The 56,664-nt window shown below is 70.5% G+C and carries 52 protein-coding genes, 1 tRNA gene and 1 other RNA gene (2 of these 54 cut by a window edge); 13 read left to right on the top strand and 41 right to left on the bottom strand.

Annotated elements, in window-relative coordinates:
- The 15 genes from PP359_RS12930 to PP359_RS12860 form a co-directional block, all read right to left on the bottom strand.
- Positions 1 to 307: the beginning of a phosphate ABC transporter ATP-binding protein gene (locus PP359_RS12930; protein WP_499250770.1), read on the bottom strand. It extends 689 nt beyond the left edge of the window; 307 of the gene's 996 nt are visible here — the first part of the coding sequence; it begins with the start codon at positions 305 to 307; its stop codon lies beyond the left edge, outside the window.
- 11 nt (positions 308 to 318) lie between these two features.
- A complete protein-coding gene (locus PP359_RS12925; protein ID WP_499250769.1) occupies positions 319 to 1,290 on the bottom strand; it encodes a sortase in 972 nt (323 codons plus the stop codon).
- Positions 1,287 to 2,066 carry a hypothetical protein gene (locus PP359_RS12920; RefSeq protein WP_347417570.1) on the bottom strand — a complete coding sequence of 260 codons (780 nt, stop codon included), beginning with the start codon at positions 2,064 to 2,066 and terminating at the stop codon, positions 1,287 to 1,289. The genes PP359_RS12925 and PP359_RS12920 overlap by 4 nt, the downstream gene beginning before the upstream one ends.
- Complete coding sequence (locus tag PP359_RS12915; RefSeq protein WP_499250768.1) at positions 2,063 to 3,193, bottom strand: COG1470 family protein; 1,131 nt, start codon at positions 3,191 to 3,193, stop codon at positions 2,063 to 2,065. The genes PP359_RS12920 and PP359_RS12915 overlap by 4 nt, the downstream gene beginning before the upstream one ends.
- A gap of 173 nt (positions 3,194 to 3,366) precedes the next feature.
- On the bottom strand, positions 3,367 to 4,962 hold the full coding sequence (locus PP359_RS12910; protein ID WP_347417571.1) for an immunoglobulin domain-containing protein: 1,596 nt from the start codon (positions 4,960 to 4,962) through the stop codon (positions 3,367 to 3,369).
- Between the two features lie 38 nt (positions 4,963 to 5,000).
- The gene (locus PP359_RS12905; RefSeq protein ID WP_499250767.1) at positions 5,001 to 6,248 is read right to left on the bottom strand and encodes a hypothetical protein; all 1,248 of its coding nucleotides are present in this window, start codon (positions 6,246 to 6,248) and stop codon (positions 5,001 to 5,003) included.
- A gap of 53 nt (positions 6,249 to 6,301) precedes the next feature.
- Positions 6,302 to 8,830: a hypothetical protein gene (locus tag PP359_RS12900; RefSeq protein ID WP_499250766.1), complete on the bottom strand. Its 2,529-nt coding sequence runs from the start codon at positions 8,828 to 8,830 to the stop codon at positions 6,302 to 6,304.
- Positions 8,831 to 9,040: 210 nt separating this feature from the next.
- On the bottom strand, positions 9,041 to 10,597 hold the full coding sequence (gene pstS, locus PP359_RS12895) for a phosphate ABC transporter substrate-binding protein PstS (RefSeq protein WP_112930907.1): 1,557 nt from the start codon (positions 10,595 to 10,597) through the stop codon (positions 9,041 to 9,043).
- Positions 10,594 to 11,871 (bottom strand): phosphate ABC transporter permease PstA, encoded by a 1,278-nt coding sequence (pstA, locus tag PP359_RS12890; protein WP_112930906.1) that lies wholly within the window; start codon positions 11,869 to 11,871, stop codon positions 10,594 to 10,596. The genes pstS and pstA overlap by 4 nt, the downstream gene beginning before the upstream one ends.
- The gene (gene pstC, locus PP359_RS12885; RefSeq protein WP_112930905.1) at positions 11,871 to 12,890 is read right to left on the bottom strand and encodes a phosphate ABC transporter permease subunit PstC; all 1,020 of its coding nucleotides are present in this window, start codon (positions 12,888 to 12,890) and stop codon (positions 11,871 to 11,873) included. The genes pstA and pstC overlap by 1 nt, the downstream gene beginning before the upstream one ends.
- 186 nt (positions 12,891 to 13,076) lie before the next feature.
- The gene (locus PP359_RS12880) at positions 13,077 to 14,780 is read right to left on the bottom strand and encodes a serine/threonine protein kinase (RefSeq protein WP_499250765.1); all 1,704 of its coding nucleotides are present in this window, start codon (positions 14,778 to 14,780) and stop codon (positions 13,077 to 13,079) included.
- Complete coding sequence (locus PP359_RS12875; RefSeq protein WP_295776117.1) at positions 14,777 to 15,277, bottom strand: hypothetical protein; 501 nt, start codon at positions 15,275 to 15,277, stop codon at positions 14,777 to 14,779. Before PP359_RS12875 ends, PP359_RS12880 begins: the two co-directional genes overlap by 4 nt.
- A 150-nt stretch (positions 15,278 to 15,427) precedes the next feature.
- A complete protein-coding gene (locus PP359_RS12870; protein WP_499250764.1) occupies positions 15,428 to 16,342 on the bottom strand; it encodes a DMT family transporter in 915 nt (304 codons plus the stop codon).
- Entirely contained in the window at positions 16,342 to 16,935 is a 594-nt protein-coding gene (gene recR, locus PP359_RS12865) for a recombination mediator RecR (RefSeq protein ID WP_036286253.1), read from the bottom strand. The genes PP359_RS12870 and recR overlap by 1 nt, the downstream gene beginning before the upstream one ends.
- Before the next feature lie 3 nt (positions 16,936 to 16,938).
- Positions 16,939 to 19,146, bottom strand: a complete 2,208-nt coding sequence (locus tag PP359_RS12860) for a DNA polymerase III subunit gamma and tau (protein WP_499250763.1) — start codon at positions 19,144 to 19,146, stop codon at positions 16,939 to 16,941.
- A 71-nt stretch (positions 19,147 to 19,217) separates the two neighbouring features.
- On the opposite strand from PP359_RS12860, the gene PP359_RS12855 reads away from it, so the two are divergent.
- Positions 19,218 to 20,381, top strand: a complete 1,164-nt coding sequence (locus tag PP359_RS12855; RefSeq protein ID WP_499250762.1) for an NAD(P)-binding domain-containing protein — start codon at positions 19,218 to 19,220, stop codon at positions 20,379 to 20,381.
- A gap of 6 nt (positions 20,382 to 20,387) precedes the next feature.
- Here PP359_RS12855 and PP359_RS12850 read toward each other — a convergent pair whose 3' ends face one another.
- From PP359_RS12850 to ffs, 5 genes are all read right to left on the bottom strand, one after another.
- Positions 20,388 to 22,931 carry a glycoside hydrolase family 65 protein gene (locus tag PP359_RS12850; protein WP_499250761.1) on the bottom strand — a complete coding sequence of 848 codons (2,544 nt, stop codon included), beginning with the start codon at positions 22,929 to 22,931 and terminating at the stop codon, positions 20,388 to 20,390.
- Positions 22,932 to 22,960: 29 nt separating this feature from the next.
- Entirely contained in the window at positions 22,961 to 23,701 is a 741-nt protein-coding gene (locus tag PP359_RS12845) for an HAD family hydrolase (RefSeq protein ID WP_499250760.1), read from the bottom strand.
- Between the two features lie 34 nt (positions 23,702 to 23,735).
- On the bottom strand, positions 23,736 to 24,926 hold the full coding sequence (locus PP359_RS12840) for an acetate/propionate family kinase (protein WP_036315461.1): 1,191 nt from the start codon (positions 24,924 to 24,926) through the stop codon (positions 23,736 to 23,738).
- Positions 24,923 to 27,073, bottom strand: a complete 2,151-nt coding sequence (pta, locus tag PP359_RS12835; RefSeq protein ID WP_039411671.1) for a phosphate acetyltransferase — start codon at positions 27,071 to 27,073, stop codon at positions 24,923 to 24,925. The genes PP359_RS12840 and pta overlap by 4 nt, the downstream gene beginning before the upstream one ends.
- A gap of 126 nt (positions 27,074 to 27,199) precedes the next feature.
- Positions 27,200 to 27,296: signal recognition particle sRNA small type (gene ffs / locus PP359_RS12830), an RNA gene on the bottom strand.
- An 82-nt stretch (positions 27,297 to 27,378) separates the two neighbouring features.
- Between ffs and PP359_RS12825 the strand changes: the two genes are divergently transcribed.
- Genes PP359_RS12825 through PP359_RS12815 form a run of 3 tightly spaced genes read left to right on the top strand, consistent with a single transcriptional unit; the run spans position 27,379 to position 31,895 of the window.
- Positions 27,379 to 28,359: an AAA family ATPase gene (locus tag PP359_RS12825; protein WP_499250759.1), complete on the top strand. Its 981-nt coding sequence runs from the start codon at positions 27,379 to 27,381 to the stop codon at positions 28,357 to 28,359.
- 13 nt (positions 28,360 to 28,372) lie between these two features.
- Positions 28,373 to 29,662: a DUF58 domain-containing protein gene (locus PP359_RS12820; RefSeq protein ID WP_499250758.1), complete on the top strand. Its 1,290-nt coding sequence runs from the start codon at positions 28,373 to 28,375 to the stop codon at positions 29,660 to 29,662.
- The gene (locus tag PP359_RS12815) at positions 29,649 to 31,895 is read left to right on the top strand and encodes a transglutaminase TgpA family protein (protein ID WP_499250757.1); all 2,247 of its coding nucleotides are present in this window, start codon (positions 29,649 to 29,651) and stop codon (positions 31,893 to 31,895) included. The genes PP359_RS12820 and PP359_RS12815 overlap by 14 nt, the downstream gene beginning before the upstream one ends.
- A 22-nt stretch (positions 31,896 to 31,917) precedes the next feature.
- On the opposite strand, the gene PP359_RS12810 is transcribed toward PP359_RS12815, so the two are convergent.
- From PP359_RS12810 to PP359_RS12800, 3 genes are all read right to left on the bottom strand, one after another.
- Positions 31,918 to 33,327, bottom strand: a complete 1,410-nt coding sequence (locus PP359_RS12810) for a dicarboxylate/amino acid:cation symporter (RefSeq protein WP_476152460.1) — start codon at positions 33,325 to 33,327, stop codon at positions 31,918 to 31,920.
- Between the two features lie 209 nt (positions 33,328 to 33,536).
- Entirely contained in the window at positions 33,537 to 33,941 is a 405-nt protein-coding gene (locus tag PP359_RS12805; RefSeq protein WP_005051312.1) for an arsenate reductase ArsC, read from the bottom strand.
- 18 nt (positions 33,942 to 33,959) lie between these two features.
- Positions 33,960 to 35,282 carry an FAD-dependent oxidoreductase gene (locus tag PP359_RS12800; RefSeq protein ID WP_499250756.1) on the bottom strand — a complete coding sequence of 441 codons (1,323 nt, stop codon included), beginning with the start codon at positions 35,280 to 35,282 and terminating at the stop codon, positions 33,960 to 33,962.
- An 88-nt stretch (positions 35,283 to 35,370) separates the two neighbouring features.
- Between PP359_RS12800 and PP359_RS12795 the strand changes: the two genes are divergently transcribed.
- Positions 35,371 to 35,718, top strand: coding sequence for an ArsR/SmtB family transcription factor (locus PP359_RS12795; RefSeq protein ID WP_499250755.1), 348 nt, complete (start codon positions 35,371 to 35,373; stop codon positions 35,716 to 35,718).
- Positions 35,719 to 35,738: 20 nt separating this feature from the next.
- Positions 35,739 to 36,230: a GNAT family N-acetyltransferase gene (locus PP359_RS12790; protein WP_347417586.1), complete on the top strand. Its 492-nt coding sequence runs from the start codon at positions 35,739 to 35,741 to the stop codon at positions 36,228 to 36,230.
- A 48-nt stretch (positions 36,231 to 36,278) separates the two neighbouring features.
- Here PP359_RS12790 and PP359_RS12785 read toward each other — a convergent pair.
- The 4 genes from PP359_RS12785 to PP359_RS12770 form a co-directional block, all read right to left on the bottom strand.
- A tRNA-Ser gene (locus PP359_RS12785) sits at positions 36,279 to 36,367 on the bottom strand.
- Positions 36,368 to 36,406: 39 nt separating this feature from the next.
- Positions 36,407 to 37,123 carry a hypothetical protein gene (locus PP359_RS12780; RefSeq protein ID WP_499250754.1) on the bottom strand — a complete coding sequence of 239 codons (717 nt, stop codon included), beginning with the start codon at positions 37,121 to 37,123 and terminating at the stop codon, positions 36,407 to 36,409.
- Positions 37,124 to 37,331: 208 nt separating this feature from the next.
- Positions 37,332 to 38,036, bottom strand: a complete 705-nt coding sequence (locus PP359_RS12775) for an NUDIX hydrolase (protein ID WP_499250753.1) — start codon at positions 38,034 to 38,036, stop codon at positions 37,332 to 37,334.
- A gap of 26 nt (positions 38,037 to 38,062) precedes the next feature.
- On the bottom strand, positions 38,063 to 38,512 hold the full coding sequence (locus PP359_RS12770; RefSeq protein WP_476152473.1) for a cell division protein FtsK: 450 nt from the start codon (positions 38,510 to 38,512) through the stop codon (positions 38,063 to 38,065).
- Between the two features lie 81 nt (positions 38,513 to 38,593).
- On the opposite strand from PP359_RS12770, the gene PP359_RS12765 reads away from it, so the two are divergent.
- On the top strand, positions 38,594 to 39,502 hold the full coding sequence (locus PP359_RS12765) for an ATP-grasp domain-containing protein (RefSeq protein WP_499250752.1): 909 nt from the start codon (positions 38,594 to 38,596) through the stop codon (positions 39,500 to 39,502).
- Here PP359_RS12765 and PP359_RS12760 read toward each other — a convergent pair.
- The 5 genes from PP359_RS12760 to PP359_RS12740 form a co-directional block, all read right to left on the bottom strand.
- Entirely contained in the window at positions 39,499 to 41,184 is a 1,686-nt protein-coding gene (locus tag PP359_RS12760; RefSeq protein ID WP_499250751.1) for an ABC1 kinase family protein, read from the bottom strand. The two genes, PP359_RS12765 and PP359_RS12760, sit on opposite strands and share 4 nt — an antisense overlap.
- Before the next feature lie 6 nt (positions 41,185 to 41,190).
- Positions 41,191 to 41,763: a PadR family transcriptional regulator gene (locus PP359_RS12755; RefSeq protein ID WP_036319914.1), complete on the bottom strand. Its 573-nt coding sequence runs from the start codon at positions 41,761 to 41,763 to the stop codon at positions 41,191 to 41,193.
- Positions 41,764 to 41,848: 85 nt separating this feature from the next.
- Entirely contained in the window at positions 41,849 to 42,403 is a 555-nt protein-coding gene (locus PP359_RS12750; protein WP_499250750.1) for an NYN domain-containing protein, read from the bottom strand.
- Between the two features lie 70 nt (positions 42,404 to 42,473).
- Positions 42,474 to 42,653: a hypothetical protein gene (locus tag PP359_RS12745; RefSeq protein WP_499250749.1), complete on the bottom strand. Its 180-nt coding sequence runs from the start codon at positions 42,651 to 42,653 to the stop codon at positions 42,474 to 42,476.
- 37 nt (positions 42,654 to 42,690) lie between these two features.
- Positions 42,691 to 43,338 carry an NAD(P)H-binding protein gene (locus PP359_RS12740; protein ID WP_499250748.1) on the bottom strand — a complete coding sequence of 216 codons (648 nt, stop codon included), beginning with the start codon at positions 43,336 to 43,338 and terminating at the stop codon, positions 42,691 to 42,693.
- A gap of 36 nt (positions 43,339 to 43,374) precedes the next feature.
- On the opposite strand from PP359_RS12740, the gene PP359_RS12735 reads away from it, so the two are divergent.
- The gene (locus PP359_RS12735) at positions 43,375 to 44,409 is read left to right on the top strand and encodes a lactonase family protein (RefSeq protein WP_499250747.1); all 1,035 of its coding nucleotides are present in this window, start codon (positions 43,375 to 43,377) and stop codon (positions 44,407 to 44,409) included.
- A gap of 70 nt (positions 44,410 to 44,479) precedes the next feature.
- Here the strand turns inward: PP359_RS12735 and PP359_RS12730 are convergent, their stop codons facing one another.
- The 3 genes from PP359_RS12730 to PP359_RS12720 all read right to left on the bottom strand — a co-directional run bounded on the left by PP359_RS12730 (position 44,480) and on the right by PP359_RS12720 (position 47,710).
- The gene (locus tag PP359_RS12730) at positions 44,480 to 45,328 is read right to left on the bottom strand and encodes an SDR family NAD(P)-dependent oxidoreductase (protein WP_499250746.1); all 849 of its coding nucleotides are present in this window, start codon (positions 45,326 to 45,328) and stop codon (positions 44,480 to 44,482) included.
- Between the two features lie 79 nt (positions 45,329 to 45,407).
- Positions 45,408 to 46,304, bottom strand: coding sequence for an SDR family oxidoreductase (locus tag PP359_RS12725; protein ID WP_499250745.1), 897 nt, complete (start codon positions 46,302 to 46,304; stop codon positions 45,408 to 45,410).
- Positions 46,305 to 46,366: 62 nt separating this feature from the next.
- Positions 46,367 to 47,710 carry an MFS transporter gene (locus PP359_RS12720; RefSeq protein ID WP_499250744.1) on the bottom strand — a complete coding sequence of 448 codons (1,344 nt, stop codon included), beginning with the start codon at positions 47,708 to 47,710 and terminating at the stop codon, positions 46,367 to 46,369.
- Between the two features lie 234 nt (positions 47,711 to 47,944).
- On the opposite strand from PP359_RS12720, the gene PP359_RS12715 reads away from it, so the two are divergent.
- Positions 47,945 to 49,180, top strand: coding sequence for an MFS transporter (locus PP359_RS12715; protein WP_499250743.1), 1,236 nt, complete (start codon positions 47,945 to 47,947; stop codon positions 49,178 to 49,180).
- 12 nt (positions 49,181 to 49,192) lie between these two features.
- Here the strand turns inward: PP359_RS12715 and PP359_RS12710 are convergent, their stop codons facing one another.
- Genes PP359_RS12710 through PP359_RS12700 form a run of 3 tightly spaced genes read right to left on the bottom strand, consistent with a single transcriptional unit; the run spans position 49,193 to position 51,694 of the window.
- Positions 49,193 to 50,473 (bottom strand): M18 family aminopeptidase, encoded by a 1,281-nt coding sequence (locus PP359_RS12710; RefSeq protein WP_135949441.1) that lies wholly within the window; start codon positions 50,471 to 50,473, stop codon positions 49,193 to 49,195.
- Between the two features lie 27 nt (positions 50,474 to 50,500).
- Positions 50,501 to 50,881, bottom strand: coding sequence for a DUF3054 domain-containing protein (locus tag PP359_RS12705; RefSeq protein WP_036319961.1), 381 nt, complete (start codon positions 50,879 to 50,881; stop codon positions 50,501 to 50,503).
- 30 nt (positions 50,882 to 50,911) lie between these two features.
- Positions 50,912 to 51,694, bottom strand: coding sequence for an isocitrate lyase/PEP mutase family protein (locus tag PP359_RS12700; RefSeq protein WP_135949442.1), 783 nt, complete (start codon positions 51,692 to 51,694; stop codon positions 50,912 to 50,914).
- Positions 51,695 to 51,764: 70 nt separating this feature from the next.
- Here PP359_RS12700 and PP359_RS12695 point away from each other — a divergent pair, with 70 nt between their 5' ends.
- Positions 51,765 to 52,433 carry an NADPH-dependent F420 reductase gene (locus tag PP359_RS12695; protein ID WP_347877428.1) on the top strand — a complete coding sequence of 223 codons (669 nt, stop codon included), beginning with the start codon at positions 51,765 to 51,767 and terminating at the stop codon, positions 52,431 to 52,433.
- Between the two features lie 9 nt (positions 52,434 to 52,442).
- On the opposite strand, the gene PP359_RS12690 is transcribed toward PP359_RS12695, so the two are convergent.
- On the bottom strand, positions 52,443 to 52,805 hold the full coding sequence (locus tag PP359_RS12690) for a winged helix-turn-helix transcriptional regulator (RefSeq protein WP_036286201.1): 363 nt from the start codon (positions 52,803 to 52,805) through the stop codon (positions 52,443 to 52,445).
- A 95-nt stretch (positions 52,806 to 52,900) separates the two neighbouring features.
- Here PP359_RS12690 and PP359_RS12685 point away from each other — a divergent pair, with 95 nt between their 5' ends.
- Positions 52,901 to 53,761 carry an NAD(P)H-binding protein gene (locus tag PP359_RS12685; protein WP_476152488.1) on the top strand — a complete coding sequence of 287 codons (861 nt, stop codon included), beginning with the start codon at positions 52,901 to 52,903 and terminating at the stop codon, positions 53,759 to 53,761.
- 30 nt (positions 53,762 to 53,791) lie between these two features.
- Here the strand turns inward: PP359_RS12685 and PP359_RS12680 are convergent, their stop codons facing one another.
- Entirely contained in the window at positions 53,792 to 54,388 is a 597-nt protein-coding gene (locus PP359_RS12680; RefSeq protein ID WP_499250742.1) for an oxidoreductase dimerization domain-containing protein, read from the bottom strand.
- Positions 54,364 to 55,218 carry an FAD-dependent oxidoreductase gene (locus tag PP359_RS12675; protein ID WP_499250741.1) on the bottom strand — a complete coding sequence of 285 codons (855 nt, stop codon included), beginning with the start codon at positions 55,216 to 55,218 and terminating at the stop codon, positions 54,364 to 54,366. Before PP359_RS12675 ends, PP359_RS12680 begins: the two co-directional genes overlap by 25 nt.
- A gap of 94 nt (positions 55,219 to 55,312) precedes the next feature.
- Here PP359_RS12675 and PP359_RS12670 point away from each other — a divergent pair, with 94 nt between their 5' ends.
- Together PP359_RS12670 and PP359_RS12665 are read left to right on the top strand one after the other, a co-directional pair.
- Entirely contained in the window at positions 55,313 to 56,137 is an 825-nt protein-coding gene (locus PP359_RS12670; RefSeq protein ID WP_039411552.1) for an ABC transporter ATP-binding protein, read from the top strand.
- Positions 56,134 to 56,664, top strand: the 5' portion of a protein-coding gene (locus PP359_RS12665; RefSeq protein WP_112930874.1) for an ABC transporter permease. Its footprint extends 162 nt past the window's final position; only the first 531 of its 693 coding nucleotides appear in the window; the start codon lies at positions 56,134 to 56,136; the stop codon falls past the right edge of the window. Before PP359_RS12670 ends, PP359_RS12665 begins: the two co-directional genes overlap by 4 nt.

Below are 56,664 nucleotides of genomic sequence, written 5' to 3'. Positions count from 1 at the left end.
CCGCGGGCATCTGCAACGACACGTCGTGGAGCACCTGGTGGTCGCCGAACCACGCGGAGATGGAGCGCGCCTCGAGCTGCGACGGCGACAGCGGGACCGCGGTCGCACCGACGGCATCCGCGTGCGTCCCCGGGGCACCGCCGAGAACGACGGCTCCGCTCGGCGCGGGAGAAAGGGTCGATTCGCCACCGGCCATCACCAGCGCGGCGGAGACCGGCGCGCGCCCGCTCGCGCGTCCGAGAAAGCGCGGGCGGTGCGCACGCTCGGCGCGGTGGGCTGCGCTGGACGGTTCGATGTCGTCAGACATGGGGCTCCGAGTCAGAGAAGGTTGGGAAGCAGGCGGACGAGTTGATCGCAGACGAAGACGCTGGCCAGCAGCAGGATCGGCACGAAGACGATCCAGGTCTTCTGCGCGCCGACCCGGCGAAACGCCCAGACGGCGGCGATCTCGGCGACGACGAGGAACTGGAGCGCGAAGACGAGTGCCCAGACGGTCGTCGTGTCCGTCGCAAGCGCCGCATGCGACGGCGGCAGCGTGATCGGGGTGGTCTGACGCGCACCCGCGAGTTGGCCTTTGTCGACGAGTCGAGCGTCGACGTACGCGATCCCGGTCGGCACGTACGGCGCCCCGCGCGCGGTGAGCAGGATGAGGCGGCTCTCTCCGCGGGCGGGCGCGGGCGGCGTCGGGTCGCCCGCGTAGCGGACTCCCAGCACTTCGAAGGTGTTCAGCCCTTGCCCGGTGCGCACCTCGAACCGCTCCCCCGGCTGCAAGGACTGCAGACGCCCGAACGGCCCACCGAAGGCGGCGGCGCGGCCCATCACGACGCTGACGCCGACCTGGCCCGGCAGCACCGTGTCGCGGCGGTGGCCGGGGCCGCCGGCGAGGACACCCGATGACGTTCCCTCGGCGATCACCTCGTGCACCCCGAGGCGGGGGATGTCGATGATGCCGACGGGCGCGCCGTCGGCGAGGAGCACGTCGTCGAAGTCCCCCTCGCTGACCGGCGCCGTGCCCGCAGCGAGCTGCGCGCGGTAGGTGTCGGAGAGCTGCTGCTGCGCGGCGAAGTGCAGCACGTGACTGAGCACCAGCAGATGGAACACGAAGGCCAGAGCGAGGGCGGCGATGAGAGAGACGATGCCGCGTACGAGAGCCTGTCCGGCCGACAGGGGCGCGTATTGAGGAGCGGGTCGCGGCATCCGGCGGGGCCGGCGCGGCGGCGGAGGCGGAGCGGATGCCGGGGGCACCGCGACCGGGGCGACGACCTGAGTCGCATCGTCGAGCACGGTCATGCCGTGGCCTCCGAGGTCTTCGCGGCGAGGGCGAGCGCGACGGCGCGCCACGCGAGCAGGGCGATCACGAGCGTCGCCGCCAGCAAGATGCTCAACCACGGAAAGACGACGACCAGCGCGTCGCGGGTCACGGGGGTCAAGGCCGTGCCGTCGACGGTGGCGGGCGGCGTGATCTTCACGTGGGTGTTGACCAGGCCCCACTGGCCGGCGCCGTGCAGACGTGTCGAGATGAGGCGCGTCTCGCCCGGCTGCAGCCCCGTGACGGGCACCGCGGATGCCGAATCCAGTGCCGTGCCGAACAGCACGCTCTCCATCCAGAAGTCGGCGGTCAGGTCGATCACGCTCGAGGAGGCGTTTCGCACCGACAGCCACAGAGTGACATCCGCCTCCGCAGGATCGGGCGACAGGGCCACCGACGAATTGACACCGCTCACGTAGACCATCCCCGCGATGCTGACCGTGCCGCCCGTGCCCGTGCCCGTGCCCGTGCCCGTGCCCGTGCCCGTCCCGCTGCCGGCGCCCGTCCCGGTCCCGCCACGTCCACCCGTCGCCCCCGTACCCGGGCCCGATCTGCCTGACGAGGGAGAAGGGACGGGTGCGGCGGACGATGAAGTGGGGCGCGGCGTGGGGCTGGGGGTCGACCCGTCGGTGACGGTGACGGTGAGGTTGGCGCTGTCATTGCCGTCGTCGTCGGCGGCGTGGACCAGCGTGGAGGGCACCAGCAGCAGTCCGAGCCCGAGTGCCGCCGCGACCAGCGCCCGCCCGATCCCGGTCATGAATCCGCCGGGGCGGTCGCCGCGGCGGCACGCACCCTCGCCTCGGCCGCGATGGCCGCCTGCTGCTCGGTGTAGGCGATCCATTCCCGGGCGCGCGCCTCGTCGCGCCGGCGCCGCCAGCGCAGCAGCAGAACCACGGCCGCGGCGACAGCGGCGGCGATCAGCAGCATCCACGGGACGGCGACGACAACCGTGTCGCGGCTCACCGGTGCGACCGCGACCTGCATCGCGGCATCCGGGGCGTCGACGAACGGCGTCAGCTTCGCCGCCGGATTCAGGTAACCCCACTGACCCACTCCGACGAGATCGAACTCGTAGGTCGCGGAGTTGCCCGGAAGGAGCACGGGGATCGCTCCGCCCTGCGTCTCGGCGGCGGGGATGCCGAACCACGTCACGGCGCCCATGGAGACGTTCGCCGCGAGCGCGACGTTGCCGGGGTTGTCGACCGTATAGAGCACCTTGAGCGTGCCGCCGAAGGGGTTCCACCAGTCGCCCTGATACGTCGCATCGAAGCTCGCCAGAGTCAGACGCGGCTGCAGGTCGCCGGACACGCGCGCGAACAGCGCCGTCGCGACGCGGCGGTCGAGACTGACCTGTTGCCCCTCCTCCGTGACCGAGGCGACGATCCCGCCCGCGTGGTCTCCGGGGGTCGCGTCCGCGGGGAAGGCGACGGTGAAGCTGAGCAGACGCACTTCCTGCGGCTCGAGGGAGAACTGGATGCGGTCCTGGCCGTTCTCGAAACGCACCCAGGTGCCCAGGGCGTGCGGGGTCTCGGCGGTGGCGAGCAGCGAGAACTCACCGCTGGTCGCGTTGTACGCGTCGGTCGCGTAGACGGTGAAGTCCTGTCGCTGCGTGCCCGTGTTGCCGACCAGCACCTGGTCGGTCACGCTCTGGCCGGGATCCGCTGCATACGCGAATCGGGTGCGCCCGTCGGGGCGGCCGTCCGTTCCTGCGGGACGCGTCGCGACACCGACCGAGGCCGCCGACGCGCCGGGGTCGGGAGCGGTGTCGTCGGCACGAGCGGGCAACGCGCTCGCGGCGACGGGGAGCGCGAGGGCGAGCGCGAAGAAGAACGCACCGAACGTGTGCCGGATGCGCCTTCCCGATCGGGTGGTCGAGAACTGCACGGTCAATCTCCGCAGATATGGGCGACGAGGGGTGGTCGCGGGGATGAACGAGGGGTGATCGGGACGGCTCCGGAAGATGACGGATGCCGCGTCGGCCCGATCGCATCGTGAACGCACCGTGTGGGGAGGTCGCGAACGACCTCCCCACACGGCTCAGCGTCGGGCCGCAGGGCTCACTTGGAGGTGAGCGTCAGCGTCAGCGTGGAGTGGTACTGACCGGCCGCGGCATCCTTCGGCGCCACGAACTTCAGGTCGGCATCGAGCAGCGCACCGTCGGTGAGCGTCGACACCGCCGTGCTCTCGGCGATCTTGGTGCCGTTGGTGCCGAGCGTGACGCCCGGCAGCAGCGAACCGTTGTCGAACGCCTTCGGCGTGATCGTCAGCGCGGAGGCCGGGATCTCGTCGGAGCCCGCCGTGAACTTCGACCACGCGGCGTCGAGGGTCCAGCCCTTGAGCACCTTGCGGTCGTCGATGACGGTGACCTTGCCGAGCGACTTCGTCGACGACGCGTTGCGTGCCACGTTGCCGAAGTCGATCGCCGTCTGCGCCGCGTTCAGCGACCACAGGTCGCTGGCCGTGACCGCCGCCTGCAGGTCGACCGTGTCGGTCTTGGCGGGGTAGCTCGGCACGGGGACCGTGAAGGTGCCCCACACGACGACCGTCGAGCTGCCCGGCTGGGTCAGCGCGATGGTGTGCGCACCGGGAGCAAGCGTGGCGATGTTCACGACGACGTCACCGGAGGTGGCGTCAGCGGTGACCTGACCGAGGTTGGTCGCGGTGGACCAGCCCCAGGCGGTCAGCGTCTGAGCCTTGAGGCCGACACCGGCGGGGACCGTCACCGTGGTGGCACCGTCGGCGGGGTCGGCGATCGTGACCTTGCCCGCGTCCGAACCGGTCGGCTCGGTGGGCACCACGTTGGTGACCGTGAGGGTCGCCGCGGAGGTCGTCGCCGTGCCGGCCGAGTTGGTGTAGACGGCCTGGTACTTCGTACCCGACTGTGCCAGCTGCACGTTGGACACCGTGAGGGTGTCGGAGGTGGCGCCCGCCATGTCCGACCAGGTGGTGCCGTCGGTCGACGACTGCCACTTCACCGTCGGCGCCGGCGAGCCGGACGCCGCGGCCGTGAAGACGGCCGACTGGCCCGGCAGCACCGTCTTGTCGGCCGGCTGCGTCGTGATCGCCGGGGCGGTCGCGGCGGGAGCCGGGGTCGAGTAGGTCCAGTCTCCAGTGCCCGCGGTGACCGTGATGTAGAGGAAAGACTCGTACTTGATCGTCGAGGTCGCGTTGTCGTAGACCGCGAACCCGAGGGAGTAGTCGCCGCCGGCAGCCTTGACGGCCGCCGCGCCGACGGGTCCTCCGCTGGCGGCTTCACCGACCGTGGCGGTGTTCTCCGGCGTCAGGCTCGGGGCGTAGACCTTCCCACTATCCATCGCGAACGCCAGGTACGAGTTCCAGTCGGTCTTGTGGTTCTCGTGACCTCGCGGGGAGATGAAGATGAACCCCTGAAGATAATCGGGGGTGGAGAACGGCACGTTCGCGTCCGTCGCGTCGGGCGCGCCGACGACCGAAGCCCCCCACGGCAGCGAGGTCGCGGTGACCTTGGAGTAGTCGGCGGTGTTGTACAGATAGACGTTGTCCGCACTCTGCCCGGCGCCCGTTCCGACGGGGGGAGGCGTCGAGGTGTCCGCGTGCGCCGCGAGCGGAGCAAGCATCGTCATCGAGACCCCGACCGCGACCGCGGCGAGGGTGCTCTTCACAGACTTCTTCATTGCAGGATTTCCTCTTCGTGTGATGTGAGTAGCGAGAGTCAGTTCGAACGCTTCGCGGCGCTGACCGGCTTGGCGAAGCCGAAGGTCTTCTTGACCTTCTCCGAGGTCGCGGCCGTGCCGTTGTCACCCGCACTCCAGTAGGCGAGGCTCGTCGGAATGGTCGGGTCGACGGCGTTTGCGAGGCCCTTGTCGTAGTTGCTCGAGCTCGGGTTCACGCGGTCGTAGGAGACGATGACGTAGGTGGTACGGCTGAAGGGGTTCGAGCCGCTGTAGTAGCTGGTGTTGGGCGTGAGCGCGTGACCGCTGCCGGTGTAACCGGCGACGCCACCGAGGCTTCCGAGGGAGAGCCCGGTCGTGGTGTTGACGATGCCCTTGGCTGCGAAGCCGGACTGCGTGTTGTCCAGGTTGTTCTGGGCGATGTACGAGGCGACCGAGAAGGGGATGATCGCGATCTTGTCGGCGCCGGCGGCGGCGGCAAGCGTCGAGTTGGTGCCATCGTTCTCGGGTCCGCCGCTGACGACGGCAGCACCGATGGAGATCTCGGTGTTGTGGTCGGCCGAGTTCAGTGCCTTGTTCCAGAACTTCCGGGTGCCCGAGCCCGCCTGCGGCTCGACCGGCACGATGACGTCGTCGCCGCTGCCGATCGGAGTCGGCGATGCCGCCTTGTAGATGGCCTCGAGCTGTGCCGCAGTGAGCGACTGCGCAGCGCTCACCGCCGACGCGTCGACGTTGGGTCCGACCTTCAGCGCATACGTCACGGCATCCTGGCCGAAGGGCACGTAGTAGAGCACGCCGTCGGACTCGTTGCCCGCGGTCGGCCCGTCGGAGCTGCGCGCGCCGTCAACCGTGTTGGTGTTGATCGTGTAGTTGCCGTTCAGCCCGTCGGACGCACCGTTGAAGGTGTAGGTGGGGGCCGCCCAGGTGTGGTTGGTGCCGGTCACGCCGCCGATCGACGCCAGGAGCGACTTCTTTCCGTCACCCGAACCCGTCGGGCGAGGGAACGCCGCGGTGCCGGACTTCGTCTGGATCAGTCCGCGCCCGCCGGAGATTCCTGGCGTAAAGGCGTTCCAGGACGCGACGAACTTGCCCGCACCAAGGGTGCGGACCGAGGGACCCGTCACGTTCGTGCCGTTGGCGAGGGCGCCGACGGCGTCCTGAAGTGTGTCCGAGCCGACGAACGCGTAGCCGTCGGTGACGGGGTCTGCGTTGGCAGACGAAGCGACGCTGAGACCAGCGATCACGATTCCGAACGCAGCGCCGAACGCAGCGATCTTCTTGATTTTCATGACTTCCTTTTCCTTGTCGGGTGATGCAGGTGAGTCAGCGCGAAGACGCAAACTCACAGGACCCGCCTGCGCAGGCGGGAGATGAGGGGGACCGCGAGCGCACCGCCGGTACCGGCGAGCAGGCTGCCGGGAACGGCGGCGGCGAGAGCGCTGGAGGCGGGGTCGTCGGGTGTCTTCGCACCCGCCAAGGCTGCCGAGGCCGCACCGGTGGCGCTGGGCGCAGGAGCGGATGCCGCCGGCTGCGACGCAGGAACGTCAGCCGCGGAAACGGTCGTCGCCGCCCGAACGGCAACCGCGGCCGGCGACGTCGGCGGGGTCGCCACCGGTGCGGGGAGTGCCGTCGCACCGTCCTCGATGGCCTGCGCCGCAACCTGCGCTTGATCGACCCAGGCTTGCGGAAGCGGTGCGTACCCGTCCGGGAGTTGTCCGACGTCGGAACCGCGGCGCTGGCCGAGCCCTGCCGCGTAACGAATGAAGTCCGCGTACGCCTTGCGCAGCGTCGAATCGGGCAGACGCGGCGACGCTGCCGCGTACACCGGGAGGGCCAGAGGGTAGGCGTCGGCGGCCCGGCGCGCCTCCGCCGAAGAACTGTCGAATGCGAGCACGGCTCCGCCAGCCCCTGCTCCGGTCATGGCGGATGCCGCCGCCGTCAGGGACTTCTCCGACACCGCGACGAAGGCACCGGCGGGGTTTCGCAGCGACGCCGTCATCACCTGATACCGGGATGAGGCGGCGAAGTCGCTCACGCCGATCACTGCGTGATAGCCCGCGGTTGTGCGGCCCGTCTTCGAGTAGGCGGGCGGCTGCTTCGTCGGATCCCATTGTCCGAGCGTCAAGCCGTCACCTCGCAGAACCAGACCGCTGACGCTGTCGAGGTCGTTCGCGTAGGGCCGCCACGCGACCAGGTTGATCGGCGCCTGCCCTTCAGGACGGACCTCGACGGGGTCGGCACGCGGGAAGTCCTCGCGGGGAAGCGTGAGAGCAGTCCCACCGGCATTGATCGCCGCCGACGTCGAGTACCACGGGTTGACCCGCATTCCCCACGGATCCGGCTCTCCGTCGAGGAACGCGCGGGCCTCGGGGTCGGCGAGCACGTAGCTCCACAGTGCCCAAGCTGCGTCCGAACGTCCCTGGGGCGAGATCAGGTCCGCGAGCGCAGGCGTTTGATAGAGCTGCGACGCCCACTCCGGATCGTTCACGGCGAGGAAGTCCGGATCGGAGGTGATGACCTCGGGGTTCGTGCCGAGATAGGCGAGGTCTGCGCCGGTGGGGATCGCCCGCTTGTACGAGTCGGTGAGCAGCTTCGCAACGAGACGGGGGGTGAGTTTGAGCGATGTGAACGGCTGGCGCGCGCGGGCCAGGTACTCGTCATCGATATGACCGAAGGGCGAAGGAGCGCGATCGATGCCGAAGGCGATCGTCAGGGCGGTCAGGGCGACGGGAGCGTAGGACAGCCGATCCGGCCCGGCATCTGATGAGAGGGGTCGGCTTGTGAGAGCCATCGGCGCTGCGCCGTCCGCGCGGTTGGCCGTCGCGAGAGCGTCCGATTCGGGAAGCGTCAGAAGGGCGTACACCGACCCGCCCTTCTGGTTGCAGACGACGGGCTGCCAGGAGGTCACGGCCAGCGCGACGAGCTCGCTTCCCGCCAACTGTCGCTCCGCAGCGCCCTCCGGGCAGCGGGCATCGATCGGTTGGAATCCGAGCCTCACGGCGAGGGCGTGCCGCCACGAATCCCAGAACAGACCGGAATCCGTGATCGCGGTGGATCCGTTGTCGGCCGTGCCACGCGGAAGGACGACGAGCCAGCACGACGCTCCGACGGTCGTACCCGCGTCCGTGACGGCGTTGCCACACCCGAGACCGGGCGACTGCGCCGCCGTCTGCACCTCGAAGGAGATCGATCCCGCCCCGTCCGCACTCGACCCCGCCCAGGGAACCTCGTTCGTCGTGTACTTGGTGAAGAACTGGTTGGTGTTCACGCTCGTTGCGTTCACCTTCTTCGTCCCGTCGGCGGCGGTATCGATCGATGACACGACCGTCTTGTCCCGGGCGATGAAGGGGATGGACGTGTACGGCGGGAAGATCCCTCGGCCTGGGACGGAATAGGGCTGATCCTGGAGGGGAATCTCGGAGTAGGGGATCTGTCGCGTGGAATCCCGCATGCCACCGGCAGTGAGCGCTCCGCCGTACTGGCAGGTCGTCCGGTCGGGCCGGGGGGTCAGAGGCGAGCTGGGGTCATCACCCCAGCACTGGAAGACCTGGAGGAAGTTCGCTCCCCCGTTGCCTGCCGTCGGTTCCGTGGAGCGCAGGCCGCCGGTCCAGCTGACGGTGATGCCCTGCGCGATCAGTCCTTGGGTCTGCGAGACCGTCACGGCGAGATCGGGAAAGGGCGCCGCCTGATAGCCGGTCGGATCCTGATCCTTGGCGGTGACAGTCACCGCACTGGAGGTCGCCTCATCGGCGTGAGCGGCGGTGGCGACGACGACGCTGGGACCCGCGACCAGGGCAAAGACCATACCGGCGGTGAGCACTCCGGTGAGTCCGGAAGCGAACCAGGTGCGGCGTCGGGTACGCGGCAACACGTTCAAGATTTCTCCAGGGATTCGCGGCGACCTACGCCGGATGCGATCAAGGTATGGGCGGGTTGTGGACATCAGATGAATCGCCTGGGAACGAGCCTGCTCCAGCCCGTACTCAACATGAGAACGCTTTAATGTCCAGATCAGAGGGAAAAAATAGGCACGCCGAATAGGCGCCCCGTCACGCGCAGGGGCGCGGGGTGACCGACGTGCTCAGCGCTTCGAGCCGCGCAGGCGTCGCGACAGCAGCGGCGGCAGCACGATGGCGGCGAGCAGGAACGCGCACGCGACGAGCATCGTGATCTGCGGCACTCCCCAACCGTCGGAGGCGAGGGTGAACGGCGACGACACCGCCTTCGCACCACCGGCGCTCGCTCCGGAGACGAGATTGCCGTTCGCATCGTAGACCGGGTCGGACCCGCCCGCCGCGGCGCCGGCGGCGGCCGCCGGCGCGGCGGCGTCGGCGGCGCCGGAGCCGCTCGTCGCCTGCCCCGATCCGCCGGTACCCGTCACGGGCGTGTCGACGGTCGCTCCCCCCGTGCCGGTGGCACATTGCGTCGTTCCCTGCTTGTCGCAGTCGGCCGGCATCGGAGCGGTGGCGGCGAGCTGATTGTTCGAGGGCGAGTCGCCGGGCTTGAAGGTCGGGTTGTTGCAGCTGTTGAAGTCCACGCCGCCGACGGTTCCGGGGATCGTCTTGATGACGTCGGAGGCCGCCTGCACGAGGTTCATCGGCAGCGGCGAGTACCCCAGCGCGGATGCCTGCTGCTGCCCCTCGCAGATCATGTAGTCCGCGAACTTGCTCAGCGTCTTCCCCTTCTCCGCGGTGAAGACCTTCGTCGGCTGGGTGGGAACGATCATGTACGAGTAGCTCGACATGGGGTACGTGCGAGGGTCGGCGTTGTTGTAGACACCGTCGAGGTTCTGTGTGAGATCGGAGTTGATCGCCGCGCCCATGAGCGCGACCGCGACCGATTGGTAGGTCGGCTCGACGTAGTACCCCGACTTGTTCAGGACTTTGGCGACCGGGAAGCCCGACTTCAGCGCGTACGAGTACTCGACGTAGGTGATCGCACCCTCACCGTAGTTCTGACTGACGTAGCCGGCGACGCCGAGCGATCCGCTCTGCGCCTTGAAGGCTCCGCTCAGCGACGGGAACTGCGACGTCATGCCGCGCGTCCAGATGCTCGGGAACTGGGACGACATCCACAGTGTGAACTGGGCGCTCGTGCCCGACCCGTCCGAGCGCACGACCGGCGTGATCGACTTGTCGGGCATCGCGAGCGCGGGGTTGTCGGCCTGGATGGCCGGATCGTTCCAGTTGGTGATGGCCCCGGTGAAGATCTTCGCGATGACCTCGCCCGACAGTCGCAGGTTCGTCACCTGCTTGCCGGCGATCTTGAGGTTGTACATCAGCGAGGTACCTCCGGCGACGATCGGCATGTACGAGTAGGTCGTGGCCGGAATCTCGGGCGCCGATCCGTCTTCCGGGTGGGCCTGGAACGGGATCTCACTGATCGCGAAGTCGACGGTCTGGTTGATGAAGTCCTGTCGACCGGCCGAGGAGCCGGTTCCGGAGTAGTTCACCGTCATGCCGTAGTTGCCCGCGACGTTCTTGCGCCACTGGTCGAGTGCGTTCTGCGACCAGGTCGATCCTGAGCCCGAGATGGGGACATACGACTCGGCCGCCTGCGCAGGCAGCGGGATCAGCGCGATCAGCGCGGCGACGACGGTCGCGGCGGCGAAACGGTACCAGCGGGCTCGCGCGATCACGACGGGTTCTCCTCGTTCGAATGGGTGGGTTCTGGCGAAGCGGATGCCGTGGGCTGCGCACGCGGCGTGCGCGCGGCGGCATCCTCGATGCGCCCGAGGTCTCGCGCGGATGCCGCGGCGACCGCGCGACGCTGCCGGTCGCTCAGCTGCCCGGGCCCCCGCCCGCCGATGAGGCGTGCGATGAGGAACAGGGCGAGCACGAGCAGCACGAGTGTGGCGGCCGCGCCGAAACCTCGGGCGATCATGTTCGGCTCGGGCGACTTGACGAAGTCGAACACCTGCAGGGGCAGCGAGATCATCGGGCCGCTGAACGGGTTGAGGTTCATCTCGGCCGTCACGCCCGAGGTCAACAGCACGGGCGAGGTCTCGCCGATGCCGCGCGCGGTGCCGAGGATGACTGCGGTGACCAGACCCGAGCGCGAGGTCGGAAGCACGACGTGCCAGACCGTCCGCCACCGGGTCGTGCCGAGGGCGTACGACGCCTCCCGCAGATTGTTCGGCACGAGGCGGAGGACGACGTCGGAGGCGCGGATGATGATCGGCAGCATCATGACGCTGATCGCGAGCGCCGCCGCGAACCCGGACCGCTGGTGCGTGACGAGGGTGACGATTGCGGCGTAGATGAACAAGCCGGCGACGATCGACGGCAACGCGGTCATGGCGTCGGAGATCGTCCGCACGAACCGGGCGAAGCGACCGCCGATCTCGTTGAGGAACACCGCCGTCGTGATTCCGAGCGGGATCGTGATGACGAGGGCGATCGAGATCTGGATGAGCGTACCGACGATCGCGTGCGCAATGCCCCCGACGCTGAGCGGTTCGAGCGGTCCGGCGAGCTTCATCGTCTCGACGAAGAAGTTCGGGTTGATCAGCGCCGGGACACCGCGCACGACCGTATACCCGAGCACGAACACCAAGGCGCCGAGCAGAATCGCTCCCGCCGAGTAGAAGAGGGCCGTCATGATCCGCTCACTGACGGTGAGGCGATCGGCACGCAGCGACGAGAGCACCGCGTAGATGCCGAGGAAGGCGATGAACGAGATGATCAGCCATCCGATGAACCCCGTCATGGGTGTCAGCCAGCCGAACAGCAGCGTCGCGACCGCAATGCCCGCTGCCACCGCGCCGATCACGTTGAACGCGTCGTCGAGCGGCACGCTGCGCAGGTCTCGCCGCTGTCCCACCTCGTCGTGACGGACGGGGATCGCGGTGCGGACCTTCGGCGACTGCTCGTGCGCGGCCGGCGACCGCGGGACTGTTTCGATGATCGCCATCAGTTGCTCTCCGCACCCGACCGGCTGCGGGCGACGATGGTGGATGCCGTGAAGTTGACGATCAGTGTGATGATGAACAGCACGAGGCCTGCGGCCATGAGCGCGGACAGACCGAACTGGCTGGCCTCGCCGTAGCGAAGAGCGATCAGCGCCGACACGGAGTTGGTTCCCGTCTTCAGCACCTGCCAGTTGATGGTGAAGATGGGCGAGATGATCATGACGACGGCGATGGTCTCCCCCAGCGCCCGTCCGAGCGCGAGCATGGTGCCGCCGATGATGCCGCCGCGTCCGAACGGCAGCACGACCGTGCGGATCATCCCCCACCGCGTCGATCCCAGGGCCAGCGCGCCCTCCCGCTCACCCAGCGGCGCTTGCGAGAAGGCCTCGCGCATGACGGAGGTCTGCGTCGGGACGATCATGAGCGAGACGACGATGCCGGCGATGAAGGCCGAGGACGTGAAGGCGCCGGCATCCGTCACGCGGGCGCCCGAAGGGTCGGTGACGGCGAAGAGGGGAATCCACGCGAAGTAGGTGGAGATCCACTGCGAGACCGGAATGACATTCGCCTGCAGGAAGAACACACCCCACAGGCCGAAGACGACGCTGGGCACGGCAGCCATCAGATCCACGAGGGAGATGAGCGTGGATCTGATGCGCCCGGGCACCACTTCGCTGATCAGCAGCGCCGTGGCCAGCGACAGCGGCAACGCGATCGACAGAGCGATGAACGCGATCGTGACGGTGCCGAAGAGCACGGCGGCGATGCCGAACTGGCCGTCTCCGCCCTCCGGCGACCACGCCTGGGTCCACAGGAACGCCGGCCCCGAGCGGGCGAGCGCCTCGCCGGCACGGCCGGAGAGGAACACCCCGACGGCGAGCATGATCGCCACGGTGATGCCTCCGGCCGCGTAGCAGACGGCACGGAAGACCCGGTCCGCCTGTACGGGACGCGAGACCAGCGACCGCGGCCGAGGGGTCGGGGATGCCGGGATGACCTCCGTCACGGAGTCAGTGGTCATGGCGCCTCCCTGGCGTGCGGAACGGGTGGGCGGATCTCGAGGCCGAGCGACGCTGGTCGTTCCGCAACGCGCGCGCGGCGGAGCCCTCGGGAGGGGCTTCGCGGAGCCAGGATGACGCGGGAGGGTGAACGACGACCGCTGCAATCGTGTCGCACGCATGACCGCTGTGCGTGCGAGAGGTGTCCGTCATGGTCGGGGAGGCTCCGTCGCCGGGGGCGTGTCCGTCGGGGTCGCCGACGGCAGGGGCGTCGGCGACGGGCTCGCCGACGCGCGCGGCGTCGCGGACGCCTCGGGGGGAACCCGCAGCACCACGACCGCGCCCACCGCAGCGACCTGCCCCGGCCCCGGTGCGGTCTCGGCGACGACGCCCGGGACACCCGAGCCGCCGACGGCCACACGAGAGGAGAAGCCGGCGGCAGACAGCACGCCCTGTGCCTCCGCCGGCACCATCCCCGTCACGACGGGAACAGTATTGAGGCCTGACGCCGCGCGCAGCGCGATCACGGCGCCCGCACGGACCTCGTCGCCGGCGGCGGGCACCGAGGCGAGCACGGTGTCGCGCACCGCGGGTCCGTCGTCGCGGCCGATGTCACCGACCGTCAGTCCCGCCCGCTCCACCGTGCTCACCGCCTCGTCGACCGTGAGCCCTCGGACATCCGGGACCACGCGGCGCGCGCTCACCGCCGCAGTGTCGGCCGGTGATGCGCTCGGGGCCGACCTCGCCGTCGCCGTCGCGGCGGCGCCCGCTGTCGCGATCGGGTTCTCCGGCGTCGAGGCGGCCATGGCCGACCAGCCGGCAGCGGCGGTCACGGCGGCGATGAGTCCGGCGGCGATGAGAGGCGCCCTCCACGCCCCGCGCGTGTGCGAGAGAGGTGCGGGCGGGGGCCCCGGTGTGGAGGCGAGGGGCAGCCCGCTGCCGCCGGTGGAGACATCGCCGCCCGGCAGCCGCGTGCGATACACCCGTGTCGCCACCGTGGGCGATGCGGCCATCGCCTCGCCCGGCCCCACGTCGACGACGGCGTCGAGAGCGGCGCGCATCGCGGCGGCATCGGGGTATCGATCCTGCGGGCGCTTCAGCATGGCGGTCGTGACGAGCCGGTCGAGAGCCGGCGGGATGCCGCGACGACGCGCCGACGGCACCGGTGGGGGCGCCGACAGGTGCGCGCGGACGACTGCCGCAGGCTCGCCCTCGAACGGCGAACGTCCCGTCAGCGCGAAGAAGAGCGTGGCACCGATCTGGTAGATGTCGCTCGCTTCTCCGACCGCCTCACCCGAGAGCTGTTCCGGCGAGGCATAGGGAACGCTGGCGACGACGCCCGCGTCCGCCCCTTCGGATGCCGCACCGCTCAGCAGCGGGTCCGCGCCGCGCGTCGTGCGCCCCGGGACATCGGCCAGACCGAAGTCGAGGAGCCGGATGCCGCTCACCGTGCCGTCCGCGTCGGCGCTCGCGCTGGAGGTGAGCATGATGTTCGATGGCGTGATGTCGCGGTGGACGACACCGCCGGCGTGCGCGGCGCCGGTCGCGTCGAGGACGGCGGCGAAAACGGCCACGGCATCCACGATGGTCAATGGCCCGAGCTCTCGTACGTGGTCGGCGAGAGTGACGCCCTCGACGAGCTCCATCGCGATCCATGCAACGGGTGGATCACCCGGCGCGAGACCCGCGTCGTAGACCTCGGCGATGTTCGGATGCGCGATCGCCTGCGCAGCCCGCACTTCTTCGAAGAACGCCTCCCAGGCGACCGGTCCGACGGCCAGATGCGGGTGCAGCAGCTTCACGGCGACGCGGCGCCCGTGCCGTGTGTCATCGGCTTCGAAGACGGCGGCCGTGCCGCCGCTTCCCCGGAGCTTCCGGAGACGGAACCGTTCGGCGATGAGGCCGTCGCTCATTGCAGGATCAGCGGGTCCACCGGTGCCGGCCGGCCGCGCCCGAGGTCGGTGCCGCGCGACGCGGTGGCGGCCAGCTCCTGCATGAGGCGCACCGCGAGAGCCGCAGCGCTCTCGGCGGCCGAGCGCTTCTCGTAGCGACGAGCGCCCATCATCACGAGCGATCCGCGCGCGCTGACGAACCACCCGGTGCTGCGCAACCGGGGCGCCGGACTGGTGTGGATCTCGAACGTCGATGCCGCGCGCAACAGCTGCGCCAGATCGATGCGGGCCGCCCCCTCATCGGTGAATACACGGCATCCCCGTGCGATCTCGCGCCGGTTCTCGCTCACCAAACGCCATGCGACGGCGGGATCGAGGGCCGGCAACGGCTCCTGACCACTCGCGAAGGGCCCGACGCCCGGATGCCCGGATGCGATCTCGGCGACGACGCGCATCCATTCGAGGGCGCTCTTGTGCGAAGCCGCGGGAAAATGCGCGTAGAGAAGACGCGCGGACATGATTCTCCCTTTCGCGACACCGGAGGTCGTGCACACGGCCGCGAGGGAAGAGTGGCGGTCCGAGGCGACGGCGACCGGACGAACCGGTGAACGCCGGGCGTCGATCCGGCGGACGAGGGGTAGCGCGTCGAGCCGGAGACGTGCACGACCCTAGCGCGCGAACGGCGGCGCCTGACGTCGCAGACGCAGCCGACCTCCCGTCGCGGCGAACCAGCAGCCGACGAGCACGAGCGGAAAGCCGAGCAGCAGCCCCGGCGACAACGGCTCGCCGAGCAGGAGCACGCCCAGCAGGATCGCGACGACCGGGTTGACGTAGGTGAACAGCGGGGCACGCACGGGACCGACCTCGCCGATGAGCGCGAAGAAGCCCAGGAAGGCCAGCGCGGTGCACAGGATGCCGAGGGCGACGAGCGACAGTCCGCTGCGGACGGTGGGAAGCTCGTGCTGGGTCAGCAGCGCGAACGGCAGGTAGGCGAGGCCGACCGCGAGCAGGGACAGGGTGATGGTGCCGAGCGAGGGGACGTGAGCGAGCTTGGTGGCGATGATGAACGGCGCGATCGCGTAGAGCAGGGCGACGAGCAGGACCTGAGCGATGGCCCCCAGCGCCTGCGCCGGCTCGGCGACGGCGAGGCCGGGGCCGGCGACGATGACCACCAGGCCGGCGAAGCCGACGACGAGTCCGACGGCGCGGGCCGGACTCAGAGCGGACCGGTCGCCGCGCACGAGGGCGATCCCGGTGGCGAACAGCGGGACCGTCGCCACGAGCAGACCGGTGAGCCCGGACGGCAGCGTCTGCTCCGCGTGCCCCAGCAAGAGGAAAGGCCCGGCCATCTCGATGGCCCCGAAGGCCAGCACCCACGGCCAGAGCGCCAGCGCCGGCCGAAGGGCTCGGCGTCGCAGCGCGATGGGCAGCAGCACCGCCGCGCCGAGAAGGGTGCGGCCCGCGACGACGGCGGCCGGTGTCAGCGAGTCGACCGCCTCTTTGATGAACAGGTACGGGATGCCCCACAGCACCGCCATCAGCGCGTACAGCGCCCAGGCACGACCGGAGACGGCCGGCGCCATCAGACGGCCCGGCGCCCCTCGAAGGCGCGCCCGAGGGTGACCTCGTCGGCGTACTCGAGGTCGCCACCCACCGGAAGACCGGACGCCAAGCGGGTCACGCGGATCTCGAGGGTGTGCAGCAGCCGGCTGAGGTAGGTCGCGGTGGCCTCTCCTTCGAGGTTCGGGTTCGTCGCGAGGATGACCTCCTGCACCGTGCCGTCGGCGAGGCGCTGCATCAACTGTGTGATGCGCAGGTCGTCGGGTCCGATGCCGGCGATCGGGCTGATGGCGCCGCCGAGCACGTGGTAGAGCCCACGGAACTCGCGCGTGCGCTCGATGGCCGAAACGTCCTTCGCATCCTCGACCACGCAGATGAAGGTCTGATCACGACGGGGATCGCGGCAGATCGCACAGCGTTCCTGCTCACTCACGTTGCCGCAGATCTCGCAGAAGCGCACGCGTTCGCGAAGCTCACCGAGCAGGTGCGACAGACGCGCGACGTCGAACGTCGGAGTCTGAAGGATATGGAACGCGATCCGCTGCGCCGACTTCGGCCCGATGCCGGGAAGGCGGCCGAACTCGTCGATGAGGTCTTGGACGATGCCGTCGTACATGGCTTAGCTGAACCTCGTCGGCGGTGTGTACGGCTCTTCGCGCACGAACGTCGCCCCCAGCACCTGGCGGACGACCGCCTCACCGACGCGTTCGATGCCGCCGGAACGGGGTGCGCGGGGCGGCGCAGGGCGTTCGACGGCGACGGGCGCGCGCGGCGGCAGCGGAGCGTCGTCCAACGGCGGCGGGAACTCGTCCTCGTCGGGGGCGTCGTCGTCGGTGTGCGTGTACTCCGTCGTCGCGGGCAGCACGGTGCCGTCCCGCGGGATCGTCAATGTACGCACCGGCTCGGCGGTGGCGTCCTCGGGTTCTTCGTCGACTGCCAGCCCGACCGCGGCAGGAGCAGCGGTGGCCAGAGCGGGCGCCGCCGTCGCACCACCCGCGGGCGCGCTCGGCGCCGAAGCCTGTGGCGCGGGGTCGCTCGGAATCCGCGCCACCGCCCACTCCGTCACCGGCGCGGCAGCGGACGATGCGATGGTCGGCGTCGATCGAGGCCGCTCGCCGCCGTCGGAGCGGGTCGCTCCAGAGGAGCCGCCGTCGGCGCGAGGCCCGTCGGCCGGTGGAGTCGGAGAACCCGAGGCGGGCGGCTCGGCGGTCGCATCGGCGTCGAACCGCGCCACGTACTTCACGCGGATGCCGAGAACCTCACGGATCGCACCGCGCAGGTCTTCGCTGGGGCCCTTGCCCGCCGCGAGCTTCTTGAACGCGGCGACATCCGCCTGGGTGCGGAAGCTCAGCGTCAGCACGTCGTCGGCGAACGCGACCGGGGTGGCGTCGACGGCGATCATCCACGACGATCGGCTCACGGGCTCCAGACGCTGCAAGATCTCGGGCCACGCGTCACGTACCTGCGCGACGGTGATCGGACCGCTCGGCACGACCGGGGCGGGCGCGGGCTCGGGCTCGGGGCGCTTCGACTCGCTCGCTGCGCTCGCTCGCTCAACGACCGGAACCACCGGGGTCTCGGGGGCGGCAACCGGCGCGGGCGCTGCCGGCGCCGCGGCTACAGTGGTCGCCGCCGCGAGGGCGCCCGACACCGCGGGAGGCACGGCGGGCGTCGCGGGAGGCGCAGCGGGCACCGCGGCGGCGGCATCGGCGGTGTGAGCCAGCACCCGGGCCACGAGCAGCTCGAGCTGCAGGCGCGGAGACGTCGCCCCGCTCATGTCATCGAGGGCGCCGACGACGAGATCGGCGATGCGCGAGAGACGATCGGTGCCGAAGGCAGAGGCCTGACGCCCCATCCGCTCGAGCTCGTCGGCGGGGATGCCGCGCAGCACCGCCCCGGCGCCCTCTCCCGTGGCAGCCACGATGATGAGGTCGCGCAGCCGCTCGAGCAGATCGTCGACGAACCGGCGCGGATCCTGCCCGGTCTGCACGACCCGATCGATGGCAGCGAAGGCGGCGGCCGCGTCGTGCGCAGCGAACGCGGTGACGACCTCGTCGAGCAGCGCGCCGTGGGTGTACCCCAGCAGCGCGACGGCGCGCTCGTACCGCACCGTCGCCCCGTTCTCGCCGTCCACGGGGTCGGAGCCGGCGATGAGCTGATCGAGCAGCGACAGGGTGTCGCGTGGCGAGCCGCCGCCGGCCCGCACCACCAGCGGAAGCACGCCGGCTTCGGTCTGCACCCCTTCCTGGACGCAGAGCTGTTCGACGTACTCGAGCATCGCCGCGGGAGCGACCAGGCGGAAGGGATAGTGGTGGGTGCGCGAGCGGATCGTGCCGATGACCTTTTCGGGCTCGGTGGTGGCGAAGATGAACTTGACGTGCTCCGGCGGCTCCTCGACGAGCTTGAGCAGGGCGTTGAAGCCCTGCGCGGTCACCATGTGCGCCTCGTCGAGGATGAAGATCTTGAAGCGGTCGCGCGCGGGGGCGAAGATCGCGCGCTCGCGCAGATCGCGGGCGTCGTCGACACCGTTGTGTGATGCCGCGTCGATCTCGACCACATCGAGTGAACCTCCGCCGCCGCGGCTGAGCTCGACACAGCTGTCGCAGACACCACAGGGCGTGTCGGTCGGGCCGGCCGCGCAGTTCAAGCAGCGCGCGAGGATGCGGGCCGACGTCGTCTTGCCGCAGCCGCGCGGACCGCTGAAGAGGTAGGCGTGGCCGACGCGGTCGCTGCGCAGCGCCGTCATGAGCGGTTCGGTGACCTGCGCCTGCCCGATCATCTCGCCGAACGTTTCCGGTCGGTAGCGGCGGTACAGGGCGGTGGTCACCAGAACAGACTACGGTGTGCTCCCGACATCCAGGTCGGGAACATCGCCGGGTGCGGAGCGTTGAAGCGGACATGAGCATCGACGTCCCCACCGCGACGGTGGACGTCATCGTCATCGGTGCCGGCCAGGCGGGCCTGTCGGCCGCATACCATCTGCGTCGCCGCGGCTTCGTCCCCGCACCCAGCGACGGCGACGGCGACGGCGACGCCCGCACCTTCGCGGTGCTCGACGCCGACGCCGCTCCCGGCGGGGCGTGGCAGCATCGCTGGCGGTCACTGCGGATGGGAACGGTCAACGGCATCTACGAGCTTCCGGGCGCACCCGTGCCGCCCGCCGATCCGATGGCGCCGAGCGCGGACGTGCTGCCCGCGTACTTCGCGGACTACGAGCGTCGCTTCGATCTGCGCGTGCACCGTCCGGTGATCGTGCGCGCGGTTCGCCGTGTCGACGACGACCCGAACGGTCTCCTGCGCATCGAGACCGACCGAGGCGTATGGTTCGCGCGGTACGTCATCAACGCGACCGGCACGTGGCGACGCCCGTTCTGGCCCCACTACCCCGGCCAGGAGGACTTCGCCGGTCGTCAGCTGCACGTGCACGACTACGTGTCGGCCGACGAGTTCGCCGGGCAGCGCGTCGTCATCGTCGGCGCGGGGATCTCGGCCGTGCAGCTGCTGGAGGAGATCTCCCACGTCGCCGACACGTTCTGGGTCACGCGCGCAGACGTGCGATGGGATGCCGCGGAGTTCGACACCGCCGCGCGCGTCGCCGCGATCGCCGGCGTCGAGGAGCGCGTGCGCCGCGGCGACCCGCCGGGAAGCGTCATCTCCGTCACGGGCCAGCACTGGACACCGTGGGCGCGAGCCGCTGAGAAACGCGGAGTGCTGGTGCGCCACCCCATGTTCGAGCGCATCGAAGAGCACGGCGTGCGCATGCCGGACGGCACGTTCGAACCCGCCGACGCGATCCTGTGGGCCACGGGCTTCCGCGCCGACATCGCCCACCTCTCCCCCCTCGGCCTGCGGACCGCGGCGGGCGGAGTCCGCGTGGCGAACGGTCGCGCGCTCGACGATGGGCGCCTGTTCCTCATCGGCTACGGCCCTTCGCAGTCCACGGTCGGCGCCAACCGCGCGGGGCGCGACGCGGCGCGCGCCATCGCCGCCGAGACGGATGCGCACCGCAGCCCTGGTGCGGGCCCATCGGTGTCGCGCACCGTCGCCTCCGCGACGGCGTGACGGGACTCAGGAGTCGATGCCGAGGTTCGCGTCGTCGCCCGGCATCGCCCCGACGATCGGGATGCTGCCGGTGATCACCGGAATCGAGGTCGTCATCGTCGGCACGGAAGCCGACAGCAACGTGCCGTCTTCGCGCAGGGCGTCGCCGATGTCGCTGATCGTGGGACGACCCGACAGCTCGGGCCCCTGACCGCGCAGCGGCACCGTCAGCGTCGAGTCCGGTCCGACGACGAACGTCTCACCGCGCACCGAGAAGGAGACCGCCTCGCCGGCACCGGCATCCACGCGCAGCTGCTCCGCGGTGATCTCGATCTTCAGCGGCGTGCCCTGCCAGTGCAGGGTGAACGACAGTGACGGCCAGGCCTTGGGCAGGCGCGGATCGAAGCTCAGCTCGCCGTAGTGATCCCGCATGCCGCCGAAGCCGGCGACCAGCGCGGTCCAGACACCGCCGGCGGAGGCCACGTGCACCCCGTCGGACGCGTTGTGGTGCAGGTCGCCGAGGTCGACGAAGATCGACTGCGAGAAGTACTCCAGAGCCAGATCCTGATACCCGACCTCTGCCGCAAGGATCGCCTGGACGACCGCCGACAGCGTCGAATCTCCCGTCGTCAGCGGGTCGTAGTACTCGAAATCGGCCAGCTTCTCCTCGTCGGTGAAGTGATTGCCCTGCAGGTACAGCGCCAGCACGACGTCGGCCTGCTTGAGCACCTGGTACCGGTAGATCACGAGCGGGTGGAAGTGCAACAGCAGCGGACGCTGCTCCCGCGGCGTGTTCTCCAGATCCCATACCTCGCGCTCGAGGAACACCTCGTCCTGAGGATGGATGCCGAGACCCTCGCTGTACGGGATGTGCATCGCCTCCGCGGCGGCATCCCACGCGTCCGCCTCCGCCGGGTCGAACGAAAGCCGCTCCACCATCTGCGCGTAGTGCTCCGGCGCATCCTGCGCCATCTCACGCACGATACGCGCCGCGAAACGCAGGTTGAAGCGCGCCATCACGTTCGTGAACAGGTTGTCGTTGACGACCGTCGTGTACTCGTCGGGACCGGTGACGCCGTGGATGTGGAACACCTCGGGCTGGCCGTCCTCGGTGAAGCGCCAGAACCCGAGCGTGGCCCAGAGCCGCGCCGTCTCGACGGCGATGTCCACGCCCTCGCGGTACAGGAACTCGTCGTCGCCCGTGGCACGCACGTACTTGGCGAGCGCGAAGCTGACGTCGGCGTTGATGTGGTACTGCGCGGTGCCGGCGGCGTAGTAGGCCGACGCCTCTTCACCGCTGATCGTGCGCCACGGGAAGAGGGCCCCCGCCTCGTTGAGCTGAGCGGCCCGACGACGCGCGGCCGGCAGCATGAGGTAGCGCATCCGCAGCGCGTTGCGAGCCCAGAGCGGGGTCGTGTACATGAGGAACGGGAGCACGTAGATCTCGGTGTCCCAGAAGTAGTGACCGCTGTACCCCGAGCCCGACACACCCTTGGCGGGAACGCCCTGACCGTCGGCGCGGGCCGCTGCCTGCGCGAGCTGGAACAGGCACCAGCGTGTCGCCTGCTGCAGGTCGTCGTGACCGCCGATGGCGACGTCGGAACGGTCCCAGAACGCGTCCATCCAGGCCCGCTGGCGCTCGAACTGCCGAGAGACGCCCTCGGCACCCACGCGATCGAGCGCGCGGCGACCCCGATCGACGAGCTCGCGCGCAGGGACGCCGCGCGACGTGTGATAGCTGACGAGCTTCGTGACCGTCACCGGCACGCCCGCCTTCGCCTGCACGCGATAGACGTTCTTCGCGATGTCGGGTTCGATGAGCGTGCGCGAGGAGTACTCGTTCTCGGTGTCGACGATGTGGTCGGCGACGACCGCCATCGTCATCCCCGACGCGTTCACCCGGTACGACAGGGCGACGCGGTCGCCGTCCTGCCAGTACTCCTCGGGGTGCAGGACGCGGTCTTCGATCTTCTCCGCCTTGCGCGGGTCGAAGCCCTTCTTCGCAGCGCCGCCGGGCGCCGATCCACCGTAGACGTCTTGCCCGTCCTGGCGGTTGACGATCTGGCAGCTGATCGTCACCGGCGCATCGCTGTTGAGCACCGTCACGGTGACGCGCATGACGGCGAGATGACGCTCCTCGAAGGAGACCATCCGCTCGAAGTCGATCACGACGTCCTTGCCGCTCGGCGTCATCCACCGGACGTGACGCGTGAGCGTGCCCGCGCGCATGTCCAACGCGCGCTCGTACTCGCGGATGTCGGCGACGTCGAACGACAGGGGCTCATCGTCGACGTAGACGCGCATGACCTTGGCGTCTGGAGCGTTGATGATCGTCTGCCCGACCTCGGCGAAGCCGTAGGCCTGCTCGGCGTGACGGATCGGGAAGATCTCGTGGAAGCCGTTGATGAACGTGCCGTGCTCGTGGGCGTGGCGGCCCTCGGGCTGATTGCCGCGCAGGCCCAGATAGCCGTTGCCGAGCGCGAACAGCGTCTCGGTGACCCCGACGTCGTCCAGGGAGAAGCGCGTCTCCACGAGGCGCCACGGGTCGATCGGAAAACGGTCGCGATCCATCCTGTCCATCCTTTCGTCGGAAGGGCCGGTCATCGGGTGACGAAAGCCGAGAGATCGTCGACGACGAGCGTCGCGCCGAAATCGAGCAGCGCCTGCGCCCCGGCGCCGCGGTCGACGCCCACGACGAGGCCGAAGCCGGCGGCCGCCGCCGACGCGACGCCGGAGTGGGCGTCTTCGACCGCGGCGCTGCGGGCGGGATCGACGCCGAGCATGCGGGCACCGGCCGCGAACATGTCGGGGGCGGGCTTGGAGCGCAGCCCCTCTCGCGCCGAGACCACCCCATCGACGACGACGGGGAAGAACTCACGGATGCCGGCGATCGTCAGCACCTCTTCGGCGTTCTTCGAGCTCGACACGACGCCGATCGGAGTCCCCGCGGCGCGCAGCTGCTCGATCAGCGCGAGAGAGCCCGGATACGGGGCGATGCCGTCGGTGCGCAGCACGCGGGCGAACACCTCGTTCTTGCGGTTGCCGATGCCGCAGACCGTGTCGGCGGTGATCGGGTCGGACGGGTCCCCCCACGGCACTTCCACGTCGCGCGAGCGCAGGAGGCTCGCGACGCCGTCGTAGCGCTGCTTTCCGTCGAGATAGCGGAAGTAGTCGTCCTCCGTGTACGGCGGCTCGATCCCCCACGAGGTGAACAGCTCGGTGAACATCGACTGCCACGCGTGCATGTGCACGTCGGCCGTCGGCGTCAGCACGCCGTCCAGGTCGAAGAGCACGCCGTCGAGTGCGCGCAGGTCGGGAAGCTCGGGAAGCTCGGCTGTCACGGGTTCAGCGTAGTGGCCCGGTGCGCCGTGCGCGTCACGAAGCGACGACCGCGAGGGTCTGCCGCGCGATCTCCAGCTCCTCGTTGGTGGGAACGACGAGCACGGTGACGGCGGAGTCGTCGGTGGAGATGGTGCGGATGCCGCGTTCGCGGGCCTCGTTGCGCGTCGGATCGATGCGGATGCCGAGGAATCCGAGCGTTGCCATCGCCTCCGCCCGCACGAGAGGGGAGTTCTCCCCCACCCCGGCGGTGAACGAGATGACATCCACGCCGCCGAGCTGTGCGATGTAGGCGCCGATATAGGCACGCAGTCGGTGGATGTAGACGTCGAAGGCGAGCATGGCCGCCCCCGCACCCTCGGCGCGGCGCTCCTCGATGTCACGCATGTCCGACACGCCGGCCAGCCCCAGCACACCGCTGCGCTTGTTGAGGAACTCGTCCAGCTCCCCGGGGCTCATGTCCTCGCGACGGGCGAGCACGAGCAGCACCGAGGGGTCGAGGTCGCCGGAGCGGGTGCCCATGACCAGGCCTTCCAGGGGGGTGAGGCCCATTGAGGTGTCGACCGAGTGCCCACCATCGATCGCGGTGATGGAGGCGCCGTTGCCCAGGTGCAGCACGAGCTGCTTGAGCTCTCGCAGAGGCCGCTCCACATACGCCGCGGCGGCCTCGCTGACGAACTTGTGACTGGTGCCGTGGAAGCCGTAGCGGCGGATGCGGTGCTTGCGCGCGATCGTCTGGTCGATCGCATAGGTGTACGCCGCCGGCGGGAGCGTCTGGTGAAAGGCCGTGTCGAACACGGCGACGTGCGGCAGGGCAGGGAACGCGGCGCGCGCGGCGCGGACGCCCTGCAGCGCCCCGGGGTTGTGCAGGGGGGCGAGCACCGACAGCTCGTCGATGTTGATCTCGACCAGATCGTCGATCAGCGTCGGGCGGAAGAAGCGGGCGCCGCCCTGGACGACGCGGTGCCCCACCGCCGACGGCGGGGTCTCGACCAGCGACGGACCGTACTCCTCGAACGCGTCGAGCATCACGCGGAAGCCGGCGGTGTGGTCGGGGATCGGCAGTTCGCGCGAGTGATCGGCATCCCCCACCTTGTGGCGGGCCGAGCCGGTCTCCTGTCCGATGCGCTCGACGAGACCCGACGCGAGCGCCGTCTGGGACTCGACGTCGACGAGCTGATACTTGAACGACGAGGAGCCGCTGTTGATGACGAGGACGACGGTCATGCGTTGTTTCCCTGCTGCTGGTTCTGCGCCTGGATCGCGGTGATGGCGATCGTGTTGACGATGTCTTCGACCAGCGCGCCGCGCGACAGGTCGTTGATGGGCTTGTTGAGTCCCTGGAGCACCGGTCCCATGGCGATCGCACCCGCCGAGCGCTGCACCGCCTTGTACGTGTTGTTTCCGGTGTTGAGGTCGGGGAAGACGAACACGGTCGCCCGTCCCGCGACGGCGGAGTCGGGCATCTTCGCCTTGGCGACGGCAGCGTCGGCCGCGGCGTCGTACTGGATCGGGCCCTCGACGAGCAGCTCGGGCGCACGCTCGCGGACGAAGGCGGTCGCCTCGCGGACCTTGTCGACGTCCTCCCCCGACCCGGACTCCCCGGTGGAGTAGGAGAGCATCGCGATGCGCGGCTCGATGCCGAACTGACGTGCCGTGGCGGCCGACGAGATGGCGATGTCCGACAGCTGCGCGGCGGTCGGGTCGGGGATCACGGCGCAGTCACCGTAGACGAGCACGCGGTCGGCGAGCGCCATGAGGAACACACTGGAGACGACTGAGACGCCCGGGCGCGTCTTGATGATCTCGAACGCGGGTCGGATGGTGTGCGCCGTCGTGTGGGCGGCGCCCGACACCATGCCGTCGGCCAGCCCCAGGTGCACCATCATCGTGCCGAAGTACGACACGTCGGTGATGGTGTCGGCCGCCTTCTCGTACGTGATGCCCTTGTGCTTGCGCAGCTCGGCGTACTCCTCGGCGAAGCGGTGCACGATCTGCGGGTCGAACGGGCTCAACACCTGCGCGGCGCTCAGGTCGAGGCCGAGCTCCACCGCGCGACCACGCACCTCCGCCTCGTCGCCGAGGATCGTCAGGTCGGCGATGCCACGGGCGAGCACGGTGGCCGCCGCCCTCAGCACGCGGTCGTCGCCGCCTTCCGGCAGCACGATGCGCTTACGGCCGGTGCGGGCGCGCTCCAGGAGCTGGTACTCGAACATCAGCGGCGTCACGACGGTGGAGTGGGCGAGCCCGAGGGCACGCGTGAACTCGTCGGTGTCGACGTGCTGCTCGAACAGGGCCAGCGCCGTGTCGTAGCGGCGCTGCGAGCCGGCGGCGAGGCGGCCGCGGGTGCTCATGACCCGGACGGCGGTGTCGTACGTGTCCAGGTCGGTCTGGATGATCGGAAGCGGCGAGTCCAGGCCCACCATGAGGTCCTGCACGGCCGGTGGCAGCGGGAACGGACCGTTGAGGATGATGCCCGCGATCGAGGGGAAGGTGCCCGACGAGTTCGCCAGCAGCAGTCCGAGCAGCACCTCGGTGCGATCGGCCGGCACGATGACGATGGCCCCCTCGGTGAGGCGCGGGAGGATGTTGTTGAGCGACATACCCGCGACGACCACGTCCAGCACTTCGCGCACGAGCAGCGCCTCGTCACCACGAAGAAGCGTGCCGCCGAGGGCGAGCATGATGTCGCGGACGGCCGGGGCGACGAGGAACACGTCTTCGGGGATGGACCACACCGCGACCTCGGCCTCACGATTGCCGTCGACCGCGGGCACGCCGCGCACGACGTCGCCGATCGCCGCGTTGATCTCGTCGAGGTGCGCGGGGTCGGCGCGGTTGGTGATGACCGCGAACAGCTCGGCGCGCTGGTGCGTGATGTCGGTGAGGGCGAGTTCGGTGAGCTGCGCCAGCTGCTGCGGCGTGCGCGGAACGCTCACCCCGAGGCGGTCGCCCTGGTCTGCCCGACCGTTGAGCACGACCAGCACGGGAGCGCCGAGGTTCGCCGCGATGCGGGCGTTGTAGCCGAGCTCGCTGGTCGAGCCGACGTCCGTGAAGTCGCTGCCGACCACGACGACCGCGTCGCACTTCGCCTCGACGGCCTTGAACCGCTCGACGATGCGCGAGAGCGCGGCATCCGGGTCTCGTCGCACGTCGTCGTAGGTGACGCCCACGGCCTCCTCGTAGTCGAGGTCGACGCCGATGTGATCGAGGAGCATCTCGAGCACGTAGTCGCGTTCGTCGATCGAACGGGCGATGGCCCGGAACACGCCCACACGGGGAGTGGAACGGGTCAGTGCGTCGAGCACTCCGAGGACGATGGTCGATTTGCCGGACAGCCCCTCGGTGGAGGTGATGTAGATGCTCTGCGCCACGGGTTCCAGCCTAGGTGGGGGGCGCTGCGACCCGGCAGGGATCTGCCGGAGAAAACCTTCCGGCGGGACGGAAGCCGCGCCGTGTCGGGGCCGCAGGACGAGCCGGGCACCGGAGATTCCGGGCAAAAGAAAGACTCTCCGCGAACCCGGCAGAGCCTGGTTACCCTTGCTACGTTTCCGTCCTGGGGGAGTTGGCCTGGGTGCCGCCTCGCGGAGAGCTGTATGCGAGTTTACCCGACGACGGGCTCCCCCCTCGCCAGCCGGGTTAGCATCGAGCAAGCACCGCCGCTGAGACAGGGAGACGCATGCCCGACCACCCGCTCACCGCCGAATCGTTCGCTCGCGCGGCCGAGGCCATCGAATCCTCGATCACGCGCGTCATCGACGGCAAACCGGATGCCGTGCGCGCCGCGCTCGTCTGCCTCCTCGCCGAAGGACACCTCCTCATCGAGGATGTGCCCGGGGTCGGTAAGACGATGCTGGCGCGGGCGCTCGCGGCATCCGTCGACGCGAGCGTGCGTCGCATCCAGTTCACGCCCGACCTTCTCCCCGGCGACGTGACGGGGGTGAGTGTCTACAACCCCGTCGATCGCGAGTTCGAGTTCAAGCCGGGTGCCGTCTTCGCTCAGATCGTCATCGCCGACGAGATCAACCGGGCCTCACCGAAGACGCAGTCGGCTCTTCTGGAGGCGATGGAGGAGCATCAGGTCACCGTCGACGGCACCAGCCACCCGCTCGCCGACCCGTTCCTCGTCGTCGCGACGCAGAACCCGCTCGAGATGGAGGGCACGTATGCCCTGCCCGAGGCGCAGCGCGACCGCTTCATGATGCGCATCTCCATGGGCTACCCGGATGCCGAGAGCGAAGTCCTGATGCTGCGTCAGCGCGAGCGCATCAACCCCCTCGACGCGCTCACTCCCGTGCTCGGCGCCGGCGACATCAGGGCCCTCATCACCTGGGTGCGCGGTGTGCACGTCTCCCCCGCCGTCGAAGAGTACGCCGTCGGGCTGTCGCGGGCGACACGCGAGCACCCCGACCTGCGCCTCGGGGCCAGCCCCCGTGCGACCTTGCAGCTCGTGCGCGCCGCCAAGGTGCGCGCGGCTCTGGACGGACGCGAGTTCGTCATTCCGGATGACGTGGCGGCGCTCGTCGAGCCGGTGTTCGCTCATCGACTGATCGCGTCGCGTGGCACCGCGTCGGCTCGAGGCCGCTCCAGCACGGAGACGATCGGCGCCGTGCTGCGCGCGATCGTCGGCGCGGTGCGCGTGCCGCTCGCGACACGCTGATCGAGAGCGCCCGATGCCCCGCTGGCCCCTGCTGTCTCGCCTGCCGCTGACCCTGCGCGGCCTGGGCGCACTGATGCTCGCCGCGGCGTGCGGCATGCTGGCCCAGCGCTTCGGCATCGCGGAACTCGCCTACGTGGGCGCGCTGTTGGCGGCAGCCGTGGTCGTCAGCGCCGCCACCCTGTACCTGCTCCCGAGCTCCGCGCGGGTGACCCGCGCCTTCTCCCCCGACGTCGCCGCCGCCGGCAGCGAGGTGCGGGTACGCCTCACCGTCGAGATCCGTTCCTCTCTGCCCACCAGCGAGGCGCGGTGGCGCGACGCCGTGCCCGACGGCGTGGTCGCGGCATCCACGGCCGGCGCCGCGCCGGACGGCGTGCTGCCGCCGACCGGGTCGGCGATCGCCGGCCCGTCGCAGGTCGAGGTCGACTACGCCGTGCGCGCCGAGCGCCGTGGACTTCGCCGCGTGGGGCCCTTGGCACTCGTGACGACCGATCCGTTCGGCTTCACACGGCGGCGCCGAACGGTCGGCGACACCTCGCCGCTGGTGATCGTGCCCGAGATCGTCGATCTCGACGAGCTGCACGACCTCCCCGGCGACGCCGGGGGCAGCACCCGCAGCGTGACGGATCGGATGGGTCAGGGCGCCGACAACCTGATCCCGCGCACGTATGCACCCGGCGACTCGATGCGACGCATCCACTGGCGTGCCAGCGCTCATCGCGACGAGCTGATGGTGCGTCAGGAGGAGCAGGAGACGACCCCCGAAGCCGTCGTCGTGCTCGATCGCGGCGCGGCACGCTGGTCGCCGGCCGCGGGGCGTGCCGCGGGGGCCGACCCCGCCTTCGAGACGGCGGTCTCCGCCTGCGTCTCGACGACGGCGCGATTGGTGCGCGAAGGCTACCTCGTCACCGTGATCGACGCCGACGGCGCCGTGCTGTGCGATCCGATCGAGGGGGGCGACACGGCGGGCGTCGAGCATCTCGCCGTCGCCCTCGCCACGATCACCGCACGGCGCGATCTCCCCCTCGAGGCGCTCGCCCGATTGTTCACGGGAATCGCGGCCGGTCCCGTGATCGTCGTGACCGGTGGCCTCACGACCGCGGACGTCGTCGCGCTCGCCCCCGTGCCGCACCACAGCACCATGCCGATCCTTCTTCCCGTATCAGAGGCACGCGAGGCGCGGGCCGCCGCCGTGGACACCGGCTGGCGCGTCGGCGCGCTGACCGCGGGCGGCGACGTCGCCGCCGCCTGGAGCGACGCGCTGGCGTCGCGCGAGACGCGGAGCGTGCACCATGCCGCCTCGTGAGCGCCGCCGCCGCGGAGAGCTGCGCCTCGCGGTGGCGCTGTGGCTCGGCATCCTCAGCACGCTCGTCCCCCTGACCCGCGTCGTGCAGAGCGGCTCATGGCTGTGGGGCGCGATCGCCCTTCCGTTCGCACTGCTCGCCCTCGGTTACGGGCTGCGCCGACTGCGACTGCCGGTGATCGTCGTCACGCTCGTCGAACTCGCCGTGTGGACCGGGGCGGTCACCGCTGTCTTCTTCCCGGCGAACGCCCTCCTGGGCGTGATCCCGACCGGCGGGCTCGTCGAGGCACTGCCCCGCACGATCGCTGCGGCATCCACCCTCATCGCGGACGGCGTCGCTCCCCTGACGCCGACGCAGCCGTTGGTGTTCCTCATCGTCGCGTCGCTAGGGCTTTTGACCGTCGCCCTCGATCACGTCGTCGTCACCGCACGGATGCCGCTGCTGGCCAGCGTCGCCCTGGTCGCCGTTTGGCTCATCCCGGCCATCGCCGTACCTGCCGGGGTGGACGTCGTGGCGTTCGTCCTGCTCGCGGCATCCGTGCTGCTGCTCATCCGCGCCGAGACCCGCACCCGCGAGACACCCAGCGCCGCCGCGTCCCCACGCGCCGTCACCGCCCGCGCCGGCGGCGTCGCGGCCGTCGCCACCTCGATCGGCGCCGTCGCGATCATCGCGGCGCTCGCGGTCGGACCCACGCTGCAAGCGTCGGTTCCCGCGGCGGGGTTCGGGACCTCCACGATGATCGATCCGTCGCTGGATCTCGGCAAAGACCTGCGTCGCCAGGACGGCGCGACGGTGCTCACCCTGCGCACCGACGGCACCAGCGTGCCCTACCTGCGCGTGGCGACGCTGTCGCTGTTCGATGGCACGGTGTGGCAGCCCGATCGCACGAGCACGGTCGATCTGAGCGCAGCGCCGCTCGAGCCCGTCGAGCTCTCGGCGGACATCGCCGTCGTACAGACCCGCACGACCGTCGCGATCAAGAACCTCGCGTCGGCGTACGCGCCCGTCCCCTACCCGGCCACCGAGGTCGACGGATTGACCGGGGCGTGGCAGTTCGCCCCGTACAACCGCACCGTCGCCGGCGCGGCCGGAGCGACGCAGGGACAGCAGTACACGGTCGTCTCCGACATCGCCCAGCCGACGCTCGAGCAGATCCGCGCCTCGTCGGCAGGAGGTGCGGGCCTGCGCATCGACGTGGACTCCATCCCGGCAGGCAGCCCGCCGATCATCGCGCAGCTCGCTCGCCAGGTCACCGCGCAGGCCGCCACCGACTACGACAAGCTCATCGCTCTGCAGGACTGGTTCCGCGGTCCGGAGTTCACCTACTCGCTCGACGCGCCGGTGCAGGACGGCTTCGACGGACAGGGCGTCGACGCCGTGGCCGCCTTCCTCCAAGCCAAGACCGGATACTGCGTGCACTTCGCGGGCGCCTTCGCCCTCATGGCTCGCAGCCTCGGCATGCCGACGCGGATCGTGGTCGGGTTCCTTCCCGGCTCGTTCACGGGCCAGGTCATCGACGGCCAGCGCGTCATCGATGTGACGGGGCGCCAACTGCACGCGTGGCCCGAGGTGTACTTCCGCGGCATCGGATGGGTCCCGTTCGAGCCGACCAAAGGCCTCGGCACCGAGACGCGGTTCGACAGCGCCGCCTCGACCGCGACCACGCCGCCGACGACCTCGGCCACTCCGGAGGCGACGACCGCTCCGACGACCGCTCCGACGGCCGACGTGAACGATCCGCAGCAGGGCGCGCAGACGGATGCCGCAGGCTCGGGCCCGACGCTGATCGATCTGCGTCCGCTGCTGAGCATCCTCGGCGCCGTCATCGTGGTCGCCGCGCTGCCGGGGGTGGCGGGGGCGGTGCGGCGGCTCATGCTGCGCCGGCGCGGAACGGTGACCGCCGCGTGGCGCCTCGTGCAGGACACCGCGATCGACGCGGGGTTGCCGGTGCCGTCGTCGCGCTCGCCACGCGCCTTCGGCGCCTTCCTCGTCAGCGCCGGGGGCGCCCCCGCGACGCCGATGTCTCAGCTCGTGGCCGCCGTCGAGCGGGCGAACTACGCGGCGGACGCGGCCGGCGCGGGCCCGGATACCGCCGCGATGAGCGCCGCTGTCGGCATCCGATCGGCCATGCTGGCGGCACTGCCCGCAGCGCGGCGCGCGCGCGTCGTGGCGCTGCCGTGGTCGCTCGTCGTGCGGCCGGGCTCCGGCCTGGCCGATCGCGACGCGCCGGCCTGAACCGGCGCGTCGCGATCAGTCATCAGCGGCGCGCGAGTGCCGGGGCCTGCTCGTCGGCGTCGTCGGCCGAGTCGTCGGCGAACGGCTCGCCGTCGCGCGGCGCGTCGTACAGCTCGCGGTCGAGGATGCCCTCGCGCTTCGCGACGATCGTGGGCACCAGGGCCTGGCCTGCGACGTTGACCGCGGTGCGGCCCATGTCGAGGATCGGGTCGATCGCGAGGAGCAGACCGACACCCTCCAGCGGCAGGCCGAGGGTGGAGAGGGTCAGCGTGAGCATGACCGTCGCGCCGGTGGTGCCGGCCGTGGCCGCCGAGCCCACGACCGAGACGAGCGCGATCAGCAGGTACGACACGATGTTCAGCTCGATGCCGAAGAACTGGGCGACGAAGATCGCGGCGATCGCCGGGTAGATCGCGGCGCAGCCGTCCATCTTGGTCGTGGCGCCCAGCGGCACCGCGAACGAGGCGTACTCGCGCGGCACGCCGAGGTTGCGCTCGGTCACGCGCTGGGTCAGCGGGAGTGTGCCGATCGAGGAGCGCGAGACGAACCCGAGCTGCACGGCCGGCCAGACGCCGGAGAAGTACTGCTTGATCGACAGGCCGTGGCTCTTGACGAGGATCGGGTAGACGACGAACAGCACGAGCACGAGTCCGACGTAGACGGCCACGACGAACCAAACCAGCGTGAGCAGCTTGTCGGTGCCGTACTGCACGACCGCCGAGGCGATGAGGCCGAGCGTGCCGAGGGGCGCGATGCGGATGATCCACCAGAGCACTCGCTGCACGATCTTCAGCGACGACTGCGTGAACGCGACGAACGGCTCGGCGCGCTTGCCGACCTTGAGCGCGGCGATGCCGACAGCGACCGAGACCACGATGACCTGGAGCACGTTGAATCCGACCGTCGAGGTGATCGCACCGGAGTCGCTTGCGGAGCTCGAGACGGTCAGACCCAGGACGTTCTGCGGAATGAGGCCCTTGAGGAAGTTCCACCACGTGCCGACCGTGTAGGGGGCGCCGGTCGTGAGCTGGTCGTGGGCGACGCGGTTACCGGGCTGGATCGTGATGCCCAGGACGATGCCGATGGTCACGGCGATGAGCGCCGTGATCCCGAACCACAGCAGGGTCTGACCCGCCAGCCGCGCGGCGTTGGTCACGTTGCGCAGCTGCGTGATGCTGGCGACGACCGCGAGGAAGATGAGCGGGACGACGGCAGCCTTCAGCAGCGTCACGTAGGACGAACCGATGGTCGACAGGGTCGCGGACAGGCCGTTGGGGTTACCCGCGGCATCCGGACCGAGGTTCAGGGCGAGGATGCCGAGCAGGATGCCGGCGATCAGCGCGACCGTGATCTGGAAGCCGAACGAGCGGTAGAACGGCTTCTTCGGCTTGGGCGGACGCGCGGCGGGCGCGGTGGTGCTGGTGGAACTCATGAGGGGGATATCTCCTGTGTCGGCGGATGCCGGGTGGAACTTCGCAGGGTGTCGACGTTACGTCGCGGCCGGTGCACTCGCGAGTCACGATGACGCACGATGACGCGGGTGACACGCGAGCGCGGACCGCCCGTCACTCCAACGGCGGCGATGACCGGCGCATTCCCGGCGGTCGGGATTCGTTTCCCGCCCCCTCGAGCCGCAGCCGGTCAGCTCAGGCTGGCGATGAGTTCCTGCACCCGGCCCTTGATGTCGTCACGCACCCCGCGGACGACCTCGACGGGCTGGCCCGCCGGGTCGGTCAGCTGCCAATCCTCGTAGCGCTTTCCGGGGAAGATGGGGCATGCATCCCCGCATCCCATCGTGATGACGACGTCGGCCTGGCGCACGGCGTCCGTTGTCAGAATCTGCGGGGTGGCCGAGGACAGGTCGATGCCTTCTTCGGCCATCACGGCCACGGCTGCCGGGTTGACCGCGTTGCCCGGCTCGCTGCCGGCCGAGAACACATCGATGCGGTCGCCGGCGAGCGCACGGAGGTATCCGGCGGCCATCTGAGAGCGGCCGGCGTTGTGCACGCAGACGAAGAGGACGGCGGGCTTGGTGGAGTCGGTCATGGATTCCTCGTTCGGGTGTCAGGAGAGGGCGGGCGCGGTCGGGATGATCGAGACGGGCTGAGGCGGCGGTGCGCAGCAAGCGCCGCCACGTGAAGCGCCCGAGGCGTCGAAGAGCCCGGCACCGCCGCACACGCCAGTATCGGGCAAGACCAGCTCGACACGCCGTGCGGCCTCGTGATCGCCCGCCACGTCGGCCACGACGCTGCGCACCTGCTCGTACCCGGTGAGCGCGAGAAAGGTCGGCGCGCGGCCGTACGACTTCGCGCCGACGATGAAGAAACCCGGTTCGGGGTGGGCGAGGTCGGCGGCGCCGGTGGCGGCGACCGAGCCGCACGAGTGCACGTTCGGATCCACCTCGGCGGCGATGCGAACGGGAGCCTGCAAGGTGGAGTCGAGCTCCAGACGCAGCTCCGACAGGAACGACAGGTCGGGGCGGAACCCGGTGAGCACGACGGCCCTGTCGGCAGCGAGGTGACGACCGTCCTCCGCCACGAGGACCACGCCATCACCGGCATCCGTGACGCGTTCCACGCGGAACCCCGTCACGAGCGAGACGAGACCGGCATCCACGAACTCCTTCGCTCGGATGCCGAGGGCTCCGCGCGCGGGCAGCTCGTCTGCTTCACCCCCGCCGAACGCCTTCCGCGCGCTCGCACGACGCAGCGCCCAGGTCACCGTCGTGGACGGGTCGCGGCGCGCCATCCGTGCCAGGGCCAAGACCGCGGTGAGGGCGGAATGCCCGGAACCGACGACGACGGTGTGTCTGCCCTCGAACCCGGAGCGATCTCGGAAATCGGGGATGCGGTAGCTGAGCCGGTCGGCCGCCGCGCGCTCGCCGAGAGCCGGCAGACCGTCCGCACCCGCGGGGTTGGGGGTCTCCCACGTACCGGAGGCGTCGATGACGGCGCGTGCCGCGAGGCGGTAGTCGTCGCCGCCGGTCGGTCGGACGTGCACCGTGAAGGGCTGATCGCCGCGACCGGCATCGACGAGGCGGTCGCGTCCCGACCGCGAGACGCCGACGACGCGCGCGCCGTAACGAACACGATCGCCGAGCGCGTCGGCCAGCGGTGCGAGATAGCGACCGATCCACTGCGCGCCGGTGGGGTAGCCGCTCGGCGGCGGTGTCCAGCCCGTCGCGTCAAGAAGGCGAGCGCTGGCGGCATCGACGAGCTCGGACCAGTCGGAGAACAGGCGCACATGGCCCCACTCGGCCACCGCAGCGGCCGGAGTGTCTCCCGCTTCGAGCACGACGACCGGCATCCGGCGCTCGATCAGGTGAGCGGCGGCGGCGAGCCCCTGGGGGCCGGCGCCGATCACGACGACGGGCAGTACGTCATCCACCGGAGTCCTCCTTCGTATCGACATCTGTCGATGGGTAAAGATTCCGGCATGCATCGACAGATGTCAATACGAGGTGCACAATCGAAAGATGCCGACGCTGCTGCCCCTCCTGACGAACACCGCCGACGGGTGCCGCTCGACCGCGCCCGCGAATGCATTGACTGCGGATGAGGCAGAGATGCTCGCCCGCACCTTCAAGGCGCTCGGCGACCCCACGCGGGTGCGCCTGCTGTCGCTGATCGCCGCATCGCAGGGCGGTGAAGCCTGCATCTGCGACCTCACCGCACCGGTCGGCCTCTCCCAGCCGACCGTGTCCCACCACATGAAGCTTCTCGTGGATGCCGGGCTCGCCACGCGTGAGCAGCGCGGGCGCTGGGCGTACTTCCGCGTCGTCACCGATGCCCTCGACCAGGCCGCGAACGCGCTCCGCCCGTGAAGGCGGTCGCGATCCGCGCGATGCGGCCCGAAGATTGGCCGGAGGTCGAGGCGATCTATCGCGAAGGCCTCGCCACGGGAAACGCCAGCTTCGAGGCTGAGCCGCCCGCGTGGGAGGCCTTCGACACCGGCAAGCTCGGCGTCGGCCGGTTGGTCGCCGTCGACGCCGACGGCGGCGTCACCGGCTGGGTCGCCGCGTCGGCCGTCTCCACCCGCGAGGTGTACCGCGGCGTCGTCGAACACTCGGTGTACGTCGCCGCCCGCGTTCGCGGGGGCGGTGTGGGACGGGCGCTGCTTGCCGCTTTCGTCGAGGCGGTGGATGCCGCCGGGGTATGGACCGTGCAGTCGAGCATCTTCCCGGACAACCATGCGAGCCTCGCCCTTCACGAGCGAGCGGGGTTCCGCCGCGTCGGTCACCGGGAGCGCATCGCGCTCATGACCTACGGACCGTGGGCGGGTCAGTGGCGCGACACGATCCTGGTCGAACGTCGCCGCCCCGACGGAGCGCCGTAACGCGAGAACCCCGCCCAGGCTTTCGCGTGGACGGGGTTCTCGGCTGAGCGGAAGTGACAGGATTTGAACCTGCGAGGCGAGTTACCCCGCCTACATGGATTCCAGCCATGCTCCTTAGGCCGCTCGGACACACTTCCGTCGAAGATCCTATCAGCCGCCGCGACGGCCGTTGTCGCTCAGGCGGTCGCGAGAAGGTCCCCGGCGAGCAGCAGCTGCGGCACCTGCGTGAACCGCCACGCCCCGGCATCCGCGGGGCTCAGGCACCACACCAGGTCGAATCGATCCCCGGGCCACGCGGCCGGCGGTGACGGGTCGATCGATCCGAGACCGCTCAGGATGTCGGGGATCAGTTCGTGCTCCCACGCGACGAGCGTGCACCCTGTCGTCGTGCGCAGGGCGGTAGCGAGCGCGGCCGTGTCGTCCTTCTTCCACATCGTCTCCAGAGTGAGCCCCAGCCGCACGGCCAACGGGGTCACGGTCTGCGCGGGGCGTTTGCTCCCCTTCTCCGGATCGGCCGCGATGAGGCGCGTCGGGCGCCCGAGACCCGCACGCACGGGCACCGGGCCCTGCGACGTGCGCGGGTCGAGCAGTCCCACGAGCGCACCAGCACGCTGCCATCCGGCGACGGTGAGCGACTCGGCATCCTGCGAGCCGTCGGGCCCCACACCGTACGGCACCCCGGATGCCGCCGGTTTCTCGGCATGCCGGATGAGCATGATCAGCGGCGCGCCGTTGGCAGAAGCGGATGCCGAGGGCGCGCGTTCGGTCGCCGGCACGGCGCCCGACGCCACCGCGGAGCACGCCGAGAGCGCCAGCGCCGCTGCAGACCCCACGCCCGCGGTCAGGAGGGTTCGTCGCGAGAGTGCGTCGCGCGCCTGCCGACGTTCGTCCATGTGTTCCTTCTCCGATCGTGCTCGCCGATCGTCACACGCCGGTCCGCGCCAACTCCGCGGACCGAGCATGTTCATCGGGCGTGCTGGCGAAACGCCCAGCAGCCACACGGAACGCGGGGTCGCAAACGGTGCTCACGACGTCGCGCACACCGCAGATCGGGTCCCCGTTTCGGACCCGCGCCGCCGCGGGCACAGGGCGCCCGGCAGCCTAGATCGGCAGCGGTATGCGCCGGGTCTGGGCGCCCAGGTCCCACGGCTCGGTCCAGCCGAGCCGGTCGAACAGCGCGTCGATCACCATCGCGGTGAAACCCCAGACGAGATGACCCTGCACCTCGAAGGCGGGCCCGCGCCACGTCTTCCCTTCGCGCTCGATCACCGTCACCCCGCGGTTGCGCGGGTCGAGCAGGTCGGCCACCGGTGCGCGGAACACGGCGGCGGACTCCGCATCGTCGACGACACGCACGGGCGACGGATGCCGCCACCACCCCAACACGGGCGTGACGAGGTGCCCGGAGAAATCCAACGGCACGGGCGGCAGTGCGCCCAGCACCTCGACGCCGGCCGGATCGAGCCCCGTCTCCTCCTCGGCTTCGCGCAGTGCGGCGGCGATCGGTCCGGAGTCGCCGGGATCGAGCCGTCCTCCAGGAAAGGCGACCTGCCCCGGGTGAGCACGAAGCGTGGTCGCCCGTTCGAGCAGCAGGACGTCGAGATCGCGCGAGACCGCGGCATCCTGCGCCGCGCGCGCACTCGGCACGGCATCCAGCACGCCGAACAGGATCAGCACGGCGGCGGCGCGCGGCGAGGCCGCTGCGGGCAGTTGGCGCCGTGGCACTCCCCAGTCCCGGCCATCGCGAGCCAGAGCGGCCAACTCGGCGCGTGCCCCGGCGGCGGAAGCGGTGGAGTCGGAGGGCACCCGTTCAGGCTACGACGCGTCGGCCGCTACGGGGTCATACGCAACTCGCCGGACGCGAAGGGGAACGGGAAAGCGATCGCGTACGGCTCGCCAGGGTCCGGCACCGGCACCAGTGCGAGCCACGTCAGCGACACGACCGTCGCGACGACGAAGAGCACGACGACACCGGTGGCCGCGCGCCCGAGAATCCGCCGCGCATCGTCATCGGATGCCGCGTGATGAACAACACGCTTGAGCGAGAGCAGCACGATGATGGCGGCCGCGACGAAGACCAGAGGGCTCGGACTCAGAACGAGTTCCGCGCACGCGCCCGGTCCCGAGGCCTGCCCGATGCACGACTGCTTCTGACCGCGCACGAACATGCCGTAGCCGCACGCGAGAAGCACCGACAGCAGGACGAGTCGACGCACGCGCTCGACGAGGATGACGCCGGGGAGCGTGCTGCTCTCGACGAGGGGAACGGCCGTGGCTGCCATGACACCTCCGTGGTCTTCCCGCCAGCCTGCCGCCCGGGAGGGGCCCGGTCAAGGAGAACGCCCTCGGTAGGGTGGTCTCTCGTGACCTCGCCTGCACCGCGGATCGGCATCGTCGTCACCGACGCCGCCTTCTACTCCGACGAAGACCCCGACCACGACACCCCGGTGCTCCTGGATGCACTCCGCGCTCGCGGCGCGGCGGCCGAGGCCGTCGTCTGGCACGACGACACCGTCGATCTCGCCGCCTTCGACCTGCTCGCGATCCGCTCCCCGTGGGACTACCCCGAGCGTCCCGTTGAGTTCCAGGCCTGGCTCGAGCGCGCGGCGGCATCCACCCGCGTCGTCAACGCCCCGGCGACGATGCGCTGGAACCTCGACAAGCACTACCTCGCCGACCTCGAGGGCGCCGGCATCCGCGTGGTGCCGACCGCGTACGCGGACAGCGTCGACGACGTCCGCGCGGCGCTGGCCGCGCACGACCGCGTCGTCGTGAAGCCGGCGGTGTCGGCGGGGGCGCGCGACACCGGCCTCTTCGACGCCGACGACGAGCGGGCCCTCGACCTGGCGACACGGATCATCGAGGCCGGCGGCACCGCGATGATCCAGCCCGAGGTGCCCGAACTGTCCCGCGGGTGGGAGAAGGCCCTCTACCTCATCGACGGACGGTTCACGCACGCCATCTCCAAGGGCGCCCTGCTCGAAGTGGGCGGCGGTCTCATCGGCGGCGTCTACGAGGAACATCCCGAACAGGTACCCGCCTACGACGACGAGATCGCCTTCGCCACCGCCGTCGTGCGGGCGGTGCAGACCGTCACCGGCGGTCCGCTCCCCCTCTACGCCCGCGTCGACACCGTGCGCTCGCGGGCCTACGGCCTGGCACTGCTGGAGGTCGAGCTCGTCGAGCCCGCCCTCAACCTGCACGTCGCACCGCACGTCACCGATGCCGTCGTCGATGCGCTTCTCACGGCGGCGCGAGGCGGAGCGTCCTAGCGGCGCCGTCGCCGACCGCGCGGCAGGAGGCTGACGACGAGCGGGACGAGCGACGCGATCATCATCGCCACACCGAAGACCTCGTCGGTCACCCGCAGCAGGATGCCGCCGATGAGCAGGATGCCGAAGACCACCGCAGCAAGGCCACGCTGAGCGATCCGCTCCAGGCGATCGAGTCGGCGTTCGAGGCGCGACATGTCGACCGACACCGTGCCCTCCTCGAAACCCGTGATGAGCCCGTCGAGGCGTCCGGGCAGACGCCACGCGGTCGTGGCGACCTCCGCGACCTGCGCGAGCGCGTCCTTCACGACGTTGCCGCCCTCATCACGCAGCACCTGACCGGCGAACGGCTCGATGCTCTCCCAGATGTTGTACTCGGGCTCCAGCGTGCTGCAGACGCCCGAGGTGAGCGAGATGGCGCGCACGATCAGCAGGAAGTTCTCCGGCAACTGGAACGGCAGGCTCCGCACGACATCGCCGAACTCCTCCGCGAAGTCGCGGAACTCGCGGGGATCGACCTCGCGCAATTGCGCGAACCCCATGCCGCCGAAGCGGGCGAACAATTTCGCGTAGGCACGCTCGAGCTCGCGCGTGTCGGCGCCGGGCAAGAGCGCGCCGACATCGAGAATGCCCTGCACCAGTCTCTTGCTGTCGCGAGCCGCGACGGCCAGCAGCACGGTACGAAGCCCTGAGCGCAGCCGGTCGTCGACGGTGCCCATCATGCCGAAGTCGATGAAGGTCAGTGTCCACGCCGGCGCCGCGGCATCCGCGCCGGCGGGGCGGGGCGTCACGAAGACGTTGCCCGGGTGCGGATCGGCGTGGAAGAAACCCGTGCGGAACAGCTGCGTGAACATGGTCGTCGCGAAGGCCTCGGCCACCTCCACGGCATCGATGCCGGCCGCGCGCAGACCCGCGACGTCGGAGATCTTGATCGCCGTCACATCCTGCAGCGTCAGAACCTTGCGCGTCGAGCGCTCCCAGACGACCTCCGGCACGGCGACGGCAGGATCATCCGCCACGTCCGCGGCGAATCGCTCCGCGTTCTGCGCCTCGTGCAGGTAGTCGATCTCCTCGCGCGACGTCGCGGCGAACTCCTCGGCCAGCGCGGGCGCATCGACGCGGTCCGAGACGAGCCGCACGCGACTCAGCCACCCTGCGACTCGGCGCAGCGCCGCCAGGTCGACGTCGACGATCTCGTCGATCCCCGGGCGCTGCACCTTCACGACGACGGCGCCGAATCCGCTCAGCGTCGCATCTGCCGGCGTCAGTCGGGCGCGGTGCGCCTGCCCCAGGGATGCCGCGGCCACCGGAGTCTCGTCGAACCAGGCATACGCGCGCTCCAGCGGCATCCCGAGCTGCGCCTCCGCTGCGGCGCGGATATCGGCGAAGGGCACGGGCGGCACCTCGTCCTGCAGCCCCTCGAGTTCTTTCGTGATCTCCGGCGGCAGCACGTCCAGACGCGACGACATGAACTGGCCGACCTTGATCATGAGACCGCCGAGGTCGACGGCGAGCGCGTGGAAGCGGCGGGCGATGCGCTGCATCCGCGCGCTGCGCGAGCGCGCGGCGAGGCGCGCGAGGCCCACGCGCGGCAGGAACAGGTCGTACCACCAGGTCTGCGCCAGCGACAGTGCGGCGAAGCGGAGGATGCGCCGGTACCGCGCGCGTGAGCCGGACTGCACCGCCGATCAGCCCTGTGCGAGCAGCGCGTACACGCGGCGACGGGCCTCGTCGAGGATCTCGACGGCGCTCTGCACCTGCTCCGGCGTGCCGGTGCGCCCCACCTGCCCCACGGCCTGCGCGAGCGCGAAGCCGGCCTTCGGCAGCGCGCTCATGCGGCCGCCGTCGCGCTGACCCGGTGTCTCCCAGGGCGCCGGACGGTCCGCGGAGGCTTCCGCCTCGGCGCGACCGGCGTCGGTGAGCGCATACGTCTTTCGGCCGTTCGCCTCCTCGGCGACGATCAGGCCCTCGTCGGCCAGCATCTGCAGCGTCGGGTACACCGAGCCGGCGCTGGGCTTCCACGCGCCGTCGCTGCGCTGTTCGATCTCCTGGATGATCTGGTAGCCGTGCATCGGCTGCTCGGACAGCAGGGCCAGCACCGCCGCGCGCACGTCACCTCGTCCCATGCGGGGGCCGGTGCGCTGCTCGAAGGACGCGCGGAGATTCTCCATCGCCTCCCACATGCCCGCCGAACCGGCCGCGAAGGACCCGGAGCCGAACCCGCGTCCGCCGAAGCTCGGACCGGAGAATGAACCGTTCATGATGCCTCCCGAAATCGCGCCGATCATTCGGCGATAGTGAACGATATATCGTTCACCTATGTTCGCGCCGTGAGTTCTCGCGCGCTCAGCCGAGGAACTGGAACGGGTCGAACTCTTCGATGGGGATCACGCGCACGCGCGGCAGCTGGGCGTCGAAAGCATGCACGTCGTATTCGAGATCGAAGAACTCGATACCCGGGACGGCGGCGAACTCGCTGCTGCGGAACTCGTGGAATCCGATCAGCCCGACACGTCGGTCGTCGTCGACGAGTGCTGCGAGGTCATCGACGAAGTCACGGTCGTGGCTGACGAGAACGACGTCGCCGCTGCGGTCCTCCAGCGCCCGCAGCGTCCGCTGGATGGCGAGGTCGACGACCTTCGTGTCGGCGGGGCCCGACAGCGGCACCGGAGTGTAGCCCAGCGCCAGCAGCGCCTGCACGAATGGCATCGGCAGATGCGTCGACGCATTCAGGAAGAAGAGGCCGCGCACCGGCTGCTGCCAGCGCTCCTCGAGGAAGCCCAGGAGCCGATCCCACCGGGGACGCTCGTCAGGCTGCGGGCGACGGCCGAGGATCGATCCGCCAAGCGTGGCATCGATGTTCTCGCCGTCCACGAGGATCCAGCTGGTGCGGTCCGTCACGTTGCCTCCCTCGGCATCCGCGCGCACCCGCCCGGGCCGCGCCCTTCGACGCTAGCAGGGACGCACGAGCTCACTCGTCGCCGCGGGAGAACATCCGGCGCAGCACGAAGAAGACGATCACCGCGACGACCAGCACCACGACGAGCTTGGCCACGAACCACAGCACGCTGAAGATCACGTTGACGATCACCCAGGCGATCGCGACCGCCACGATCACGCCGACGACGCTCCAGAGAGTGCTCCTGCTCATGCGTCCAGCGTAGGGGCGTGCATCGTCGCGCCGCGCGTCAAGCGGCCGCCAGCGCGGCGGCGATCGGCGTCGAGCCGGTGTTGAAGCTCACGGTGCGCCCTCGCGTCGCCGGCTCGTCGACCACGGCCGCGAGCACCGCGGCGACGTCGGCGCGCGACACCGAGGTGCCCGACTCGGCATCCGTCTCGATCAGACCGGTGGCTGCGTCGTCGGTCAGGCTGGACGGCGCCAGGATCGTGAAGTCGACGCCGCTCGCGCGCAGATGATCATCGGCAGCGGCCTTCGCCTCGGCGTAGGCGAAGAAGCCGTTGTCGGGGTCGACGCCATGGTCTGCTCCAGCACCGAAATAGGACACCATGATGAACCGGTCGACGCCCGCCGCCACGGCGGCATCGATCGTGCGGATCGCGGCGTCACGGTCGACGGCGTAGGTGCGAGCCGCGTCACCGCCGCCGGCGCCCGCCGACCAGATCACGACGTCGGAGCCGCGGACGAGGTCGGTCAGCTGCGCGATGTCGAGACCCGCGACGTCGGCCACCTCGGGATGAGCCCCGGCAGCCGCCACATCGTCGGCGTGATCCGCATTGCGGATCACCGCCCTCACGTCGTGTCCGGCCCGAACCAGCAGCGGCTCGGCCTGCAGCGCGACCTTGCCGTGCCCGCCGATGATCAGGATGCGTGCCATGGTTCCAGCCTACGCGCGGCCGCCTACGCTGGAACCATGACCGCCACGACCGCTCTCGTTCTCGTCGCCAACGCCGCAGACGGCTCCCTCACCACCTTCCGCCTCGCCGACGGCACCCTCGAGCGCCTCGCCGTGACCGAGGGACTGACGGGATGCTCCACCTTCGCCGTGGATGCCGCGCGCGACCTCGTCTACGCGGCGGTCAAGGGGGATCCTGCCGGCATCGTCACCCTCTCGCTCGACCGTACGAGCGGCATCCTCACTCCGCTGTCGCGCCGCGATCTCCCCGCCGGCGGCATGAACTACCTCGCGCTCACGCGCGACGGCTCGGCCCTTCTCGGCGCGAGCTACGGCGGTGGCTACGGCATCCTCTCCCCCATCGTCGACGGCGTCGTCGGCGAGCCGGTGTCGACGATCTCCTACCCCAACCTGCACTCGGTGCTGCCGAGCGCTGACGGCCGGTTCGCCTACTTCGTCTCGCTCGGCGCCGACCTCGTCGCCCAGTACGCGATCGCCGACGAGCTCGCCCTCGTCCCGCTGGAACCCGCGACCGTGGCGGCTCCCGCCGGCAGCGGACCGCGCCATCTGCTGGTGAACGACGCGCAGGATGCCGTCTACGTCATGACCGAGTTCTCCGGCGAGGTGCTGCATTACGCCCGCGATACGGCGACCGGCACGCTGGAGCTGGTGGGCGCGGCATCCGCCTTCGACCGTTCGAAGGGTCTCGGCCACAGCGAGTTCGGCGCCGATCCCCTCGCCCACCACTTCATCTGGGGCGCCGACCTGCACGCGGGCGCGGGCGGCCGCGTGCTGTGGGCGTCGGAGCGCACCGAGAGCACGCTCGCCGCGGTTGCGGTGGCCGCCGACGGCAGCCTCTCGGATGCCACGACCTTCACCGTCACCGAGCAGCAGCCCCGCGGCTTCGCCACGAGCGCCGACGGCCGCTACCTCGTGGCCGCCGGCGAGAAGTCGACGTCGGTGTCGCTGTACGCCGTGGACGGCGAGCGCCTCGAGCTGCTGCAGCGCGCCGAGACCGGCAACGGCGCCAACTGGGTGCGCTTCATCGACTGACGCCCGGTCGTCCGTCCCGCCTCGCCGCATCCGCCGCCCGATGACGACCAGAGCGGACGGATGAACCGCCTCAGAGGCCGACCATCTCCGCGCTGCGCTCCCACAGGCGCGCGGCGATGACCGGATCGGCGGCGACCGGCGAGGTGCGCGCCAGGCGGTTGGCGACGTAGTAGCCGCCGTGCTCCCAGTCCAGACCGGGCTTGCCCAGCGCGAGCCAGGCCAGCCGCGCCCCGCCGACATCGGTCGAGGTCAGCAGCCGGCTCGTCACGGGATTGGTGTACATGAAGCGCCACGGTCCCTTGGCCGTGGCCGCGAAGCTGCTGCCGATCACGCCCGGGTGGAATGCGGCCGCCGCCACGCCGTCGTCGCCCCAGCGCCGCTCGATCTCCCTCGTGAACAGGATGTTCGCGAGCTTCGCGTTGCCGTATGCCGAGCTCGCAGAATATCGCCGCTCGGCGTTGAGGTCGTCGATGTCGAAGCGCGAGAAACGTCGCGCGGCGACGCTCGAGGTCTGGATGACCGCGGCTCCCGCGTCGACGAGGCGATCGCGCAGCAGATTGGTGAGCAGGAACGCCGCCAGATGGTTCGTCTGGAAGGTCGCCTCGAATCCGTCGACCGTGACGGTGCGATCGCCGAAGATGCCGCCCGCGTTGTTCGCGAGCACGTCGATGCGCGGATAGCTCGCCCGCAGTTCATCGGCGAGCGCGCGCACCTGCGCGAGGACGGCGAAGTCGGCGACGTGGAACGGCATGCCGATCCCCTCGGCCACCTGCCGGGTCCGCCGCGGGTCGCGCCCGACGACCACCACCCGCTGCCCGGCCAGGGCGAGCTGTCGGGCCGCGGCGGCACCGATGCCGCTGCTGGCTCCCGTGATCACGATCGTGCGGGGGTCGTTCTCGTTTATGCCGGGAGGGGTCATGCGGCGAGTCTACGTCCGCCGACAGAGGGTCCTGCCGGGCCGCCCCCTGCATGACCGCGACCCGACAGGAGTGCAGGGGTCAGGGCGAGGGGATGCCGCCGTTGACGTTCAGCGTTTCGCCGATGACATAGCTGGACTCGGCCGATGCGAGGAACACGTAGGCGGGGGCGAGTTCGGCGGGCTGGCCCATTCGCCCGAGCGCGGTGTCCTCGCCGAAGCTGTCGAGCTTGTCCTGCGGCTGGCCGTCGGTGGGCTGCAGCGCCGTCCAGATCGGCCCGGGCGCGACCGCGTTGACGCGGATGCCGCGCGGCGCGACCTGTTGGGCGAGCGCCTTCGTGAACGCATTGACCGTGGCCTTCGTCGACGCGTAGTCGACGAGCACATCGGAGGGCTTGTACGCCTGGATGGAGGTCGTGTTGATGATCGACGAGCCCGGTTCGAGGTGCGCGAGGGCGGCCTTGGTGATCCAGAACATCGCGTACACGTTGGTCTTGAAGGTCGCGTCGAACTGCTCGTCGCTCAGCGTCGCGAGGTTGTCGTTGAAGATCTGCTTGCCGCCGTTGTTGACGAGGATGTCGAGTCCGCCGAGACCCTCCACGGTCTTCTCGACCAGATCGCGGCAGTACGCGGCATCCTTCAGATCGCCGGGAAAGGTGAGCGCGGTGACACCGGCGTCACGGATGAGCCCGGCGACGCGGCGCGCATCCTCCTCTTCTTCGGGCAGATAGGAGATCGCGACGTCGGCGCCTTCGCGCGCGAACGCGATCGCGGTGGCGGCGCCGATGCCCGAGTCGCCGCCGGTGATGAGGGCGCGGCGGCCCCGCAGACGACCGGTTCCGCGGTAGGTGTCCTCGCCGAGGTCCGGACGGGGCGTCAGTTCGGCCTCGAGGCCGGGTTCCGGCATCCACTGCTTCTGTGGCTCGATGTCGGCATAAAGGGCGGCCGGGTCGGTGAACGTGTACTGGTCGCGGGTCATTCCGGCAGTCTCGGCGACCGGGCGCCGCCGCGCAGGTGGATTGACAGTGCCGTCGGGCGGTGTTAGCGCGCGCGGGCGCGCTCGTCCGTCCCGTCGCGCCGCCATGCCTCGTCCACAGCGACATCTGCGGCCGGACGGGCGGGGGCGGTGCGGCCGCGGCGTGCGATCGCGACGTTCACGACACCCAGCGACAGGACGATCGCCGCGGCCAGGGCGGGCACGACCATCGCGACGCTCAGCGAAACCTCTTCGGCGATCCAGCCGGTGGCCGCCGCGGCGAGCGCCTGCGCGAGCGTGAGGGCGGAGCTGAGCAGCGTCATGGTCGTCGCCGATCGTCCGCGCGGGGCGCGCTCACCGGCGAGCGAGAACAGCGTCACCAGCGTCGGCCCGACGCCGAGCCCCATGACGAGCAGCCAGCCGGCGACCACGCCGAGGCTCGACGAGGTCGCATACCCGACGGATGCCGCCGTCAGCACTCCCGCGAAGGCGAGCCAACGGTGGCGCAGGGCGAAGCGCGCGGGCAGCAGCACGACGCCGAGGGCCAGCACCGCGGAGCCGATGCCCATGAGCCCGTAGAGCAGGCCCGCCTGCGCCTCGTCGCCCGCAGCCCGCGCGAAGGCGGTCAGTGACGTCAGCGCCGCGCCGAAGAACATTCCCACCCCGAACGTCGCCGCCACCAGCACGAGCATCGAGGGCGTCAGCACTGCGCGGAAGGCGGCGCGCTCCGCCGCGGTGTCGGCGCGACTCTGCAGCAGGCGCGCGGTGGGGTGCAGCGCGAACGCGAGCACGAAGCCGAAGCTGAGCGCTGCGGCCACAGCGATCGGAGCCCACGGTGCGATGAGGGCTGCGAGGATGCCGACCAGGAACGGGCCGATGACGAAGGCCGTCTCGTCGGCAGCCGACTCGTACGACATCAGCCGCGAGGTCGTCTTCGTGCGCCGCTCGGGAGCGATGCGCGCGGCGACGATGGCCAGCAGCCGGCTGCGCGACATGGCCGCCGCCTGCGGTCCGGTCAGCCCGATCGCCAGAGCCGCCGCCAGGATCACGCCCGGGGGCGCCTCCGCCGTCGCCACCAGCGGGAACAGCGCGAGCAGGATGCCGTTGGCGAGCCCCACGGGGACGAGCACGCGCCGCTGTCCGTGTCTGTCCACGAGATCGCCCATGATGGGGCCCGCGATGACGACGCCGATGCCGACGGCGGCCGAGGTGAGCCCGCCGAAGCCGACCGAATCGGTCGCGTGGACGACGAGCATGAGCACGCCGACGGTCATCATCGCGAAGGGCAGACGTGCAACGAATGCGATCGGCCAGTAGGCCCATCCGGTGTGCGCGATCAGCGATGAACGACCGCTGGCGGTCGAGGGGTGGTGCACGGGGTTCCTCCGGGACATGGGCTCGTTGTTCACGTGCCGCCTTGCCCTCCGAACGAATCCGGGGCCGGGTGCCGTCCGCGACGTCGCGGTCGGATGGCTGGGTGGAGCAGGTAGATGCACTTCGCGCTCCGCGAAGGAGCACGACACTCGAGTGTACCGGATGGATATCTCCGGTGGTCTGACCACACGGCGAAATCGGAGTAGCATCGAACGGTCCCCGACCGCCAGCGACAACGGTGCCGCCCCCTCACAGATGGGCACCCGCGCATGTCAGTCGCCACCTCCTCCCTGCCGATTCCGGTCGCAGGGGCCAGACGCCGTGCACGCGTGGTGCCCTGGCTGCGCGTGAGCGCCGCGGTGTTCGCCGTGGCATGGGGCGGCAACGAGTTCACGCCGCTGCTGGTCACCTACCGGCTGGAGCAGCACCTCAGCGCTCTGACCGTGAACCTCCTCCTCGGCGCGTATGTCCTCGGCATCGTGCCGGCCCTGCTCATCGGCGGCCCCCTCTCGGATCGGTTCGGCCGCCGGGCCCTCGCCCTGCCCGCGCCCGTCCTCGCACTCACCGGCTCCGCCGTTCTCGCCGCCGGCGGCGGATCGGCCGCGCAACTCTTCACAGGCCGGGTCTTCTCGGGCCTCGCGCTCGGTCTCGTGATGGCCGTGGGCACGGCCTGGATCAAAGAGCTCTCGGCAGCTCCGTTCGACACCGGCGCCGACGCCGGCGCCGGTGCGCGCCGCGCGGCGCTCGTGCTGACGGTCGGGTTCGCCCTGGGCGCCGCGGTGGCAGCCGCCATCGCGCAGTCGGGGACGGCTCCGGAAGTGCTGCCGTATCTCGTCAACGTCCTGCTGTGCGCGCTCGCTCTCGCGCTCATGTGGTCGGCCCCCGAGACGCGCACGCGCAGCGCGCACCCCGGTCGACTGCGCGACGACCTCCGCATCCCGGCGGCGACTCACCGCCGCTTCGTGTTCGTCGTCGCCCCGCTCGCCCCGTGGGTGTTCGGCACGGCAGCGAGCGCCTATGCGATCCTGCCCGTGCTCTTCTCCGCCCAGGTGCCCGGCTTCGAAGTCGGGTTCGCGGGTCTGCTGTGTCTCATCGCGCTCGGATGCGGTGTGGCAGCCCAGAGCCTCGTGCGGCGCATCGATCGGGCCGGCAGCGCGCGGACGATCATCGCGTCTTTCGCGGCAACGGCGATCGGGCTGGCCCTCGCGGCAGCGGCGGCGCTGAGCAGGTCACTGGCCGTCGCGATCATCGCCGCGGCAGCTCTGGGCACGGCCTACGGCTTTCTGCTGGTCACCGGCTTGCAGGAAGTGCAACGGATCGCCGGCCCCGACGATCTGGCCGGTCTGACAGCCGTCTACTACTCCCTCAGCTACCTCGGCTTCTTCGTTCCGGCCCTACTCGCCTCGCTGAGCCCTGTGATCGGGTACCCCCTGCTGTTCGGCGCAGGCGCCCTCTTCGCCCTCGTCAACCTGGTGGCGACGTCGGCGGCGCACCGCCGCTGCTGAGGTCGGCGGCGCTCAGGCGGAGAAGAACGCTTCTGCCGCGCGGCTGAGGGCGAACAGGTCGGCCGTGCCGGCGAGCTCGCGGGCGGAGTGCATCGAGAGGATGGGAATGCCGACGTCGACGGTGCGGATGCCGAGTCGCGTCGCCGTGATCGGCCCGATCGTCGACCCGCAGGGCACGGCGTTGTTCGAGACGAACTCCTGCGAGACGACGCCCGCGGCGTCGCACCAGCCGTGCCACGCGGCCGCACCGGCGGCATCCGTCGCGTAGCGCTGATTCGCGTTGATCTTCAGGATCGGACCACTGCCGAGGACGGGCTGGACGACGGGGTCGTGCTTTTCGGGGTAGTTCGGGTGCACGGAGTGGCCGACATCGCTGGAGACACACCAGGATGCCGCGAGTGCCCGCAGCTGCTCGTCGCGATCGGCCCCGAGTCCGCGCTGCACCCGCTCGATCACGTCCGACAGGAACGGGCCGGCGGCGCCGGAGCGCGTCGCCGAGCCGACTTCCTCGTGGTCGAAGACCGCGAGCATCGGGATGTGCGCGGTGTCGGACGGCGCGGCGACGAGGGCGGTGACGCCGGCGTGCACCGACGCGAGGTCATCGAGACGGCCGCTGGCGAAGAAGACGTCGTCCTTGCCGAAGACAGCGCCGCGCGCGGCGTCGGCGGTCACGATGTCGTAGCCACGAATGCGTGCGGCGTCGATGCCGGCGGCGGCCGCGAGCTCACCGAGCAGGTCGGCCGACGCGGCGTCGCCGAGCCCCCAGACGGGCTGGGTCTGGGTCTGCTTGTTCAGAGCGAGGTGGTCGTTGGCCTCACGGTCGAGGTGGATCGCGAGCTGCGGCAGACGCAGCAACGGCCCGGTTGCGGTCAACACGGCGGAGCCGTCATCGAGTACCAGACGCCCGGCGAGGCGCAGCTCGCGATCGAGCCAGGAGTTCAGCAGCGGGCCGCCGTAGATCTCGACTCCCGCCTGCAGCCAGCCGAAGCGACCGGTGGTCGGCTTCGGCTTGAGCTTCAGCGCCGGGGAGTCGCTGTGGGCGCCGAAGACGTGGATGCCGGTGCGCGCATCGGCCGCACGCGGCACCACCCAGGCGATGACGGCGCCGTCGCGCACGACGACGTACCGCCCGCCCGCAGCGAGCGACCACGCCTCTGCCTCGACGAGGGAGGCGAATCCGGCATCCTCCAGCCGTCGCGCGACCTCCGCAGCCGCGTGGAAGCTCGAAGGAGACGCGGCGACGAAATCGGCGAGATCGTCGGCGTGGGCGCGGGCGGCAGCGGAAGCGGGCATCTCCTCAGCGTAGTTCGGGGTCCGGGCTCATGCCGCGCGGCGTCGCGCCGCCGCGCGCTGAACGATCAGCGCGATCAGCCGCCACCCCAGCAGGAAGACGGCGAGCACGATGCCCGCGACGATCACGAACGACACGGCGATGCCCTGGCCCGACACGACGCGCAGCAGCATGCCGCCCGCGAGCGTCATCGCCCACACCGGCAGCCCGGTGCGAGCGAGCGCGCGCGGCGCCCGCCACGCCTGCGCAATCAGCCAGCCGAGCACGAGAGCCGCCAGAAACGGCCACGCCGTGATGGCGAGTCCCGTCCACACGTCGGAATCGTGGCTGGCTCGACCCACGGCCGCGAAGGTGACGACCAGCGCCGCGTCGAGGGCGAAGGATAGGAGGACGGAAGCGGATCGTGACATGCCTCCATCCTCCTCCCGTCGCGCGGTGGGTCAGTTGAGCGCGCGGGTGCCCGCGGGGATCACACCGTCGGCGTAGAGGCTGCGGGTGACGTCCTGGAACGCGGTCAGCGCGACCCGCTGCGTCAGCGGACCGTACGAGATGCGGGCGACGCCGAGCCGCTCGTATTCCCCCGCGGAGAGGGCACCGGGAAGGCCGATCACACTCACCGACCGCTCACCGATGCCCGCGACGAGCTGCGCGGTCGCTTCGGCATCGAGCACCCCCGGGACGAACACCGAGGTCGCGCCGGCATCGAGGAAGGCCCGTCCGCGTGCGATGGCGTCGTCGATCGAATCGGCCAGCGGGCGCTCGCCTCCGCGGACGACCGCGTCGGTGCGGGCGTTGAGCGCGAACGGGACGCCCTCGGCATCCGCGGCGGCGACGGCGGCCGCGACCCGAGCGACGGACTCGTCGAACGGGCGCAGGCGATCCTCCATGTTCGCACCGACGACACCGACCGCGATCGCGCGGCGGATCGTGTCGGCGGGGTCGTCGTACCCGTCGTCGAGATCGGCACTAACCGGAACCTCACCGGCGACGGCGACGATGCGCCCGACCATGTCGAGCGTCGTCTCCAGCGGAATCGTCCCATCCTCGTAGCCGAAGGATGCGGCGATGGAGTGCCCGGCGGTCGCCAGGGCGCGCGTCTCGGGCAGCGCGAGGACGGCTTTCGCGGAGACCACGTCCCACACGTTGGCGACGCGGAGGATCTCGGGGGCGGCGTACAGGTCGCGCAGGCGCTGAGCGCGGGCGGCGAGGGAGGCATCTGTCATGTCTCCAGCCTGACCACCGGATGCCGCGGGCACCATCTCTTGACACGGTCTTCTCAGCAGCCTCGTGGGAATGCGGGGGCGCGCGGCCGGTGTTGGAACCCGCATGACCACTGTGGGAATCATCGGAGCAGGACACATCGGCAGCGCGCTCGCAGAGGGCCTCGTCGGACGTGGGTACGACGTCGTCATCAGCAACTCGCGGGGACCCGAGACGCTCGAAGGGCTGGTGGCCCGCTTGGGCGCGAACGCGCGCGCGGCGACGCCCGCCGAAGCAGCGGAAGCCGCGGACTGGGCGATCGTCACCGTTCCCTTGAAGGCGATCGCCGACATTCCGGCCGCGCCGTTGGCCGGCAAGGTCGTGCTCGACACGAACAACTACTACTGGGAGCGCGACGGGCGCATCGACGCACTCGAGGCCAAGGAGACGACCACGACGCAGATGGTTCAGGACCACCTCGCCGACGCACGCGTCGTGAAGGCGTTCAACCACATCCCCGCCGCCGCCATCCTCACCGACGGCGCCCCGGCCGGCACCCCCGGTCGTCGCGCGCTCGCGATCGCGAGCGACCACGCGGATGCCGCGGCCCTCGCGACCGCCGTCTACGACGAGTTCGGCTTCGACACCGTCGACATCGGCTCGGTCGCCGAGAGTTGGCGGGTCGAGCGCGACCAGCCCGCCTACGTCGTCCGTCAGGACGCCGACGAGCTCCGCGCGAACCTGGCCCGAGCGACCCGCTGAGACACGCCGTCAGCGCGCGACGATCTCGTCCGCGTTGTCGGCGATCCAGCCCATCAGCGGGAGCACTCGCTGCATGAGCTCGTCGCCGCGGGCGGTGAGCGCATACTCGACGCGCGGCGGCACCTCGGGGTAGGCGGTACGCACGACCAGGCCGTCGGCCTCGAGGGTGCGCAGCGTCGACGCGAGCATCTTCTCGCTGATGCCGTCGACCGCTCGCCGCAGTTGACCCCACCGGGCCGTGCCCTCGCTGAGCGCCAGCAGCACGAGAATGCCCCACTTGCTCATCACGTGGTCGAGCACGGTGCGCGTGGGGCAGTTCTCGGTGAAGACCTGGTCGTGCTGTGTCCGGATTTCCGCGAGACTTACCGCCATGTGGGTACCTTACCAAAAAGTGGGTACCCGATCGACGGAATGCATCGAAGGCCCCGCAGGGTTCTTCTCCTCGGACCCCAAGGAAAGGACCTCCCATGACCATCCTCGTCACCGGTGCCAGCGGGCACCTCGGCCGCCTCGTCATCGACGCACTGCTGTCTCGCGGCGCCACGGCATCCGACATCGTCGCCGGCGCGCGCACCCTCTCCGCGATCGATGACCTCGCCGCGCGCGGCGTGCGCACCGTGCACCTCGACTACAACGACCCCGCGACGATCGCGGCGGCGCTCGACGGCGTCGACACCGTGCTGCTGGTCTCGGGCTCGGAGGCGGGCCGCCGCTACGCCGGCCACAAGAACGTCATCGACGCAGCCGCCGCCGCCGGCGTTGCGAAGTTCGTCTACACGAGCGTGTCGAAGGCCACGAGCTTCGACTGGCCGCTGGGTGCCGAGCACAAGGCCACGGAGCACGCCCTGTCCGCGAGCGGGCTGCCCACCGTGATCCTGCGCAACGACTGGTACACCGAGAACTACGTCGGCGACGTGCAGCGCGCCGCCGAGTCCGGCGTCATCGCAGCCTCGGTCGCCGACGGCCGGGTCGCCCCCGCGGCCCGCGCCGACTATGCCGAAGCCGCCGCGGTGGTGCTCCTGGAAGACGGACACATCGGTGAGGTCTACGAGCTCGCGGGCGATGCGAGCCTCGGCTACGCCGACCTCGCCGCCGCCGCCGCCGAGGCCCTCGGGCGAGAGGTCGCCTACGTGCCGGTTTCGCGCGACGACTTCGTCGCCGCGCTGCAGGGATCGGGACTCGACGCCGGAACCGCCGAGTTCGTGGCGAGCATGGAGGACGGCATCCGCGGTGGCGTCCTCGCCGACACCGACGGCACGCTGTCGCGCCTCATCGGCCGCCCGACGACTCCCGTCGTCGACACGTTCCGCGCCGCGCTGGCGGGCTGAATCGACGGCTCGAGGCGGTCGGCACGGCGCTCACTCCGGGCGCCCGATCGCCTCGAGCCACCGCAGCCACACCTCACTCAGGGTGGGGTAGGCCGGCACGGCGTGCCACAGCCGCGCGAGCGGAACCTCGCCGACGATCGCGATCGTCGCCGCCTGCAGAAGCTCTGCCGTATCCGCACCGACGAGGGTCGCTCCCACCAGCACGCCCCGATCGGTGTCGATGACCGCCCGCGCGTGCCCGCGATAATCGGCGGAGCGCGTGCTCGCCCCCGCGATGTTCGCGAGGTCGTAGTCCACGACCCGGACGGCGAGCCCTTCCTTCTGCGCCTGCGCGGCCGTCCGGCCGACGGCGGCGACCTCGGGCGAGGTGAACACGACCTGCGGGACGGCGACGTGGTCCGCCGTCGCGACGTGGGTGCCCCACTCCTGGTCGTCGACGGCGCGGCCGCGGGCGCGGGCCGCGATGACGTCACCGGCCGCCCGCGCCTGGTACTTGCCCTGATGGGTCAGCAGTGCCCGGTGGTTGACGTCGCCGACGGCGTACAGCCAGTCGCTGCCGCGAACCCGCATCGTGTCGTCGACATCCAGCCACGAGCCGGGCGTCAGATCGGCCGTCTCCAGGCCCACGTCCCCGTCCGAGGCACGCGCCCCGTCGCGACGAGGATCTCGGATGCCGTGATCTCGCCGTCGGCCAGCGTCACCGTGACCGCGCCGGTCGCGGCATCCCGCGATACCGCCTGGATCTCGGCGCCGGTGCGCACCTCGACGTCCGCCGCGCGCAGGGCTGTCGCCACCGCTTCGCCGGCGAACGGCTCCATCCCCCCCAGAAGGCCGGAACGGGCGAGCACGGTGACGTGGCAGCCGAACGAGGCGTACGCGGTCGCCATCTCGCACGCCACGACCCCGCCGCCGAGAATGACGAGAGAGTCGGGCACCCGATGTGCGCCCGTCGCTTCGCGCGAGGTCCACGGTGCGCAATCGGCGAGTCCGGCGATGTCCGGCAGCAACGCCGCCGATCCGGTGCAGACGGCGACGGCGTGCCGGGCGCGCAGCACGACGGCATCCGTCCCGCCCTGGCGCACCGTGACCTCCCGCGGGGCGCTCAGACGCCCGTGGCCACGGACGAGGGCGATGCCGGCACCGTCGAGCCACTCGACCTGTCCGGAGTCGTTCCAGTCGTGCACGATCTCGTCGCGCCGGCGAAGCACCGCCGCGACGTCGACAGGCCCGGACGGGGCGGCTGCCAGGGCGCCGGGGGCATCGGCGGCGTCGGCGCGGGCGGCGCCGGCGCGCAGCAGCACCTTCGACGGCATGCACGCCCAGTAGCTGCATTCGCCCCCGACGAGCTCGGACTCGACGATCGCCACCGTCAGCCCTCCCTGCACGGCACGGTCGGCGACGTTCTCGCCCACGGGCCCGGCACCGATCACGATGAGGTCGTACTCTGCGGATTCCATCCCTCACGCATACCCGACTGTGACGCCAGATTCCAGCCCCTGTCACGGTGTCGGAGGGATGTGGTTGGGTGGATCATCCGACCCCGGAGGACGTATGGCGATCGAGTTCCGCTCCGTCACGAAGCGCTTCGCTGACGGCACCACCGCTGTGGACGACTTCAGCCTCGTCCTGCCCGCGCACAAGACCACCGTGTTCGTGGGCTCCTCGGGCTGCGGCAAGACGACACTGCTGCGGATGATCAACCGCCTCATCGAGCCGACCAGTGGCGAGATCACGATCGACGGAGAACCCATCCGCGACCGCAACCCCGTGCAGCTGCGCCGCGGCATCGGCTACGTGCTGCAGAACGCAGGACTGCTCCCCCACTTCAGCGTCGTCGACAACGTCGCCACGGTTCCGGTCCTGAACGGCACTCCGAAGAAGCAGGCGCGAGCGCGCGCCCTCGAGCTGCTGGACATCGTCGGTCTCGATCGGTCTCTGGCCGATCGCTACCCCCGTCAGCTCTCCGGCGGACAGCAGCAACGCGTCGGCGTCGCGCGCGGCCTCGCCGCCGACCCCAACATCCTGCTGATGGACGAGCCGTTCGGCGCCGTCGACCCGATCGTCCGCAAGGAACTGCAGGCCGAGACCATCCGCCTGCAGCGCGACCTCGACAAGACGGTCGTCTTCGTCACCCACGACATCGACGAGGCCTTCCTGCTGGGCGACCAGGTCGTCATCCTCGAAAAGGGCGCCCACATCGCCCAGGTCGGCACCCCCGACGAGATCATCGCCGCGCCTGCCAGCGAGTTCGTCGCCGAATTCGTCGGCGTCGAGCGGGGCTCACGCGCCCTCACCGCGAAGAAGACCGCGCACGGCACCGTGCTCGTGGATGCCGCGGGTCGCGCGCAGGGCGTGCTGGTCGACGGAGCGCCATGAACTGGGTCGTCAACAACCTCGATCTGATCGGCGGGCTGACCCTCGCGCATCTGCGCCAGAGCGCGATCGCGATCGTCGCGGCCTTCGTCATCGCGCTTCCCCTCGGCTGGGTCGCCTGGCGCTACACGGCTCTGCGAGGGTCGGTGCTCACCACGATCGGCCTGCTGTACACCATCCCCTCCCTGGGGCTCTTCGCGCTGCTCTGGGCGGTCTTCGGCATCCCCTACCTCTCGGAGAACAACCTCATCATCGCGCTGACGGTCTACGGCGTCGCGATCATGACACGGTCGGTCGCCGACGGCCTCGACGCGGTCGACGCCGCGACCCGCGACGCCGCCATCGCGGTCGGCTACGGGCCCTGGCGACGTTTCTGGACCGTCGACCTCCCGCTGGCCGGTCCGGTGCTGCTCGCGGGGCTTCGCGTGACGGCCACGTCCACGATCGCGCTGGCGACGGTCGGCATCCTCATCGGCGTGGAGAACCTCGGGTACCTGTTCACCAACGGCCTGCAACGGCGGATCATCCCC

The organism is Sphingomonas sp. BLCC-B65 (genome assembly GCF_028550675.1).
Classification (GTDB): domain Bacteria; phylum Actinomycetota; class Actinomycetes; order Actinomycetales; family Microbacteriaceae; genus Microbacterium.
The sequence above is the reverse complement of the archived record's forward strand: the minus strand, read 5'-3'. Positions and strand labels throughout refer to the sequence as shown.

Excerpts from the sequence above, each read along its gene's own strand:
- PP359_RS12925 (WP_499250769.1), bottom strand. The coding sequence starts at position 1,290 with ATGACCGTGCTCGACGATGCGACTCAGGTCGTCGCCCCGGTCGCGGTG.
- PP359_RS12920 (WP_347417570.1), bottom strand. The coding sequence starts at position 2,066 with ATGACCGGGATCGGGCGGGCGCTGGTCGCGGCGGCACTCGGGCTCGGA.
- PP359_RS12910 (WP_347417571.1), bottom strand. The coding sequence starts at position 4,962 with ATGAAGAAGTCTGTGAAGAGCACCCTCGCCGCGGTCGCGGTCGGGGTC.
- PP359_RS12905 (WP_499250767.1), bottom strand. The coding sequence starts at position 6,248 with ATGAAAATCAAGAAGATCGCTGCGTTCGGCGCTGCGTTCGGAATCGTG.
- pstA (WP_112930906.1), bottom strand. The coding sequence starts at position 11,871 with ATGGCGATCATCGAAACAGTCCCGCGGTCGCCGGCCGCGCACGAGCAG.
- pstC (WP_112930905.1), bottom strand. The coding sequence starts at position 12,890 with ATGACCACTGACTCCGTGACGGAGGTCATCCCGGCATCCCCGACCCCT.
- PP359_RS12880 (WP_499250765.1), bottom strand. The coding sequence starts at position 14,780 with ATGAGCGACGGCCTCATCGCCGAACGGTTCCGTCTCCGGAAGCTCCGG.
- PP359_RS12875 (WP_295776117.1), bottom strand. The coding sequence starts at position 15,277 with ATGTCCGCGCGTCTTCTCTACGCGCATTTTCCCGCGGCTTCGCACAAG.
- PP359_RS12870 (WP_499250764.1), bottom strand. The coding sequence starts at position 16,342 with ATGGCGCCGGCCGTCTCCGGTCGTGCCTGGGCGCTGTACGCGCTGATG.
- recR (WP_036286253.1), bottom strand. The coding sequence starts at position 16,935 with ATGTACGACGGCATCGTCCAAGACCTCATCGACGAGTTCGGCCGCCTT.
- PP359_RS12855 (WP_499250762.1), top strand. The coding sequence starts at position 19,218 with ATGAGCATCGACGTCCCCACCGCGACGGTGGACGTCATCGTCATCGGT.
- PP359_RS12850 (WP_499250761.1), bottom strand. The coding sequence starts at position 22,931 with ATGGATCGCGACCGTTTTCCGATCGACCCGTGGCGCCTCGTGGAGACG.
- PP359_RS12840 (WP_036315461.1), bottom strand. The coding sequence starts at position 24,926 with ATGACCGTCGTCCTCGTCATCAACAGCGGCTCCTCGTCGTTCAAGTAT.
- PP359_RS12825 (WP_499250759.1), top strand. The coding sequence starts at position 27,379 with ATGCCCGACCACCCGCTCACCGCCGAATCGTTCGCTCGCGCGGCCGAG.
- PP359_RS12820 (WP_499250758.1), top strand. The coding sequence starts at position 28,373 with ATGCCCCGCTGGCCCCTGCTGTCTCGCCTGCCGCTGACCCTGCGCGGC.
- PP359_RS12815 (WP_499250757.1), top strand. The coding sequence starts at position 29,649 with ATGCCGCCTCGTGAGCGCCGCCGCCGCGGAGAGCTGCGCCTCGCGGTG.
- PP359_RS12810 (WP_476152460.1), bottom strand. The coding sequence starts at position 33,327 with ATGAGTTCCACCAGCACCACCGCGCCCGCCGCGCGTCCGCCCAAGCCG.
- PP359_RS12805 (WP_005051312.1), bottom strand. The coding sequence starts at position 33,941 with ATGACCGACTCCACCAAGCCCGCCGTCCTCTTCGTCTGCGTGCACAAC.
- PP359_RS12795 (WP_499250755.1), top strand. The coding sequence starts at position 35,371 with ATGCCGACGCTGCTGCCCCTCCTGACGAACACCGCCGACGGGTGCCGC.
- PP359_RS12790 (WP_347417586.1), top strand. The coding sequence starts at position 35,739 with ATGCGGCCCGAAGATTGGCCGGAGGTCGAGGCGATCTATCGCGAAGGC.
- PP359_RS12780 (WP_499250754.1), bottom strand. The coding sequence starts at position 37,123 with ATGGACGAACGTCGGCAGGCGCGCGACGCACTCTCGCGACGAACCCTC.
- PP359_RS12770 (WP_476152473.1), bottom strand. The coding sequence starts at position 38,512 with ATGGCAGCCACGGCCGTTCCCCTCGTCGAGAGCAGCACGCTCCCCGGC.
- PP359_RS12755 (WP_036319914.1), bottom strand. The coding sequence starts at position 41,763 with ATGAACGGTTCATTCTCCGGTCCGAGCTTCGGCGGACGCGGGTTCGGC.
- PP359_RS12745 (WP_499250749.1), bottom strand. The coding sequence starts at position 42,653 with ATGAGCAGGAGCACTCTCTGGAGCGTCGTCGGCGTGATCGTGGCGGTC.
- PP359_RS12740 (WP_499250748.1), bottom strand. The coding sequence starts at position 43,338 with ATGGCACGCATCCTGATCATCGGCGGGCACGGCAAGGTCGCGCTGCAG.
- PP359_RS12735 (WP_499250747.1), top strand. The coding sequence starts at position 43,375 with ATGACCGCCACGACCGCTCTCGTTCTCGTCGCCAACGCCGCAGACGGC.
- PP359_RS12730 (WP_499250746.1), bottom strand. The coding sequence starts at position 45,328 with ATGACCCCTCCCGGCATAAACGAGAACGACCCCCGCACGATCGTGATC.
- PP359_RS12725 (WP_499250745.1), bottom strand. The coding sequence starts at position 46,304 with ATGACCCGCGACCAGTACACGTTCACCGACCCGGCCGCCCTTTATGCC.
- PP359_RS12715 (WP_499250743.1), top strand. The coding sequence starts at position 47,945 with ATGTCAGTCGCCACCTCCTCCCTGCCGATTCCGGTCGCAGGGGCCAGA.
- PP359_RS12710 (WP_135949441.1), bottom strand. The coding sequence starts at position 50,473 with ATGCCCGCTTCCGCTGCCGCCCGCGCCCACGCCGACGATCTCGCCGAT.
- PP359_RS12705 (WP_036319961.1), bottom strand. The coding sequence starts at position 50,881 with ATGTCACGATCCGCTTCCGTCCTCCTATCCTTCGCCCTCGACGCGGCG.
- PP359_RS12700 (WP_135949442.1), bottom strand. The coding sequence starts at position 51,694 with ATGACAGATGCCTCCCTCGCCGCCCGCGCTCAGCGCCTGCGCGACCTG.
- PP359_RS12695 (WP_347877428.1), top strand. The coding sequence starts at position 51,765 with ATGCGGGGGCGCGCGGCCGGTGTTGGAACCCGCATGACCACTGTGGGA.
- PP359_RS12690 (WP_036286201.1), bottom strand. The coding sequence starts at position 52,805 with ATGGCGGTAAGTCTCGCGGAAATCCGGACACAGCACGACCAGGTCTTC.
- PP359_RS12685 (WP_476152488.1), top strand. The coding sequence starts at position 52,901 with ATGACCATCCTCGTCACCGGTGCCAGCGGGCACCTCGGCCGCCTCGTC.
- PP359_RS12675 (WP_499250741.1), bottom strand. The coding sequence starts at position 55,218 with ATGGAATCCGCAGAGTACGACCTCATCGTGATCGGTGCCGGGCCCGTG.
- PP359_RS12670 (WP_039411552.1), top strand. The coding sequence starts at position 55,313 with ATGGCGATCGAGTTCCGCTCCGTCACGAAGCGCTTCGCTGACGGCACC.